Raw genomic sequence first — 55,718 nt, forward strand, 5'->3', positions numbered from 1 at the left:
CCCCAATCCAACTTTTTTTAGCCTTACTAGAGTTGTAGAGGGATGGAAAGAAATTATCCCATTGTTTAAATCAGGGAACAAAGATGTTACAGACATAAATAATCCTATTTATTCTGGGTTTGGTGCAGGAGTTATGTTTTTACCTTCAGGATTGGCTTATTATAGTGGTAGTCTTGGGCTTATTCCTTCGTATTCACCACTTATATTTAGTTTTAAACTAAAAGATGTAAATTTTGTAGACCATGATGCTGACAGGATAGATTCTAGATATGAAGATGCAAATGGCGATGGAGATCCAACAAATGATGATTCTGATGGCGATGGTATTCCTAATTATTTTGATATAGATGATGATGGAGATGGTATTCCTACTAAAACGGAAATAAAAAATCCTTCTGGAGGATATTATCCTTTTGCAAGTATTCCTTTATGTACAGATGGAAAGAAAAAGCATTTAAGTGCAGCTTGTCAATAGAAATTAAATTTTAGAATACACAAAAAAATCCCGTGTCGTTTTTTATAACGACACGGGATTTTTTTTTACAATAATATTTAGAATATTATTTTCTCTTCACAACTCTTTCAACAGCCTCAACAATCGCTTGGTTGTTTAGTTTGTATTTTTCCATGAGTTGTTCTGGAGTTCCGCTTTCGCCAAAACTATCATTTACCGCTACAAATTCTTGCGGTGCAGGATTGTTTAATGCTAAAACTCTAGCAACGCTTTCTCCAAGACCACCAAGAATATTATGTTCTTCGGCAGTAACAATACATTTTGTTTTTGCTAATGATTTTAAAATAGCAGCTTCATCTAAAGGTTTAATAGTATGAATATTTATTACTTCAGCCGAAATTCCTTTGGCTTTTAATGCTTCGGCAGCGATTAATGCTTCCCAAACCAAATGTCCAGTAGCAATGATAGTTACATCTGTTCCTTCGTTTAATAAAATAGCTTTTCCTATTTCGAATTTTTCGTCGGCAGGCATAAAGTTAGGTACAACTGGGCGACCAAAACGTAAATAAACTGGACCATGATGGTCTGCTAATGCTAGAGTAGCTGCTTTAGTCTGATTGTAATCGCAAGTATTGATTACAGTCATTCCTGGTAACATTTTCATTAAACCAATATCTTCAAGAATTTGGTGGGTTGCACCATCTTCACCTAGTGTTAAACCTGCGTGAGAAGCACAAATTTTAACGTTTTTATCTGAATACGCTACACTTTGACGAATCTGATCGTAAACTCTTCCTGTCGAAAAGTTAGCAAATGTTCCAGTAAATGGAATTTTTCCACCAATAGTTAATCCCGCTGCAATTCCAATCATATTGGCTTCAGCAATTCCGATTTGAAAAAAACGTTCTGGGTGATTTTTCTTGAAATCATCAAATTTTAAAGAGCCTATCAAGTCAGCGCAAAGTGCTACTACATTTTCGTTTGTTTGTCCTAATTCTGTCATTCCAGCACCAAAACCCGAACGGGTATCTTTGCTTCCTGTATTTATATATTTTTTCATTTTTTTTGAATTGAAAGATTAAAAAATTGAAAGATTAAAATAATCTATTAATAGATATTATAAATCAAACAATATTAATTCTAGTAGTCTGAATTACCTCCAGTATTATAATTTTGCCCTAATGCATTTTCTAGTTGAGCATCATTAGGTGCTTTTCCGTGCCAAGCGTGAGAATACATCATATAATCGACACCATTCCCCATTTCCGTGTGAAGTAATACACAAACTGGTTTTCCTTTTCCTGTTCTAGATTTTGCATCATTCATACCAGCAAGTATGGCTTCGATATTGTTACCTTCTTTAATGTCGATAACGTCCCAATCGAAAGCTTCAAATTTCGCTCGAATGCTTCCCATGTTTAAAACTTCGTCAGTTGTTCCGTCTATTTGCTTTCCGTTTAGGTCAACAGTTGCAATAAGATTGTCTACTTTTTTTGCAGAAGCATACATGATAGCTTCCCAGTTTTGTCCTTCTTGCAATTCACCATCACCATGAAGAGTATAAACCAAATTCGAATCGTTATTTAGTTTTTTTGCTTGTGCAGCTCCAATGGCTACAGACAAACCTTGTCCAAGTGAACCAGAAGCAATTCTTACACCTGGTAAGTGGTCATGAGTTGTTGGGTGACCTTGCAAACGAGTGTTTATTTTTCTGAAAGTTGCTAATTCAGCTACTGGAAAATAACCACTACGTGCTAAGACACTGTAAAAAACTGGCGAAATATGTCCGTTTGACAGGAAGAATAAATCTTCACCGTGACCGTTCATGTCAAAACCTTCTTTGCGATTCATAAGGTTTTGATAAAGTGCTACTAGAAATTCGGTACAACCTAGTGAACCTCCGGGATGACCTGAATTTACGGCATGTACCATTCGGAGAATGTCTCTACGAACTTGTGTTGTTAACTCTTGAAGTTGTTGCGTGTTTGGTTTCATTATGTGTTATAAAATTAGACTTCGGCAAAGATAATCAGATAATTGGATTTTTTAAAATTAAACACAAAGTAGATTCAAAATCGAAAGAAACAGAACATACAAAAGTCCCGAACGTCTATTTTGCAACATGCGGGACTTAAAGGTATTTATCAAATTTATGCTTCAAATGACTAATTATCAATTTTTGAGTAGTCATAGAATTATCAGAAATAATAGTCATTACGTAAGTACCATTTGGTAAATCATATGTTGGATATCTTTCTGTCCAAACACCTGAATGTTTTGAAGTTGTAAATTTTTTAATTTCTTTACCAGTTAAATCAATAATTTTTAAATGTACTGTTCCTGATTGGTTCAAGTTGTAGTGTATTGTAAAAAAAGAGTCAGAAGGATTGGGATATAGTGAAAGTATCTTAATGTCTTCAGAGATTTGGTTAGTGCTTAGTACTTGAGTAAAGCAAAGATCAGGTTGTATGACATTTGTAATTGCAGTTGAAGCGAGAATAGGATTTGTGGCTTGACGCAAATGATTTTCAGTATCAAGAACATACCAAGAAGCTCCAACTTGATGTGTCGATGAAGAAGAGTTGATTGTACTTACATAATACCAATCTGCTTGTACTTTTGGAGCAGTGACGTCAAGAATAATAAAACCTTTTTTGCTTCCTTCTTTATATTTCACGAATGAATTTCCAAATATAAGTTCAACTGGACCGCCAGGAGAAGTTACGCTTGGAGTTACAAATTCAACACCCCAAGATCCCGCACCAGTACTGGAAACATAATTTGATTTTGGTAAATCATTTGCCCAGGAGGTATGTATATCACCAGTTAGAACAACAAAATTATTGATGTTATTATTTACAATAAAATTGGAAAGGTTATCTCTTTCAGCCGGATAGCCATTCCATTGATCTTCATTCATTGGAGAACCAAAAACTTTTACCGGAGCCATCATAACTTGTTGTACTAAAAACTTCCATTTTGATGTAGTATTAAGTAGCTTATCATTCATCCAGATTTTTTGTGCATTGCTTATCATTTTTCTGGTTGTACTATTCACACTAGTTCCTGTGGTTCCAATTTGTTCATCACGACCTTCTAAACGAGTATCAAGCATAATTAAATCGATTGTCTTGCCATAAGTGATTTCTCTGTAAATTTGATAAGGATCTGTAGGATTGGTTTGACGGATAGGTAACCATTCGAAATAAGCTTGTTTACCATCGTTTTTTCTGGTTTGCCAGTTTCCTTCACCTGTATTATGATTTTCTGCGCCGTCTTTCCAGCTGTCATTTGCAGATTCATGATCATCCCAAATAGGAATCCAAGGGTATAATTGATGGTTTCTTCTAAGATCTGGATCTAAGTGATATACGGAATAGCGCGCTCTATAATCGGCAAGTGTTATGGTTTCTGTAGCAGGCTGCCAAAATCTTTGTGTAGCAGTATTCGGTTCATAACCGCCTGTTTCATATTCGTAGATGTAATCTCCTAAACAAAGTACTGCATCAATATCATTTCTAACATTCATGGCTTTGTACACGTTAAAAAAACCTGCTTCTAAATTAGCACATGAAACCACTCCAAAACGAGCATTAGTTGTAGTGTCACCAGGAGCTGTTTTGGTTCGTCCAATCGGGCTTCCTAATCCGTTAGTGTGAAATTGATAATAGTAATAAGTTTGAGCTTTTAATCCTGTAACATCTATTTTTACTGTAAAATCTTTACTTGTGTCTGTTGTAAAAGAACCGGATGTAATAACATTGCTCATTTGATTATCTGTAGCAATTTTCCAAGTTCCAGTAATCGTTACATTGCTTATATCATTTGGCGTAACTCTAGTCCAAATAATTACTCTGTCTTTTAATGGATCTCCAGAAGCGACACCATGATAAAATGGTTTTAAACAAGGGTCTAATGTTAAGTTTGATTGGCTAAAACCTAAACCAAAAGTTATTAATGCTAAAAGCAACGTAATTTTTTTCATTTGAATGTTCGTTAAAAATTTTATGCAATATTAATTTTTAGAATATGATAATATATTATGCACGCATTTATAATCGAAAAATTCAGATGCCCATAAATTTAATTTCAGATGCCCAATTTTTCCACAAATACACTCAATATCCAATCACAAATTAAAACCCATTTAAAGCACGTTTAAATGGGTTTTAAACTTTAATCAAACAACACGCGCCACTCATCATAAATCCTCGTTACCAAGTTTGCAACCATAAGCGGCGGAACACTCATACCAACCACATACTGAATTTTTGAACACTTATTACTGCCAAAGTCATAATCAAGTGGAAACGACTGCGCCAGTATCATTTCTTTAGAGTTCATTTTGCGTGGCTCATCAAATAGCGTAAGTTTAGAACCTTCCGAGCTGGCAATGGTTGGAACTGGTCGGTGTGGGTAGATAAACGAACTATTAAAATTTGAGTTCCTTTCCTGTACACGCATCAAAACGTCTGAATACTTACGGTCGCCAATTACACGCCTGTCCCAAACGTATTGGTCGTGGTCTGTCCAACTATTGTCGTTTAAGTCCTCTGTGCGTATATTTTCAAACGGAATAGGTTCACGCCCAAATTTCATATTTAAGTGCGGGAATTCGCAAAATAGCAGTCCCTGTGGCTTTGGCAACAACGCTTCCAAATCTTTACGAACGGCAATGAAAAAGACGCGCTCTCTTTTTTGTGGCACTCCCATTCTGGAGCTATCGAGTTCAAACTCCTGCATCAAATACCCGGCTTTATCGAAAGCGGTCATAATTCTGCGAACGTAATCCCGAGCGTTGCCCTTTAGAATACCCGTAACATTCTCGGCTATTACGATTTTTGGTTGCAATTTTTCTGCCAAATCAATAAAATCATAAAAGAGCGTGTCCAGAACCTGGTCCGCTTGACCTTCTTTAAATTTCTTTTCCTTGCCCCAGTCTTTCTCTCGGTTTCCGCTCATTGAAAAACTGCTACACGGAGGCGAACCGTCCAAAATATCCAACTCATACAACTCTTTTGGTAGGTCGTTTCTGTCCTTAAAAGTTTGAATTCCCTCAATAAATGCATATTTTGGGTTGTGGTTCTTAATATAAATATCCGCCATACGTTGGTCAATTTCATTCACACCAACCACATCAAAACCCGCTAATTTGTAGCCCATTGTAGAACCGCCACCACATGCAAAACACGAAAACACTTTTCCTTTGTCTTTTGTAAAAATCGCATCGCTCAAAGCCCACCTGTAGCTCAATAAATCACTCATATTTTAACCTAAAAAATTATAAAAAAAGTGCGTTTTTTTAGTAAAAAAACTTGCACAACTCATTGATATAAACTATCTTTACATAGTAATCAGTTAGATGGCGAAGCGTGTGCTTCGAGCATCAACAAATCTGGTTTATATACATCTTTCACATCTGCATTTGGTTCAAATGTGCTGTATTCTTTTTGCTGTGGTTTTTTAATGATTATGCCTTTATGAATATCAGTCAAAGCATTTTCTATTAATCGTAAACCCATTGCCTGCAGTTCGTGTTCCCATAATATTCTCGCCGCCTTTTTTGGCTCAATTCCGTATAATTTGGGGTCTATAAATACTATCTCCTGGTAAGCAATATCTCCACGGTCAATACCGTCATTTAACCAAAACACAGTCCCACCAGTAATTGCGTCACGCATACGAACCGCCCACTCAATTGATGAACGTCCACGATGCCGTGGCAACAAACTCGGGTGGTAACCAATCCAACCGAATTTGGACTTATATCGGGTTTTCTTTCCGATATAATCAAACGAATGTGCCGTTATGCCCAAATCAATATCACTAGGCATAGTATCAGCGTTCAATGTTCCTGCAGGAATTAATGGCACATTAAAAATATGCGCGAGCTTTGTTATATATTTATCATCAAGTGGCGCACAAACGCCTACCACTTCAACAAATTCCAAACTATTACACAGCCGAAACACTTCTTGACCAAAATACTTTTGGCAACTTATAAAAACTCTTAATTTCTTCATTTTCCTAAATACTTAAAACTTTGCACTGCTCTAAAATGTCCGCCATAACCACACCCTGTCAATCCACCTTTTCCAGTTTTTACAATACTAGCGTTACTTCTTGTTTTGTTTGCTCCGTAGAGGATCGCTCCCGATTGAATCCACTCTTTTGCATTTCTTAAATAGCCACATAATTGCGGATGCGAAGTGTGAAAAAACGTGTGCAACTTTCGGTTACACCTTCCGTTACCCTCCAGATGGTATTGCATAACTTCGTTTAGAAAAGCCGTTCCAACTCCCGCACCTTGCCATTCTGGCATCACTACCAAACGAGTTGCACGATAGGCATTGGCTGTAAACAATGGGCAAACTGCAACGTGTGCCACAAGTTCGCCATCAACAACTCCCACAAAATATTCCGCTGCAGGTGGGTGAGCGAGGTCTAAATAATAATGCTCTTTAAACAACCTCCAATAAGTTCCGTTGACCTTCCAAATTTCAATTTTGATGTCCGGGCGTTTGTCGATTTCAATTTTTTTTTTAATACTTTGGTATTTACATCATATACCCAGTCTGGTTGCAACCATTCGATAATATCATAGTGGCACGATAGCAAAACTACTTTCTTGCCTTTGTTTCTACGCCAGTTTTTAGCAAACGCCAACGCTCCAATTTTCGCAATTTGTCTATCAACTACGCTTGTGAACTCATCGATAACAACTTCGTCTGGGGCTTCGGTTACCAATCGTGCCAAACCCGCACGAAACTGCTGTCCGTTCGATAACGCGTTAAATGGTCGTAACCAACTCGGGACGTCACCCAAACCGACAGCCGCCAATGCTCCAGTTGCCGTATTGAAATCGCCATCGGGCAAAATGCAGTCAATAATTGGTTTGGAACAATCCCAACCTTGGTACAGGTCGTGCATTTTATTGGTTTCAAAAAATTGTTTTCCTATCGAGGTCTTGCCAGAACCACTCGCCCCAACAATTAAACCAATTCCCCAATCCATATCGTCAATATCGATATTGGCTTCGGTTTTGAAACTCGAACCGTCCTCGGCGTTAAACAACGATTTTACTCTTTGCGCACGATAACTTTCAAAGTTTTTCGTACTGTTTTCAATTACTATTTTCACGTAGTTACTACTTTTAGTTTTAATCCTTTTTTCTGTAATTCTTCAAATATTTTTTTTTGGTCGTCTTCGGATTCGCAAATAACAATCACGCCATATTGTTGTTTGTATAAAAATGGTTTTGTTGCCATATCTCAAAATTTAGTTTACTTTTGTAATTCTCAGGATATATAAAATAACAAAGCCACAGGCATAGAAGACTTATGTCCTCCAACGCCTGTGGCTTTATTGCTATTTTAAAATACCCTGAGAAAGTTTTTAAATGTTGGAGGACTTTTTTACTTCAATCCTCCTTTGAAGTTGTTACTTTCGTAATCTTTTTTTTGCAATAGCTACATTATATTTCGATGTCCAGAAGTAAGCTAATGCTCCTGTACCTACAACGTAAATGAAATTTTGCCAAAAAGCATCTGGCACAAAATGCTCTACAAATCCTGTCGATTTGTCTAAAAGAACCGCTAATAACCAGCCAATAAAAGCCCAGTTTTTTGTCAATATATTTTTCATATTTGTGATTTTAAGGATATATTGTTATTTCGATGTTTATTTTATCAATTTCACTGAAATCCATTTTTGTAGGTGGATTTGTGGAAGTAGTGAAAGTCTGTATTACTAATTCACCACTTCCACCATATTTATATGTAATTATTATTGGCGCTGTTCCATTTATAGTCCTTATGGATAGATTAATATTCATTTTAGTATAATCTCCAAGAGGAGCACCACCAGTCTTAAAAACATAGAATTCTCCAACATTTTGTCTAAAAAATTCAATCGTCGACCCAGTTGTATTTTCAAAAACAGTAGCTGTAGGTGTACTAGTACCATTCATTGAAATTAGAGCTACATATCTTATAGTATTAGGTATGCTAGGTATATCCGACAACAAAGCGATAGTTCCACTAGCATTTGGCAAAATCCAATTTCTATTAGCCGTGAGTCCTGTGTTTAAAAAGTTTCCCTTGATTGTTCCCGTAGCATTAGATGTATAAAATCCATTAAAGTCACACGAAAAGTCCCAACCTCCTGCTGTGTTTCCAAAAAACCAACTACCAGCCTCATTTTTTAAAGCTGCGTAGGCATAATCACTTGGGTTATAAAACCTAACCGAACCATTATTGAAAGACAAGCTAGCGTTTTCAAATAATTTATTTCCTATAATTGTTTCAGGGAAGTCAAGATGAACTACATTGCTATCTTGGGCAAAAGTAGAAGCATTTCGGTATTGTAAATTACCTGCTGAATTAAGGGATAAAATCTTTGTATTCAGATTGTTCTGCGGAACATTTAACAGTTTAAATGTACTACCAACTGTTTTTGGACCCATCCAATTTTGAGTTTGCGAACATGCAGCTAACGAAATCGTTAGCGCGAAAATTAAAAAAAATCTTTTCATTGTGTATTTATTTAAGATTAAAAGTTATACGTCAACAGGCGTAATTTCGCCACCACTTTTACTGCCAGTTTCTAAACCACCTCCGCCACCTCCGCCGCCTGGTCCACCGCCACCTTCTTCAGTTGGGTAAAACATTGGACTCGTGTCCCAACTCTCCAACAATTGTGGGTTGCCACCTAAAAATATACCAAAAGGCATAAATGTTGCTTCATCTATAAAACCAGCGCCAAAGTCTCTTATTTCGAGAGCTTCATCATTAGTATTTCCCGCTGCTTTAAATATCTGAAACGTTCCAAAAGGATAAATTCGCGATTTGATTAAAATAGTGGCGTGCGCGTTCTCATCATTTATGTGATTATTTATTGCGTTGTAAATTGCCGTTACGCCATCTATTTTAGCAATAGGAATCATATCGTCTTTGTGCCAAAAAGAATCCCACGTATCCGAAAATTGCGCTTGTGTTGGTTTTAAACCAGTTTTAAACCAGTTTTTTATCGTTGTTAAAGGTGTAACTGCCATTATCCTACGTATTTAATAAATTGAACAACTCTATAAGGCGACATTATTGTATGTTTTAAATCCCCACCTGCAGGAGCGATACCAACAAATCCTAAACCACCGCCACCAGTTGCGATACCATTAGCTTGATGAGCTATTAAACTAGAATCAGTATTAGGCACATTGTGGTTGTGCGATGGCATTTCAGCTACTGACAATTGATGTTCTCGCTTACCACCATTATAGTTTAGCGTTTGTAAATTATAATTGGTCCTATCTCCAGTCACGTTATTATCGTAATTAGGATCTAGTCCTATTGGCATACGCCCACGTAAAGGTTGGTATTCTTGCCAACCAGCAGGTATTTCGTTTGCTGGTCTGTCCCAAATGGCTATCATACCTATTGGCACATTAGATTGTGGTCTACCTTCTAAAGTTTCAATTCTTGTAATAAGCGTGTCGATTAAGGTTTGTTCGGCTTTTTCTTCTGTAAGTGCTATGGTTGTTTTTGGACGTTTGAAATCTGTCCAGGGAAACGATATTACACCAATTCCGAAAGTGGCGTAACGCACATACAAAACATCTTTATCATTCCCGTCTTCAAACTCTTGAGCTGTAATTTCTTCAACGATAATAACATCGGTTCCGAGTTGTCCTCCTCTAAATTCTAACAGTTCGCCGTTTATAAAAACCGAACCGTCAGAAACTACAGCGCCCGTAACCACGCAACCCGATACAATTGCAAAGTTGCCAGCTAAATCGCCGAACTTATTAAAAAGTGTTGTGGCTTTTTGCATTTCGTCGAGTGTCTCCGTTTGAAAAGGAAAACCGCCGCTTTGATTAAAATCTTGCCTATTCATTATATTGGTTCTATTTTGTAGCGTTTGCCCGCCAGTTTGTAATAATTCAATAAATACTTAAGTTGGTATATCGATGCGGTTATGATTTCTGTTGGTACAAAAACAATAAAATCGACACCTGTATTCTCGTATTCATTTTGACTTTTTATAAAAAATGTTCCTAAATATCTAGGTTTGTTTTCCGCTTCAGTATAAATATATTCTCGTGGGAACGATGTTCCAGAACCTATATAAATTCGCCTTAAACTCGGGTCTAAATTGTCATTTAGCACTTTTCGTAATTTGCAAACCTGACCTGTATGCGTTAAACGATACCAATCGAAATCACGCTTTTGCTTCCAATCATAATACACCGCATCGATAGACCCAAAAATCGCTTGAACGTAACCGACCAATATTGGCTTTCGCAAAAAGGTTGGCAGCAATAAAATTGCCAATCGGTTGTAATCTATTTTATACCACATAGCTTACATTGTCAAAATTTGGAATTTCAAAATAGCCAGCGACTGGAATGGTTTTTACATCAATCGTTACGAATGGTGTGTATAAACCAGTTACCAAATCTTTATAGCTCGATTGTGCAGATATGACGTGTACGTTTTCTATACCCGGAACATCGCGCAAATAATCAATCATATCATTTATGACCAATTCCCCATCAAATGGCAAATTTTTTATGTATTGCTTTAGAGCAATTTCGACAGATTTTCCACCTGTAAGAATGTTGTTACCGTTTTCGTCAATCACCAACGGATTTCTGTAAACTCTTAAAGTCAAGTTCAACTTATCGGCTGGGTTGTTTACAATATTTACTTTAACACCTGCATACGCAACTTCACCCATATAAAAGCCAAAACTTGTAATTTGTGTTAGGGTAAGCGGAATTAAATCATCGCCACTTTCGCCCGCTATTTTTATGATTAGTCGGCTTGATTCTAACGATTCTTTAACCGAGCAATAGCGTACAATTTTCGAAGCTTCAATCTCGTCGGTTGTGTGACCTGTGTTGTCAAATTCGTCGTCATCAGTCAAAAGATTAAACCCAAACTGAAACGCCAAACTCATATTGCGATACCAACGTGCGGTACCTGGTTTGTTTTCGTAAATGGCTTTGTCAACTTGTGCTGAGTGAATGTCGAAGAGTTGCTCTAAAGTCCATACAGCATACGAAACTGCAAACACAATTAAACGATAGATTGCAACTTTACTCGTTGAGTTAAGCGTTGCTAAATCTTCATTTGCCGTGATATTTGCAAATATCTGTTGCTGTATTTCCGTTACCGTTCTTGCCATTTTATCTGATTATAAATGTTGATCCTATTGCCATTTTTCCGATTCCGAAATTTGGCGGAAGGTTTTGTTTTTGTTCTTCGTTGAGTTCCGTTGCTGGAATTATATTTCTATTCTCTAATACTTTCTTTACCAATGTATTTGGTTTACTATCAATCAACTTTATAGCTTGACCAGTAACTAATACATCCGTTGGAGATATTCCGTTTATTATTGATATTTCCATTACGGAATCAATATGACCATATACGTGCGCACATACATCATATAGGGTTTGACCTTCATATACTTTATAATCATTCATATTGTCCGTCAATTGAAACTCCTAATTCATTAATTACTAATTTTTCAATATTGTATCCGTCTGCCTCCATTTGTACCCTAATGGTTCTATCTAAAAAGCGATCTAAATTCCCGTTACTTGACCTTTCTATGGCAATACCAGTTTCAATATGTTCCTTCCATTCTCCTGGAGAAGTTTTAAAAAGAAGTTCTATATTTTGATTTGTACTCTCTCCAGTTGAAAAGTCTCCAATTATAATTTTTAAATCATTATTTTCGTCTAGCAGTATATCTCTCATTTTAAACCTATTTTAAAAACTGGTTAATCCTTGTTTCAATACTTATAAATTGATTTATATTATTTAGCAAAGTTGTTGCTCCGTTAATTGTATCTGGAGTAGTTAATGTGAAACTCATTTGTTTTACGGCTCCAACCAAATCAATCATTATCTTTTTTAATGTTTCGTTTTCCTTTTGCAACAAAAATCCCGTATTGTCAACTTCAAATTTGCAAGGTGAAATGACTAACGAAAACTTTTCAATCTCACTTGTATTGACAACTGCCGCATTGTTTTTGTTTAAAAAAACAACCAAAACCATACTTCCTACTTTTGGAATTAAAACCAGTCCTCCAGTTTCACTTTCCGCCTGCAGACGAACATTAAATATTTCTGCAGTATCGTCAATAGGTTTTACGTCAATCGTTTTATCGTCGTTGTTCACTTCGAGAACTTCACAAACTTTGGCATACACTTCATCGCTTGACTTTGATATTTTTTTAATTGCGCCTGCTATGTTTGGTTCGTTTTCCATTATGTAAGTGGTTGTCCTATTTCAATTTTTTGCCTGTAACCATTCATTCCGAAATTGACTTCTATTTTTTTTATTAGAAAGTCTCCCTTGTTACCGTCCGAAGCTTCAATATGAGCGATGTCGCATTTATTGACAAATGGCTCTCCAAATGTTTCAAAACTGCCTTTAAATCCTGTCGTTTTAAATCGCTTCAATTCACTTTCCGCAAATTTTCGTAATTCATCAATTCCAATATTATCGTGGTAAACCGTGTAGAGTTCGCCATCTTTGTCACCCGTTTCAATTTCAGTTCTTTTATTTTTGTCATCAATTGAAATGGCTTTGACTTTAATTTTTACGTCCTCTGCAATTCGATACACAAAGTCTTCACTAATTAAATTTTGACCATATATAAAACTTTCTTTTTTTCTGTTGTCAAAAGGATAACCAAGCCCTACATATAGTTTTGATTGTCCGTTTATTGTTCGGAAATAAGCACGTAATCCGTACTTACTTTTCATTTCGCTTAACTCCTCCGCAACCGTATCTTTTAGCATTCGATACGAGCCTAAAGGAATATCACCGTCAACTAATAAAAAATCAATTCCAGTTCCGGCAAGTAAGTCGGTTATTAATTCTTTTAATGTGACTTTCTTGTATCCTTTCTTTTTGGTTTCAACTGTTTTAAGTAAAAACATTCCGTCTTCACACATTATCTTAATCGGCTTCTTTGCATCAACAGTTCTAATGTATCCTACAAATCGAGTTTTTAAAACTCCGTTGTAACCCAGTTTAACCGTTATTTTATCACCTCTTTTTATTGGTAATTCAAAATGTTTCGCTCCTTGCCAATCCACTCTTTTTGGAAGTAACAATTCGCAGGTATCGGTTAATGTTGCCATATCTTCAACAATAGTGCAATTGTTTAGTGCGTCAAACTTCCACGTTTGTGATCCTTGAATTATTATCTCACTTGTTAATCGCAACATCTTGATTAATTTTTATTTCGTATGGCGTATCGCTTAACATTTGTATATTAAACGCCTGGCGATTGCTATGTGTTTCTTGCACCATTCCATAACTTTTTACTACCACGTTTTTAATTCCGTATAGTGTTAGAAAATCACTTTGTACGTCTAATGCATCTTTTATTTTCAAAAAACGGATTAACTTTTCCAGTTGTTCCTTTGGATATGCGTGACTTGTTTTATAATCCGTTTCGCCATTTTGATTAATTATGTAACTACAAACTGCCGCTTCCATAGCAATGGTATAATCGCCATCGCTTATATACTCTTTTATAGTTCCGTCTCTACCCTCCATTGGAGTGGTCACTATATTTTTTTCTTGATTTACAGTAATGATACATTCTGGAAAATCAATTTTCTCTCCTTTATAGTTGAATGCCAAACTTGTTAATGTAGGCACTCCTATATAGTCTGCACCGTTGAAATTAAAATCCTCTGAACCAAAATCCAATTTATTAGTAATTGCAGAGCTCAATCCTATTGCTGCTATATTACCAAATGGCATTAATGGTGTTTTTGAAAATGAAAATTCCATTAGTTGGCAAGGTTTACATCATTCACAGCCGTTAATAAAACTTCTGTAATTGATTGTTTGATACTTTCTTTACTTTCCCGAATCGTGCCACCAACGTGGATGTGCATATTTTCAATCAGTTTCCCAATGGTTATGTTTCGAGAACCCGAACCGCCACCAGTACCACCGCTTTCTTTTTTATCTTTAGCCCCGACGCCACCAATTGGTTTTGTTGCAGGAACCATTCCTGCGCTACCTTTAGTAACATCGAATGCGTTTTTATCTTTTTTAGGTTCAACTTTAGCAACGACCTCTACTTTTTGGTTTTTCTTTTGGTCTTTATCAAAACTTGCCGCCCCTTTTTTCTCACCGTCTTTATATGCCGCCTTTACATCGGTCATACCTTCGCCTGAAAACAGTGTCTTGAAAAACTTTTTAATTGGTGCGAAAACGCCTGTTAGTTTGTCCATAATTTTTTCAAATAATCCTACAATCCAGTCCCAAACGCCACCAAAGGCATCTCGTATGGGTTGGATAAGCCACTCATTAATAAAATTGGCAAAACCCGAAAACACGCCACTAAACCAGTCCCACAAACCACTAAAGAAAGAGCCAACCGTTGTTAATGCACCGCTAACTTGCTCCACTATCCAGTTGAAAACACCAACTACAAAATTTTTAATAGTTGTAAAAACTGAAACGGATTGCTCATAAAGCCAAACGAATATGGCGGCAATACCATTGAAAACCCATTTAATGAAATCCCATATTTTGGTAAATACAAAATTGTAAAAAGTGTAGTATGCCATAACAACTGGTTTTACTACCATGTCCCAAACACGTTTTATAAACACCCCGATATTGGTAAATACTGCCTTTGCCGCTTCCCAAATTCCGAATAGAATTTCTCTAAATCGTTTCGAGTGATCCCACAAATATTTGAAAGTTGCAACCAGGGCGAGAACTCCAATAACAACCAATCCAACAGGACTCATTAGCATTGCTAAATTCAAACCTAGCTGTGACGCCGTTGCGGAACGAGTTGCTCGTGTTATACTTCCAATAGTAGCGGCATAAATTCTATTTATGATACTTCCACCTCCAGTTACTACTGCACTTTCTGTTGTAGCAATCGTGTCGGCCTCTGTGGCAACTGTCTTAACAAATAATTTAGGTAAAAAAGCCTCTAAAGTTGATTTAATTGCAATATAACCACGTGCCATTTCGCCCATTGAACTAATAGAAGTCATCATGTGTTTTACATACGGCAAGTAGGCTTGTGTTGCATTAAATACAGATATTTTCCAATCTTGCATAATTGCAGTAGCTCTATTCATTCGCTCCTGGTAACTGCCCATAACCACATTGGCTTGTTCTACTGCAGTATTAGTACCCGAAATCTTTTTTGCTAGTTCATCTTGTGCATCGGCACTTTCGATTAATGCAATAGATGCCGCCATATTTTCTTTACCAAATACTTTGGTCATCAATGCCGTATCGCCCATAACAGGTTTTAACATTCGCAATCTATCCGTTAACGGAATACTAGCGTTGGCAAGTGTAGCCGTACTAATCCCCATTTGCTGTAAACCAAATGTGGCATCTTTACTGGCAAAACGACCTTCTGAAAGTGTGGTTAAAACGTTACGTAATGCCACTCCGCCTTCAGCTCCTTTTTTACCTGCCTTATCCAACATTTGAATAGCGGCATTTGTTTCAACAAAACTCAACCCTGTGGTTTTTGCCACCATACCCACTTGCTCTAATGCTTGTTTGATTTGTGGCAGTTCTGCAGAACCTTCTTTAGCACCCGCCGCCATAACATTCATCATATCGGCCATTGCTTTACTCGCCGCAATTGGGTCTTTAGTAGAAACGCCGTATTGATTCATCGCCGTGGTTAGAACCTCGGTTGCCGCTACGGTATCGCCACCCATTGTTTTAGACAAAATATTTACATTATTGCCCATCAATTTCATTGCCTCCGAACTTTTGGCAATCTCTGGAGATAACTGCGAAAGAATCAATTTATAAGAATTGACATTTTGACTTGCGTCTGTACCAAATGTTTTAGCACTATCACGAGCCGCCTTTTCAATATCTTTTAAACCCTGTCCTGTAAGTCCTGTAATGGCGCTTAAATCTGCCATTTGAGTATTTAAAGCAATACCCGGTGCAATGACTCCGTCAAGCATTTGACTTAATTGAGCTATACCATCGGCGGCAAGATTTACGGATAATAATGCCTTATAACAATCGCCAAATACTTTGGTGGTCTTGGTTACATTATTTTGAACATTATCTAAACCAGTATTAATGGTGGCGAAAATTGCGCCTCCATTACTGTTAAAGTTCAAATTATAATTAAGTCCATCCATTTTTTTGTATATTTGCAATGTCGTTGACACTAAACCTTTTATATGAAAAAATATAAATACACTCCAAAGCCGATGTTATACGCCCTTGTTGGTAGTCTAATTCTTTCGGTATTCTTCTCACCAATTATATTTGGTGTCGTTGCTGGCTTATGGTTTTTTTATGCGTTAATCAATTTAGGCAACCGTATCAATAAGGATAATGGCTGTTAATTATTCGCTTCCACCAAACAAATTTTTAAACATTTCCGCTTGATTTTTTAAGCGCCATTCTTCTAACCATATCGCTTTAGCGTAATACTCTCCCCATTGGTTAACTTGTAATTCTTTGGGATTAACTCTAAAGTTTGCCATTATTAGGGCATCACCTTGCATCTTTCCCACATCGTCCCCGCCGTTTTGCAGACGGACTACAAGTTTTTTACGCTAACAGAAAATGAATTCATGTGTTGCGCTAAACCTTCCAATGCTTTTAATTTTGCGAAATCTCTTTGGTTGATTTCGTCATCAACTTTCACAACGCAGTTTTCGTAAAGGGCAATTGTGCCTTTTATCTCGCTGTTTTTACCAATAGCTCCAGTTGCTTCAAGAACTTCAAAAGTTGGCTCTTTGAAAATGGCGTTAAAGGTGTTTTCTCCTTGCCTAACGTCCACAACAACTAAAAAGCCGTGTTTCTTTTTTAATGCTTCTATTTGTGGTTCTGTTAAACCACATACTAATTTTTCTGATGTTTCCATTTTGTTTTGTGTTTCAAGTATTTTGTTTATTACTAATTCCCCTCCAGGAGAGGAGGGGCTTTTAGATTTGTTTTATTCTATATGCGAGATGACTAATTCAAGTTCGATTTCTTTCGACATATCGCCTTCTTTCCAGTCAAAAGTGGTTTTCTTAAACTCACAATTTTTCAAAACGTGCTTTACTATCCCACCAGTTTCTGGTTGGTAGCTTACTACAATAGGGAATGGAGCAATGTTGTGTAGTTTACCACGCGGTGCCGTTGCTTGCATTGCAAAAACGGTGGCGGATAACAAAGTAATTGACCCCGTTGTTTTTACTCGACCATATCCACGAGATACTGGATTTCTCCCTGCACCATAGATATTTTCTTTTTCTTGATCCTCCTCGTATTTTACGGCTCTAATTCCAATAAGTGGTGTTGCCGATACCGTTACGGCAATGTCTCCCCAGCCGTATTCACGACCGTTAATTAAGGGTGTAAATTCCATTTGATTATACGTTTAATGCAAAACCAATATTGACAACTATTTCTCTCAACACTCCAACTGGTACAATTTTAATTGTAACTTGAAGTCTTGACGAACTCAATACGTCTTGGTCTGGGTTAATAAATATTTTAAATCCGCTCAACTCGCCGTCACGTTCCATTTGCTCCAAAGGAATTGCACCGATGGCCTCTAATGAAGCGATTGAATCCGCGCTGATACTTCCAGTTGCAGGATCGATGTAAATAGGCCCTGAAATTTTAGGCAACAACTTAACGTAAACGCCACGTTGTGCTTTATCAATTGCCCGGTTGTTTTCAATTGTAGCGAAGTCGCTATCTGATTCCGTTGCCGTATAACTATCATTAAAGAAAGTTCCGGTATAACCAATGTGTTTGATTGGAAATAAGTAACCTTTATCGTTAATAGATTGAATTTGTGCAGGTGTCAAATCTCCGAGTAATGTGCCGTCAATAAATTGAACAACGTCCAACTCACGAGCCACAACTAAGTTACCAGTCAATGCTTTCGGATATGTTCCCGATACAAGGTTTTGCTTTTCAACCCAACCGATGCTTTCGTGAACTTTGGCTCTTGAAATTGCTCCCAATGTTGCGCCGACTATTCCAACTTTTACGCCTTCCGTTCCCGAAACATAGTTGCCGCGTCCAGAACCGTCTTGACCAATACAAACACTTAATCTATCGCAACTCAAAGCGCGTAGATTTGGCAAGGCAAAAAGATTGGCGGGTGTTATATTGTGAATAGAGTAAACCGCACTCAAAGGCATATTTAAAACCGCTAACTCTGCAAGTTTCTCTTGAATAGTAGTTGCCGCAGTTGCCAAATTGGCAAAAGTTGTAACCAAATCGACAATTCCGAGCTGTCTCAATTTTGCCTCTGCAAATTGTTGCAACTGCTTAACTGCCAAAAACTCGCCGTCATTATCCAAAATAGAAACTATGTATAATTTCGATCCTGGATTAACTCTGAAATATTCAGAAACGTGATAGTGAAGTACGGGATGCGTTACTGCCGTAACTCCAAGCGCGTCTAAACCTTCGGGCTCAATAATTAAGACTTTATCAAGATTTGTTTGTCCGTAAACAATCAAACCGCTGATATGATCCTCTCCCGGTAATCTTCGAGCCAAACCGCCACCTTGTCTATTAAATACTACTGTGTTCATAGTTACGCTTGTAGTTTAAGTTTATAATCCGTTAACGCTTGGATAAGTGTATCCGCTTTTTGGTCGGCCACTTCAATTTGAAAATACTTTACTAAACCCTTTAAGGCTATGTAATTTTCTTTTACAAGCTCTGTGTCTTCAAGTTCTTTCACTTTTAGAATTAATTCGTCATCAGAATCATTTGGGCTTTTTTCAGCCGTATTATGAACCACTTTTGCTTTTTTATCCTCTTCAGAGTCATTTGAGCTTTTTTCAGCCGTATTATGAACCGTTTTTACTTTTTTATCCTCTAAAGTTTTTGAGTGAGCTTCTGCCGCGTTTTCAGTAAAAAAACAAGAACCGTCTGCAGTCTCGAAATAGCAATCCAAATTTGGATGTGTATCAAAAATTGTATTTTTCATAGCTAAATGGGTTTATAAAATTTTAATAAAAACTTGATGACTGAAACTAATCCTATAATTAGAAAAATTCGACCGCACCATATTTGGAATTTCTGCCACCAAGTGAGTTGCCTCTCGACTGGTACCGTAATGGTTATCGTTTTAGATTGATTTTCTAACGTGTAAACATCTTTCCATTGAGCGAATAGCTTTTGCGCTTCCGCCTCACAATCAACCGTTAAATAATTGTCTTTAATGATGACCTTTGGTTCTTTAAGATAGTTGCCTCTCTGGGCTTCACTTTTTGTCTTTATGACTACCTTATTGTTCTGACATTCCAGCCACGCCTTGTAGTAACTGCTGTCCTGTTTGGTTTTAAAAATAGTGTCACGAAGTACTACTTTTGTGTTTACTTCTTTGGTAGTTTCTGTATTTGTTGGTACTGGAACGTTCGTGCTTTTGCAAGCAGTAAACGTTCCGACCAAAACAACAAACAAAAACAAAAAAGACAATAATCCTTTTATACTGTTTTTCATTTTAAATGGGTTTTAAATGGTTTTTAAATCTTGATATTCTTTTCTTGCATCAAAACTCGGACACGCTTTTTTTACCTTTGGAAAATCTCTATGCCCTTGAATTATTGCTGTTGGAAATTTATTTTTTAGCACTTTTAAAGTTGCCAATAGTGTTGCCTTTTGCTCGATAGTTCTGGTGTCTTTTGGCACTCCTTTTTTATCAATTCCACCTATATAGCATATATTGATAGTTTCAGAATTAAACCCCTTTACGCCGTTAGAAACTTTTTCTATGGGCAGTAAATTGACTAATGCGCCATCAGCTTTGATAATAAAGTGGTAGCCGGGCATTGTCCATCCTAGATGTTCACGCCAGTAGTTTTGAATTGCTTCTATTTTTGCCGTTTGGGCAGTGGCGGTGCAATGCACGGCTATATACTTTATATTTCTCATTATATTTTGCCGTTTAACTGTTTGTATTTACCAAGTTCATTAAGTACATGATCTAGCTTTTCAGTTAATTCATCAAACTGTGTGTTTCTTAATTTTAACTTGGAATTTAAATCTTGAATCTGAATGTCTTGTGCGTCAATAATTTCATCTCTTTTTTTGATTTGAATTACTGCTTTTTCTAACTGTTCTGTGGCAAAATCCAAAAGTCCTTTTGTTAAATCTAATTGTGATTTATCATTCTCAATTTCTTTTGCTTTTGCGTTAGCCTTATCAATATCTTTTTGAAATTTTGGTTTTATCCAATCCCATATTTTTGTTGATAGAATACCCAAAAAAGCGAATAATGACGGCCAAAGAACAACGTTTAAAAAATTCTGCATTTTGACAATTTTTTTTAAAGGCTCTCACACATTATATGAGAGCCTTTTTTTTATTACTAAAGAATTGCTCCAATCATACTAGCTTGGAAAGGCACTGCAATAAAGTAGTGGCGATACGCTAACTGATTTGTTTGAGTGGTTGGATTATCTTTTGCCGCAGTGAAATACTGTTTTGTATTTCCTGTTTTTTTAGCAATGTTATCCACAACAAAAGCAACCGAAGCCGTTTTATCTGTACCAACTGGAATAGTTCCGTAGGCTTTTTTAGTACCTGCGGCATAAGCCGGCATATTTTCGTATTGGAAAATTTCAAAACCTGCAATCATCGGAGCGACATCGCCTTTTTTGTAGTTTACCAATTGGTCACCAAAATTCTTTCTGTCTAACAACAAATCGTTGTAGTGGTCATCACATAAAACCAAACGTCTTCCCAGAATTGGGCAACCCTTAATTTTACCGAAACGCCCTTTTAACGTCACTAAATCTTCGTAAACCAAACGTAAACGACCAGAAGGGTCAGTTAGCGGAGTCGCACCACCTCCACCTGTAGCAGTAATAACTGGTGTTTTTACCGTGTCGGCTGTTGGAGCGATAGCGTGAATAGCTTTTGAGAATTTCTCTGACGCCAATTTTTGTACTGTTTTACGAGTAGCGTTGTCGATACGGTCGTAAGACGCGCCCATAACTTGGTCGTCAGTAAGTGTTACCACTTTGGTTTGGTATTTATCCAATTGAATAGTAACCGCATCGTCCGTGTACGCTTGTAAAGCGATTGGATACGTTGAGTTATTAATCAAAATATCAGGTGCAAACTCACTGGTTGGCACGTGAATAATGTTACTCTCTGTAATGGTACCTTCGCCCATTTGAGAAACATCAACATCCATTTCTGCAATTCCTTCAAGGAATGGAGCTTGGTCTGCGGTTGTAAGGTTGTTGATAATTCTATCTAACCAAACCTCTGGCATATTTGCTGGCATATTTTATTTTTTTACGTTAAACAATTTATTGTACTCGTTTGGGTTGGTTGCTTTGAATTCCATTTGTGCCGTATGGCTCAATTTTTGGAAGTCTTCTTTTGAAACCACCGCGCCACTTACGGCAGGAACTACAGTACCAGCCAAAGTCACTTTTACAGGAATAGAATCCAACGTGCTTTTTGCTAATACAAAATCAACTTTTGCAAGATTTACGAAGTCGTCCTTTTTAGTGGCAGGAATTCTGCCTTCAGTAACGGCAAGCTCTACCATTTCGGTAATGGCTAACGTCTGTGCGTTGTCCTTTTCAGTTTCCAATACGAGCAATTTTGCTCTCATTGCTGTGTTTTCTGTGGACAGTTTTAATACAGCCGATTCTACAGCCTCGACATCCACCTCTGGAGTCTCTTTATCAAAACTTAATGCCATAAGTGTGGCAACTGATAAGATGATTTTTTTCATACTATTTGAATTAATTTCTAAATTTTCTACTTCAATAGGTTTTATAATTCCCAAATCTTCTGGCTGTAGGGATAAACAAAGTTGTTTCACTTCGTCATCTTTTAAGAGTTCGCCATTGTCGGCATACAGTCTAATAGAATTGGCATTTGAGGGAACGGCAACAATTGAATTTTCATATAATTCGCATTTTTCCATTATCAGTTCAGTACCGATAATTTTTAGATTTTCACGATTAAACGTAATTCCCATTGAGCACGAGTTAATAAACCCACGCTCAACCTTGCCCGATACTTTCAAGGCCTCCTCGTCTTCGATGTCAAAAACTGGGTCGCCTAAAAGCACTCCATTTTCAATACGCAAATTTTCCCACTTGCCCAATACCGATTGCGTAGAGTTCCAATGTTGGTTTAACATTATTGGGTTCTTATTAAATCGCTTCAAACTGATACCAGCTGTCAGAATTCTGAAGCCGTAACTATTCGATTGGGTTTGGTCATTAAAGACAAAAGATTTTGGCATAATTAATTACTATTGTTTCATTTTGAGATAGCAAATTTTAGGCGTTTTTTAGACTAAAAAAAATAAGCGCTCACCCTTTGAACACTTGTAAACAATGGGTTTTCAATAGTATTCATTGCTTAAATATTTTTTTTTGAAACCCATTAAATCGGTGGACTTTTGCTTATAAAATTTGTAAAATGGCAAGGTCAAAAGATGCAACCCGGCTAAAAGCGGAGGCGTACTATATTGAAAATTTTGAGGCAACACAACGTGAGGTTTCGGATTTATACAATGTACTACAGCCAACAATAAGCGCATGGGTAAGAAAATATGATTGGGATGAGAAACGCTTAAACTTTCACGCATCGCCAACCAAAATAAAACAGTTATTGCAGCAGGAGCTATTAAATGTAGCAAGTGGTGGAATTCCAAAACTTCCCGCAGATGGTATTTCTAAACTAATGGCGGCACTCGACAAATGCGAAAAAACTTCCGACCCGATTGTAGTACATAAAATCCTTAAAGATTTGGACTTGTTTATATCTCAAATGGATGCGGATTTTGCAACCAAATGCACCAACTATCATAAATTATTTTTACAACACAGGATAAGTCTTGAAAACTAATGAGTGTAGAAAACAGAAAATATTTAAAACTGCTACAGGACTACGATAAGCATTGTTTACGTATCGCCCAAGCCACCACCATTGACATACACGAAACCGCAAAACAAAAATCCGAACGGATTAAAAAATTAGAGAAAGAATATGTCGACTGGTTCGAGCATTACTTTCCAAATTATGCCAAAAAAAAATGTGGTTGGTTTCACACTTCAATGGCAAATACCATTATCAATAATAAAAGGCTTCGATTTTTAGGCGAAATGTTTCGCTCTGCAGGTAAGTCAGTTCACATTGATATGGGAATTCCTTTGTTTTTGTATTTGGTTAAAAACGATTTGAAATTCATGTTGTTGGTGGGCGAGACAGAACCCAAAGCAAAAAGACTATTATCTGGAATACAGGGACAATTGCAATTTAATAATCGTTTAAAAAATGATTATGGCGAAAAGTTCCAACACGGTAACTGGGCAGATGGCGACTTTGTAACGACCGATGGTGTAAAGTTTATGTCATTAGGATTTGGGCAAAACCCACGTGGAGCGAGAGAGCAATCCGAACGACCAGATTATATCGCGGTTGATGATGTTGACGACAAACGCCACGTGAATAACGACCGAATGATGCGTGAAGCCATCGACTTTATTACAGAGGATATTTGGGGCTGTTTTGATAGTGATGACGATGCAACCGAGCGTTTTGTTTATGCAAATAATAACTTCAATAAAAACAGTATTACCAATAGGTTAAAACTTTATTTCAATGAGGTTATAAAAAAACAAAATGAAACTGGAGAGCAACATGCTATTAAGTTTGAGGTTCTAACCGTTTGCGCTGTAAAAGACACTAAAGATTTTAAGCCCCAATGGCCAGAAAAAACAAGCTCCGAATATTGGCGAAATAAATTTAATTCAATGCCATATCGCTCGTTTATGCGAGAGTATATGCACGTTCATATCGAAGACGGTGCGATTTTTAAGTATGAGGATATTTTGCATAAAAAAGCCGTTCCGTTAAAAGAGTACAATGCCTTGTGTTTCTATGGCGATTTATCATACAAAGCCAATGCCGATTATAAAGCGCTTGTTTTGGTTGGTAAATTAGATAAAGAGTTTCATATTTTACTTTGCTATTTGCAACAAAAAAGCCGTGCGCATTCCGCTAAATGGCTTTATGATATGTATGAGTATTTCAATTTACAAAGCGTGAATATTCGCTATATGATTGAGGGACTTTTTGCAATGGATGAGTTTGTTTCCGACTTTGATGCGGAAGGTGAAAAGCGAGGATACTACATTCCAGTAACCGCCGATAAAAGAAGTAAAGCCGATAAGTACGACCGTATAGAAAGTTTAGTGGGACACTTTGAACGTAAAAATGTGTATTTCAATTCAGATGATATTCCCGATAGTGATATGCAAACCTTAATCGACCAGTTCCTTGCCTTTGAAAAAGGAAGTCAAGCGCACGACGATGGACCCGATGCAACTCACGGAGCATTCTCTGTTGTGAATATTTCAACCCATATTTCAAAAAATGTGTATGCCTTTGGTAACAGAACCAATCAAAGGTTTTAATCAATAAATTATCAATTATGTTTATCACAGTTCCAGAACTCAATACTATAATCTACGAATACCAATTGGCTCAAATCGTGGAGCAAAATAGTGATATTGCTTTAACGGCAATTGCCACGGCAGAGCAAGAAGTTCGAAGTTATTTGACTTCAAATAATTTAAAACAATGGCAAGACGGACGACCTCGATACGATGTTGATGTGATATTTTCGGCACAAGGCACAGGCAGAAATGCGCTCATAATGCAACACGTTAAAACCATTGCAGTTTGGTATGTTTGCCAATTGTCGAACCCTGATATTATCTACGAACACATCAAAGAAAGATACGACCGGGCAATTGATTATTTAAAAAGAATATCAAAAGGAGAGGTTACGCTTAACCTACCAATTTTAGAAGAATCAGCAGAGCCAAAACAACCATTCCGATTTGGAAGTCGTACAAAATTTAATCACGAATAATCATGCGTAATAAAAGAACACACAAATTAGCCATACAGTCAAAAAGTCAAGATACGCAAAAGCGTTTTTTGCCTTATGACAGTAAAGCCATAAGCAGAACTCGTCAAGATATTCAGAGTAGGAATACGGCTTTGAGGTTGGCTGAAAGTGAAGACCCAAAAAACTATAAACTGCAATTGTTATTTAACGAGATAAGTGATGACGCCCTTTTGTCATCGCAAATCCAAAATAGAAAACAACAATTGTTTACTGCCAGTTTTTCGATTAAAAACGCTAGCGGAGATAAAGACGATGAACAAACACGGACATTGAAAAACAGCCCTGTATTTCGCCAATTGACTTTGGCAATATTAGACAGTTTGTACTATGGTTATTCATTGGTCGAATTGAATTTGCAACCCAACGCCAAAGGGGATATGGTGCCAAATGTTACCAATTTGCCACGAACAAACGTAATTCCACAAAAGGGGTTGTTTCTAAAAGATTACACACAGGACAAAGGTATTTCTTACAGAGATATGCCCGAGTTTGGAACTTGGATTTTAGAATTTAATTCTAACGAGTTGGGGCTTTTAAATAAAGCCGCTGTCCACGTTTTATTCAAACGATTTGCAGAGTCGTGTTGGAGTGAACTTTGCGAAATTTACGGCATTCCACCACGAGTTTTGAAAACCAATACACAGGACGGGAATATGCTTCGTCGTGGCGAACAAATGATGCGTGATATGGGTAATGCTGCTTGGTTTATTATCGATAAAACGGAAGACTTTAATTGGGCAACTGGTGTAAACACGAACGGTGATGTTTACAAAAATTTAATCAATTTATGTAATAATGAAATTTCGATGCTTGTTTCGGGAGCAGTTATTGGTCAAGATACGGCACACGGTAGCAATAGTAAAGAACAAAGTTCGCAGGATATGCTTTGGCAATTGGTACAGTCAGATATGGAGCAAGTGGAACAATACTGGAACGACACCATCATTCCTGCATTGGTAAATATTGGTTTTCTAAAAGGCGAAGTTTTCTTTGAGTTTGATCCACAAGAAGACACGCAACAACTTTATACAAGAACAATCGGTTTTGCGCAGTATTACAATGTTCCACCCGAATTTATAAAAGACAAATTTGGCGTTGAAGTTTTGGAGAGAATAATGACACCTGCACCAACACCTGGTGCAACAAAATTAAATCTTGACGGCGATTTTTTCGCTTAAGCCCTGAAAACTATTTTGGGGCGTTCCACCAAAGGTTATCTTATTTGTACGACTGCGATTGTAACGATTGCAAGACTAAAAAAGAAACGCTTAATCTATCAATTTCAAAAGGGTTTAAAGGGCTTTTAAAAACCGCAGAAAAGGCGTTTAAAAAGTTGCACGAAAACCAAAATTATACGCCTAAAGATTTGGCAAAAAACAAAGAATATCAAGATTTGATTAATCAAACGAATGATATTTTTAATAAAACGATAGTTGATAATGTTGTTGATGGTGCATTATTAGAAAACTTACAAAAGGATATTTTTTTGTTTTCTGGACTGAAAACCCACGCACAACTTTTTGAAGCTTCAAGACTTTTATTGAATAGCGATGGTAAAATAAAACCATTTGCGGAGTTCTGGCAAGATGTAAAAAAAATCTGTGAAACATACAATCGTCAATATTTAGAACCTGAATATCAGTTTGCGGTATCATCATCACAAATGGCAAATAAGTGGGCAAATTTTAGCGACGATTACAATTTGCAATATCGTACTGCAGGTGATAATCGCGTGCGTGATAGCCACAATAATTTGCGTGAAACAACTTTGCCAAAATCTGATCCGTTTTGGGATAGTTTCTACCCACCAAATGGGTGGCATTGTCGTTGTACCGTGGTTGAAGTTTTGCCCGAAGATTATAAAGTAAGTGACAGTAAAAAAGCAATTACTCACGGAGAAACCGCAACTAGTCAAATAGGTAAAGACGGTAAAAACAAACTGGAAATTTTTAGATTTAATCCAGGAAAGGATAAAGTTATATTTCCGCCGTCACATCCTTATAATAAAGTGATTGGAGCAAAAGAAGTTATTAAGCAACTATCAAAATAATGGACTTTAAACAGTTTACGGACAAAACAATTAGAGATATTGGTGTGAAAGCCACAGAGTTGTTTGATAGAAATTTCGAACAACAAGGTTTCTTTGGTAAGAAGTGGCAAAGTAGAAAAAACAATTCCGATCCTGGTCGTGGTATATTGACGGGCAAAGGTAGCGGTCGATTGCGAAAAGGTGTCAAAACTCCACAAAGAAATGGCAATTCATTAGTTTGGACTTTCGATGTTCCGTATGCCAAAATTCACAACGAAGGTGGCACGATTAAAACCACGCAAAGTGTAAGAGCTCACAGCAGAACGGTGAACGGTAAGGAGCAAAAAATTAGAAGTTTTACACGAAAGATGAATGTCAAAATGCCACAACGACAATTTATAGGCGACCATCCGCAACTGCGGTTGGCTATTCAAACCATAATAGAACGAAACATAAAAAAGTTTACTGAAGAACTTCTTAAAAGCAAAAAATAATGAAAGCACTTTTACAAAATATCCAAGTTAAATTATCTGAAGTAACTGGACTGAAATATATTGATGAGGATTGGGGACAATTGAACTATTACCAACCGCCTGTTAAATGGCCGTGTTGTTTGATTGACATTGCTAATGTAAATTATTCTAATTTAGGCATTGACAGAGCCAAACTGCCACAAAACAGGCAAATGGGTAAGGTATCAGTAAAAATTACGTTGGCAACACTAAAATTAACCAATACCAGTATGCAATCCCCACAAACGCAAAAAGACCAAGCATGGTTTATTTGGGATTTGGCACAAACCATTCACGAAAAGCTACACGGTTTTAACCCAGAGGCAAACTGCAGTAAAATGTTGCGTAAAAGTTTAGAAAGAACACTCCGCGACGATGGCGTACAGGAATATCAAATAATGTATGAGTTTGAGGCAACAAACATCTAGTCAAACAATGTAGGTTGCGTGTCTAATTCCTTGAGTAGTTTGTTGATAGGACAATTGATAATATTGTAAAGTGTGCCTTTACTAATAAAGTGAACTGGATAGACATACTTTCGCCAAACGACCGTAAAGGGAATGTCGTCTGTTTTGTGTTTTAAGTACGTTTCTTGTACGGCACGATAGCGAAGCAGTTTGTTACGCTGTATGCCTTGAGTTCTTGAGTTTGCCATAGTGCCAAAATTATTACATTACATAATATCTTGCAAGTCGATTTTATCGCATAAAAAAACCACGCTTTCGGGCGTGGTTGTTAGTTTAATTAATGTTTTTAATTTTTCGAGTGTCGTCAAAGTATTCAAAAATTATTTTTTTATCCTCAAAGTCTATGTCTATTTTTTTAGTATTACCTTTAGAAAAGTTATGAATTATTTTCTTATTTTCAATATCAACTATTTTTATATTATAGGTTTTAAATGTATCAAATGCTGCTAGGTTACCATCTTTACTAACTAAACAAGTATCTCCTATATTTTCATTCATTCTTTGTGAAAAAATGACACTTCCATTTACATCAAAAATAAAAAACGATGTGCTTTTAGAATCGTGAGAGTTCCAATCATTACAGGCAACTATACCGTTATTAGAAACATTACACTTATGTGGGCTATTAACATTTATTTTATAAAGCAAAGTTTGAGTAGTTGTATTAACAAGTGCCACCATTCCTTTCTCCCCGAAAAAAGCCCCAACGAAAACAACACAATATTCTTTGTTTTCAGAAAATTTCATTCTGCCATAAAAGTTAACTAACTCCTCCTCATAGGGGTTTACAAATTGAGTTTCATAATAAGTAACGCCATCATCTCCTACTAAACTAACTTCGTTAATTTCTTTCCAAGAATTTTGCTTTAAAATTTCATAATCATCATTTCTTTTTTGCTGGGCTTCTGGGCTTAAGTCAACTACATAATCATTGCCAAAAACATTAATTGTAACCGCTTTTGGTTCGCCTTTAATTCCGAAAAACCTTTTTAAAAATCTCATAAGTGATAAAAATTTGAAATTCAAAGGTATAAAAAAAAACCGCTCACTTGGAGCGGTTTAAATATTTCAACGTCTAATAATTACAAATCTCGGAGGAGATTATCGATTTCGTTACTTGCTTCGTGTATTTTTTCAAAGCACTCAACATATTTATACTTTCCCATTAGCGAGGTTTTATCGACAATAGCGGAATCGTTTAAGTTGAGCTCAATTTCAACCATTGCTATTGCCATTTTGTTCTTAATATTATTTAAAAACATTTTTAAAAGTTGTTTTTTCATTTTTTAGGTTGTTGTTAATATGTTAAACCAGTCCAGTGAATAATTTTACCTACATAATCTTTATCGAAGTAATCAAAAAAATCTTCTATTGTATTAAAGCCATCGTTTTTTGCTAGTTCTAACATTCCTTTATCACATCGTCGCTCTGGATCATAAAATACCATATCATAAATCCAAACCACAGGCCTAGTTTTTCGATTATTATTTTCAAACTCATAAATAATTTCAATTTTCTGAGTACTAACCAATGGCAGAACTGGAGCAAACCGAAACATATTTTTTTGACGCACATTAATGAAAAAATCTATTTTAGTTCCAACCTTCCAACGGTCATTTTTGTCTTCACGTATGGTGTGGAGTTTGGGGATACATCTATGATAAAAATTGTGATTAAATTTATCATTTTGAAAACTAAATAAATGCAGATGTTCATCAAAATAAAATTCTCGCAATGATTTATGTATCTTTTCAACAAAAAAAGTTTCCTTTCCGTTGATTTTTGTGCTAAATGGTAGTATCATAACTTATTCGTTAATATCGTTTTCAATCTCCTCGGCTTGGCGTGCCAACGTCTTTAATAATACTTCGAGGTTGTCGTTGTAATCCCAAATACGCCCACAAATCCAAGCTTCCCAAGTTCCGTTATCGTTTCTTATTTCTATCATAATCTACTCTGTAAAATCGTTTTTAACTGTATGAATGTCGATGTATATTAAGTCCTCTACAAAATATAATATTGTGTGACTCTCTGTATCGTGCTTTTTCAATTCTGGTAATTTTGCACTCCCAGTGTATTCTCTTAAAGCATTTTCAAAACTTTGTTTTACCATATTTACTGCCTCATTCAAATCATTATATAAGGTTTTGTCTATCAATTCTAAATGCTTGATTACTAAAAGTTGCACTTTGTTTTTTGAAGCGTTTGTTTTCGCTATTCTTAAAAATTGTTTTCCCATAATTTCTTTTTTAATTGTCCCACCAACGTTGGTTTATAAAAACCTCTGCATAAGGGAAGTTACTGTTTTGTTGATTTTTTAGTTTTACGTATTCTGAAATTTTGGAGAGTATTTTAATTTTTTCTTGTTCCTTTAGCTTCTCCCATCTGTCCTGTGCAATTTTCTTTTTTGATAGCGGATTGTATGGGTACGTTTTCCAAAAGGCAGTAAAAGACAAATCCCGCTCGCCAATCTCGACTTTTACAGTTTTATAAAGTTTTGACCATTCTTTGATTTGAACTTCTCTCCAGGGGAAGTTGCCCTGTACGTATAAAAATTGTTCTTGCTTTTCGGAGAGGTCGCCATCCATAACATTAAAGAAAACTAAAACGCCGTTTAAATTGTATTTAAACTGCCAAATATCGCCGTTTTGCATCTTGACGATATAGGTTTTTAGTAGTTCCATAGTTCTTTAAATAAATTGATGTCGTAAAATACTGGTATCTCTAATGCTTGTGCCAAATTCCTTTCAATTGTGGCTCCACGGCTTTCTAAATTACAGGGCAGTAATAAAATGCCGTCACATTCTACAAGTGCTTTAATACATTCTTTCATTGCTATTTTCCAAATTTCATTATCGGATAATTGTATTAATCGGTAATGTTTAAACAAATAGTCCTGCACTAATTCGACTGGATTTATAGGTTCAAATCCCTGCTTTTTAATTTCTTGATAAGCCGTCGAAAATTTTACTGCAGTTTCTTTCATTGGTAATCCCGTTATTTTACCCGCGATGTATATTTTCTTTTTCATTATAATAGTTTTTGATCTAACATTCCGTTAATGGTATTGAAAATATGAGCGTATCTAACATCGCTTTCAACATCATAAGTCAACATTAAATTAAGTGCGTGCGCTTCATGATACTTAAATGATATTTTGTGTGCTTTTTTGTCATTGAATAAATGGGTACTTCTTTGAATTTCTATGTGTTTTTTAGCCATTTTATCAGCAACAGGAAGCAATATTGAGTAAACTGCTTTTCGTTCTCTCGGTAGGTTGATTATTTCTTTTACTGATGCTATGCTTAATATTTCGAGTTTGGCAGCCAAATAATGAATTTGCATTGATTTTAGTTTTAATTCTATTTTCATCTATCTTGTTTGTTTGTTTGTTTATGTATTGAATTCGTCTTTCTAAGTTTTCAATTTCAGACAAATAATGTTTAATGTCTCGTCGTAGTTGTGCGTTTTCTTGGGTTTCTTTTTGATAATCTTTACCTATCCTTTCATAAGCAAAAAGCAATTCATCATAAGTAAGCTCGGTTGTTTTTAAATAAATCGCTCATCTGCAGTCGGTTTCAGTTTTTAATTTTTTACCACAATCAAGACAGGTTACGGTGGTTGTTTCGCATGTTACGGTTACCGAATCGACATAGATAAATTTATTTTTGTGTTCGCATTCTTCTAAAGGTTTTTCCTTGACAATGGCTATAAATGAAATTATTAAACCAATTAACGAAGCCCATAATGCTACTTGTAATGTTATCATAACTATTTATATCTGTGTTTTACAATTCCGCTTAATGCCTTAATTAGTTTCTCGAGCTCCAACGGTTCCATATCCTTTAACTTCTTTTTTACTGGCGATTTCTCACTTTGTAAAAAGGCACTTAACCTATCCAAGTCGGGAACTTCGCCCCACTTTTCAGATGGTTTAACCCATTGCATTTGATAGAGTAATGAAAGTATTACTTTATGCTTTGGGTTGGCTTTGTCAAATACTGCCCAGTTTTCCGTTGGCTCATTCAGAGGTTTTGTACCAGTTTGAGCGTGCATTATTTTAATTGCCTGGTCGTGGGTTATTGATTTTAAACTGGTGCAGTTCACGTCTCCAGTAACCCATTGTACCCACTCGTTTTTGGTTTCAACTTGATAAGAGCAATTTTGCATGATACGTTTTATTTGGAACGCTGTGATTGGTTTTTCGAGTGTTGCTGTCATAGCTTATCTACTACTTTAGCTGCTTCACATCCTTTTTCAAAACCTAAAGCAAAAGCATCGTCATATATTTTCTGCAGGTAATTTTGACTATCAACTATTACTTTTAGATGTTGTGACATTGTTGCATTTTGAGGTGGTTGCATTTGTTTTATAAAATCATCTAGAGTAGTAACTTTATTAAATTCTGATTGTGATTTTGTTGCCATCTTGTTTGTGTTTAAAATTTGTTCCCGAGGCAGGATTCGAACCTGCATAAGTGCATTTAAACTTGACTAAGGTTTATCAGTGGGATTTAGGTGCATTTGTCATAAAACTACCCGCACTTCAACTGGAAAGCGTCTGCCAATTCCGCCACTCGGGAAGTGTAATTATTTTTGCTTATTTGAAATAAAGGTTATTATTCCGATTATCAAAAGAAGTGTAATTACAAACCCTAATGGAATTGTAACTGGCGACAGAACCCACCACCAACTCCAGTCGATGTATTTTGTCAATTTCAAGACAATAAATACAATTGCTAATACTCCTAAAAATCCAATTCCGCCCGATTGTGTGCTTTCTTTACTCATAATTTCTATTCAATTTTAATATGTTGCTACTCTGTGTATTTTGATATTTTCATTTTCAATAATTGCCTTTTTGTAGTTATTGAAAGCGTTTAGTTCCTGACTGGTTAACTCCTGCCTTGTCACCCAATTACCGTTGGTGTCTTTATAAATATCCTTGCCGTTAATTTCGTATTGGCTTCCGTCTACAATTGGTTTTATTACTACGCTCATTATACATTTGAAAATTGAAGGTTAATAGCTTTCCATTCGCCCTTGTTGTCTTTAATCTCGAAGCCGATATAATCTTTGGAGTGAGAGAAAGAATAACTTTCTTTTAGCAACTCGATGCCACGTTTCCAATTCACGTCTTGAAAACGGTCTTCCATGGCGTAGAGTTTCTGAACGAGGTTAATATCTAATTCGCCTTTTTTACGCTCCAACAATGACATAACCAAATCTTTTGTATCGACATCATTTTCAAATTTTGAGTTTACAAAATCAATGATATGTCTTTCTGCTTGGTGTGAGCGCTCGTCGAAAGTTGGTTTGCCTTGACGCTTGTAACTCACTCTGTAATTTTCGTGTTCCAGCCTAAAGTTACCTTTACCATCGGCGTGGCGTGAGCTGTATTCTTTTAGCATCTCCCAAATGGCTTGCATATCTGAAAACGCCTTTGTTTTAAACTCCTTTAAAGTTTCATTTATTAGGATTGCATCGTGGCAAAGCGACATAACCGCAGTTGCTTTTATGTCCTCGTATGCCTTACGCTGGTTTTCTTTTTCGGTATTTGCATTGGCTTTTCGCTTGTCTAGTTCTGCCTGTAACTCCTCGGGAGTTAGTTGTGATAAATCAATTTTGTTTTCTTCTGCGCTCATGTCATTTAAAATTATTGGGTTATTTACTTTGATGTTATTAATTTGCTGATTGTCCATACTTAATTTCGGATTTCGGATTCCAATTTTGTTTTACTATTTCAAGTAAAACGGCTTGAATTGTGGCTTCATAATTTGTGGGTTGGGTGTAACTATCATCTCCACTCATTATTCTGGCACGTTCTTGGTTGATTAATATTCGTTGCTCTATTTCTAAAATTGGGTTTAAGCCAATTTCTTGACGTTCACTATCGTATTGCAAAACCAGTCCAAGTTCTTTAAGGCGTTTGGGAGGTTTATATACTTTCATTACACATTTTTTTACTAGTTTAAGGTTAAAAATTGAGGCTCTATTTTTACAACTCCAATAGTCATCATTGCTCTTTGGTTTACTGGTTCCCTTTTTTTAACATCATCTAATATGGCTTTTGGGAATATGCTAAACAATCGCACTACGCACTCGTCATAACATTGTTTTTTACTTTCAATACTAGTTTTTGGATATTCTTTTATAAGATGTAAAAATTCGGTTTCGCATTTTTCAAATTCCGTGTTGTACCACTTGTTTACTTTTGAATTAGCCAGTACCTTTTGATATTCTAAAAGTGTTAGCACAATACTTTCGCACCAGTTGCTGTATCTTTCAAAATATTGCGTTTCGTAGCCTTCTAATGTCAAACCTAAATGTTCGTGTATGCTTTGTCTTGTTGTCTTCATCGTATTTTGTTTTAGTTGTTTTCTCCTCTTACTTTTTCGTATCCTTCTTTCCAAGTAATAAATTGACCACCATTAGGCCCTATGGTTCTACCTTTGCACGATGCTAAATATCCGTTTACGAATATTTTCATTTTAGCATCAAATTGCACCCTTGTTTCTAATTCACTTCTTGGATTGGCACCTTGTGCGTGTCCTGTGAAAATGAATATCTTATTTCTGAACTGCCTTTTTAATTTCATATAGTCATCAAAAGAATTTAAGAAGTAGGTTAGACTGTCAATAATGATTACATCGGGGCTGTTTCGCTTTTGTAAATACTCAACCAGTTCTTTGTACTCGTAGCGTTGGGCTAAATAATTTTCGGATACTTCATTCATTGCCAGCGATTCGGTTCTGTCTATAAAATCGGTATCGTCTGTCTCCTCCTCCAAAACATTGTAAAGCACCTTTCTTGATTTTGCCAGCTCTTTAGCCAGTTGCATTACAAAGTAACTTTTGCCTCCTCCCGAACTTCCCCAAATAAACCAAACTCCTTTATTTTGAGGTTGTTTAAATGCTTGGTACCACTCTCCGTCAAAATCTATTCTTTCTACTTTTTGATTCAATATGTTAGCGACTGTGAGTGCTTTCTTCATTAGGCGATTAAATGTTGCTTTTCAATTTCTATTCTTACTTTTCGTAAACTGCCCAACGTTCTTGAATACATTTGTGTGGGTGTTACGTTTGAGTTATTTGCCTTTGATACCAGTGCGATTTGTTGCATATTGAATTCTCTTAAAGCATCATTTCCGTTTGGTGTTACTCTTTTGTAGCCGTTACCATATCGGTCGAATATTTCGGTATAGCCTACTTTTTTAAGGTCTTTTTGGCGTGTTATTTTTTGCTCCAATCCGTCGGCTCCCATCATATACCAACCGCACATATATTCGGTGGCGTTCCACAAGGCTTTTAGCTCTAAAAATGCGGTGTAATCCAAATCTCCTGCCTCGTCAAGAATGATTAACGGTGTTGGAATAGTTTGTATATAAAAAACCAAGTCCTCGTACACATCTGCATATCTGCTTGTATGATCCACTCCAAACTCACGAGCAATCTTTCTAATCAATTTTTGTTTTGATTTTACCTGTGAACAATCAACATAAATTGCATTTTGATTGTTGTCTGCGTAGTGCTTTCCTGCATGTGTTTTACCAATTCCTGCGATGTCGCAAAAAATTGCAGAAATGGAACGGCTTTGGCAACTTTCTAACTGGGTAGTGATGTAATTGAACGTTTCCGTATTTACTGTTTGCCAAGGTTTAATTTCCGAAAGTTGCACGTGTAATAATCGAGCTAACGAAATCCATTTTGCCTCTGAAATTACTCTCTCTAATTCGCCCGCCTTAATTCTTGAATATTGTGCCGTATTAATTCCTAATACTATGGCGTGTTTGCTATCACTAGTATAGTTAGCACGATGCACATTCATTTGTGCGATAATCTTTTGTTTGGTTGCTGTTGATAACATCGTTTGGGTTATAAATCGTTAATAGCTCTGCTTCTTTCGGTTTGAATATTTAGATATTCCATTTCAAATGTTTCTTCTATCGGTATTTGTTCTACCACTTCTGGCGTTACATCTATATAATTGTCGTTGGTTCTAAATACAGTTACTTTCTCCATTGTATTTGCGGTGTGTTCTTTAACTATTTTATCAAATTGACTAATGTATTTTGTGGCGTTTTCATAGCCTTGTTTGTCAGTATCTGTCCACTCGGCATTGGCACGGTTAAAGGTTGGAACTGGCTCACACTTACATATAAATCGTTCTTTTTGATATAAGAAAACCTCGTTTATTTTGCCTTGGTTGTCAGTCATATAATAGGCGTCTACATTGTAATTATTAGGAGCTAAAAGGTGTAATACATTGGCACTTTCTAACTGATATTTTTGATATTGAACCGTTACATATTGTGAACGTCTGATTGATGTTTCGGTATGACTTCCGATGTATTTAGCTAAATAGCTTTTATCAAATTTTGGTAAATTCGGATTGATGTTTTCTAAAAACACCTGCAGTCTTGTTTTACCCGCGTAACGTTCTTTGTTTGGGTGTAACTGGTTATTATACTGCATTTGTTCCTGCATCTCATTTGCTACAATTTGCTCATAACTTGCTTTTGCATCCTTGTAGTTGTCGTTTTGCTCATCGAATATTTTTTGTAACGTGGTTCTATTACTGTCTAATCGTGAATAGTGGCGCCCTACATTTTGATTATTCGATTTTTCAACGCCGTATTTTTTTGTTCCGATTAAACGCTCGGCATATTTTTCTTGTGAGTTGGTGGCGTTACACCATCTTACAAATGGGAAGATATTGCCCGCCATCATTAAACCGTCTTTAAAATCACTAACCAAATGGTGTTCCACCTCCAGTTGCATTGGAATACCTATTGCTTTAGACGATGTGAACTGGAACATATTTTTGATACAATCGATGTATAACTGGTGGTTTTTAGATTTTGAGTGAGCAATACCTATCATTGCACCGCTTAAATCGTCAAAAGCATAATACGCCATAACTTTTGAGCCATCTGGTAACTTGGTATGCATAATATCACGGTCATCGAGTGATATTTTACTCATTGAATAGTTTGGAGCTGTACGGTTTGCGTGTGGTCTATTTTTGTGGTTAAAATCGTAGGCACCGTTTCTTTGTTTTTTAATAATAAGGTTGTTGTGTGGCGCGTTGATTATATTCCAAATTGTGGCTACGGATAATTCAACAGGTTCCCCATTCTTGAAAAATTTTGCACGATCGTATAACTCTCCAGTTTTAATATTCGCAACATCTAAATTACCCGCCATAAAGTCGTGGTACATTTCGTGTGTAGTTTCTACATAAGGTTTGTTAGGAATACAATACAGACTTACAACTAAACTTTCAATTTTAGAAGTACGTTTTATCGCGTTTTGGGTGATAAGTTTACCCGATATTAAAGATGCATAACTCTCTTTTTGGTATTGGGTTACTTTACGGCGTAAAGTGTCTTTAGTTGTAGGTAAATTGTGGGCTACTTCACGAAAAGCGTTTACGTCATTAGATAAACTTTGCCAAATATCAATATTTATAGCTCCCTGCGCTCTTATGTAATCTTTTCGGTTTGTTTTTGCTACTAAAACGGTATTTAAAACTGATGCGTTATGTGTGTATTGTATCACATATTCGGGATCTAGTTTTTTACTATGCTCCCCGTAGGTATGTGCCATATAAAATTCTGCCGCTCTGCGGTCTGCTATATATTGCTTTGCAAACCATCCTTTTTTAGCCTCCTCCTTTGGGTTGCCAAATTTTATGGTAATAGCATCTTTAGTCTCACGGTCTAATGAATTGAAAAGCACTAAAGCATCTTGACCAAAACAAGCTCGACGTAGTTCGGTTTCAACCGATGTTTTGCTTTTTAATCTGAAATAAAGAGTTTTATACTTGAATAATAAAAGGCTCTCCTCGTGCTTATTTTTGTCAGAAATCAAAAACTTTAGTTTGATGCCTAATTTGCCGTTGTAATATTCGTATGGTGTTTCTTTGTCCATAATGGATTAAGTTTTTTTTGTTCCCGCCGTGGCGTCGAAACCACGCAAAGCCGTGGCGGGATTTTTACTACATTTACCGTCTCACTTATAAATAATAGTAATATGGATGATGACTTTGTTTTTTTAGAGTCAAGACTTTTAGCTCTTGAACTCTTAATTATTAATTCGGAAGAGTTGAAATCTAAATACATTTCAATTTTTGAAAATGTAAAAAATCAACTTCTTAATTCTGAATCTGATTTACTTGATTCACAGATTCAAGTAAACAAGATTGAACAACATCTTTCAGTGATTCGTAGGATTGAACTTCCGAAACCTTAATCTCTGATATAATTTCTCGTACTATTGGTGCGAGAAGTTTTTTTATAAACCGTTTTATCATTTTACAGCAATTGTGTGGTTAAACTTCTTTTGATAATAAAGCCAAAAAATACCGTTAGATTTTCGATTACTTCGTGAGTAAAATCTTTGTTGATGTGATGAATGATTTTTGTTTTCATAGTGATGGATTCTCGTTGCTGTTATCTTTTACTTCTTGTTCTAAAAGCTCCAAGGCGCGTTTACGAATTTGTTGTGCCACCTCCGAATTATTAAAATACTTTAATGCCGTGTGAATCGTTTGTCTGGACACGTGGCTAAATTCTTTCTGAATTATCTCGTGATGCTTTCTGGCTAAATTGATAGATTTCATTGTCTGTCTTATTTTTATGTTTACTTTTGTAAAGGTTTGTTGTAAACTAATAATGCAAATATATAAACTTGTTTAGTATTTGCAAATAAAATATAAACTTTTTTACATTTATTTTTTTATGACGGAAATTGAAAGAATTAAATTAGCTGTTAAAACACTGATTAGCTTGGGTGTAGCAAAAAATCAAGAAGAACTTGGAAAATTATTGGGATATAGTAACAAATCCTCTTTTTCACAAGTTTTAAACGGAATAGTACCTTTACCTGATAAGTTCATTGATAAGTTATGTAAACTAGATAAGAGGTTAAGAAAGGCATGGGTTGTTAATGAATTCGGTCATATCTTGATAAAAAAAGAAGACAGTAAACAAGTTTATATTAATGAGGGTATTGATATTGGTCAGTATGAAAAAGAAAAAGAAGTTGAAAGTAAAAAAAAATTCAACTATACTATTGATTATCAATATAAAGAGCTTGCAGAATCAAGACTTGAGGTTATAAATTCAAAGGATAAAACAATAGCGTTGCTTGAAAAAGAAGTTGCCAGATTAGAGCAACAACTCCTAAAGATAACACAGGATAAAAGCGTTTCTGAAAATGAGCCAAATTACCCTAAACGAGTACCTGCGAATAAGTAGTAATTAATTAAAAATGTTAACTATTTAAAAATCAATAGTTTAATGTTTTTTATAAGTTTATTTACTGCATTTGGGGGTGTGCTTTGGCTTTTTTTTGTTTTATTTTTGCCTTTTTTTATACATTTGGGGAGAGTCTATACTGTATTTTTATGTATTGAAAACTGAACCCAACACTGAACCCAACACTGAACCCAATACAAAAAACGATAGTTTTTTACGGTTTTGTAAGCATTACGGTTTTTTAGGTTTAAATAGGAGTTATTTGTTGTTTAAATAAGATTTAAAATTGGTTTAAACACTTGTTTTTAGCGTATTTAAGGCTATATTTAGTATCTTTATATGGTAACGGTTACAATCGTGGTTTATACTAGCTTTTTTTATATGCTAATTATATGGTATTATATGTTATGAGTACATTTCTATTTTGCACAAAAAAACCTCTCAATGTTCGTGAGAGGTTAATTTTACTAACTTTTTCGGGCTTTTTTATATTATGTCTTTTGGTTATTTGTTTTTAGTGGCCATACATTGTTTTTTGGTTACATAAAATCAAGAAATACAGATTTTATGTAACCAAAATGTTAATTAAATCTAAAAGTATAAGGACTTGTGACTTTTTGAATATCATTTTTCTAAATTAGAATTCTCTAATCGTCGAATTAGATTATATTTGCCATCTGAAAAATGCCGATATGAAATTTGATTTACTTAAGAAAGACCCACAAACAAAAGCCAGAGCAGGAACAATAACTACCGATCACGGTGTGATTGAAACCCCGATTTTTATGCCTGTAGGTACAGTTGCATCAGTAAAAGGTGTGCACCAAAGAGAGCTTAAAGAAGAAATAAATCCAGATATTATTCTTGGAAATACCTATCATTTATATTTGCGTCCACAAACCGAAATCCTTGAAAAAGCAGGTGGTTTGCATAAATTTATGAATTGGGACAGGAACATTTTGACTGATTCTGGTGGTTATCAAGTGTATTCACTTTCTGCCAACAGAAAAATTAAGGAAGAAGGTGTTAAGTTTAAATCACATATTGATGGTTCGTATCATTTTTTTACGCCTGAAAATGTAATGGAAATTCAGCGTACCATTGGTGCAGATATTATCATGGCATTTGATGAGTGTACGCCTTATCCTTGCGATTATCGTTATGCACAACGCTCGATGAAAATGACTCATAGATGGTTAGATCGTTGTATCAATCATTTGGATAAATTGCCATTTAAATATGGTTATGAACAAACTTTTTTTCCAATTGTACAAGGAAGTTGTTATAAAGATTTGCGCGAACAATCGGCAGAATATATTGCCAATGCTGGAGCACAAGGAAATGCTATTGGAGGACTTTCGGTAGGAGAACCAGCGGAAGAAATGTATGCTATGACCGAAATAGTAACTGCAATCTTACCAGAAGACAAACCTAGATATTTGATGGGTGTGGGAACACCAATAAATATATTAGAAAATATTGCTCTTGGAATCGATATGTTCGATTGTGTAATGCCAACAAGAAACGCTCGTAACGGAATGTTGTTTACTGCAAATGGAACAATAAACATAAAAAATAAAAAATGGGAAGCCGATTTTTCTCCAGTAGATGAAATGGGACTCACATTTGTAGATACCGAATATTCTAAAGCATATTTGCGTCATCTTTTTGCTGCCAATGAGTATTTAGGAAAACAAATTGCGACCATACACAATCTTGGTTTTTATATGTGGTTGGTTCGTGAAGCTAGAAAACATATCATAGCAGGAGATTTCCGTGAATGGAAAGAAATTATGGTTAAGAATATGAGCCAGAGATTGTAAATAGGTTTAACTGTTTAATCGTTAATTCGGTTAAACGATTAAACAAATAACCGATTAAACATTACATGCTAACAATACTAGATAAATACATTCTCAAAAGATATTTAGCCACTTTTTCGGTGATGTTGCTTTTGTTTATTCCTATTGGAATTACAGTCGATGTTGCTGAAAAAATAAATAAAATCCTTGAAAACAAAGTACCTATCGATAAGGTTTTGTCTTATTATGTCGATTTTGTAATTTATTTTACAAACTTTTTGTTTCCTATTTTTCTGTTTCTATCTATTATTTGGTTTACAGCTAAACTTGCAAATAATACCGAAATTATTGCCATTTTAAGCTCGGGGATATCATTTAGACGATTCTTACGACCTTACATTATTGGTGCAACAATGGTATCGATATTTGCTTTACTTATGGGTTTTTTTCTAGCACCCAAAGCTGCCGAAGGTTTCAAAAACTTTAGGTATTTATATCTAATAGGGAACGGGAAAAGCGAAATGCGGGAAACCAGCGATGTGTACAGGCAAATTAGTGACACGGAGTTTATTTATGTAAGTAATTTTAACCAAGAAGCAAAAACAGGCTATAATTTTGTTTTCGAAAAGTTTAATGGAGAAAAATTAGTTTACAAAATTTCTGCTTCATCAATACTATGGAATCCAACGAGTAAAACCTATACCTTATTAAATTATAATAAAAGAACTGTTGGCGAATTAGATGACAAAATTGAAACAGAATTTTCAAAGTCAATGAAATTTAATTTTGATTTAGATGACTTAACGCCAGTTGTTTATATTGCTGAAACCCTAAATTTAGGGGATTTGAATAAGTTTATCGAAAAAGAAAAAAAGCGAGGCTCTGCAAATATTAACACCTATTTAGTTGTAAAATATAGAAAATATAGTATTCCAATTTCGGCATTTATCTTAACCATTATTGCAGTAGCGGTTTCTTCGATGAAGCGCCGTGGCGGGATGGGAATAAACCTTGCTATAGGTATTGCTATTGCTTTTAGTTATGTTTTTTTAGATAAAATATTTGGCACAATGGCCGAAAAATCATCTATAAACCCACTAATCGCAGTTTGGATACCTAATATTATTTTTGGAGTCATGGCTTATTTTTTACTCCGAAATGCAAGAAGATAAAAATTTACAAAGTTATCTCAAACTTCATTTAATCGTATTTATTTGGGGATTTACAGCAGTATTGGGTGAATTAATCTCGTTAGAAGCCTTGCCTTTAGTTTGGTACCGCATGACTTTTGCTACAGGTTTTATTGTACTGTTTATTGCTTTCAAAAAAATTCCATTAAAACTTCCAACTAAAACAATAATAGGGCTTCTTTTTGCAGGATTAATAATTGCTTTGCACTGGCTCACTTTTTTTAAAGCTATTAAAGAATCTAATATTTCAGTTACATTGGCTTGTTTAGCAACTGGTGCATTTTTTACTTCAATATTAGAACCCATTTTTTACAATCGAAAAGTGATTCTTTATGAAGTTCTCTTTGGACTTATTGTAATTATTGGACTATATATTATTTTTCAAGTTGAAGGAAATTACATTTACGGAATAATCTTAGCATTATCATCAGCATTTCTTTCGGCATTATTTTCGGTAATAAACGGTAAATATGCAGTCAAATATGACCCAACTCTTATCTCATTCTATGAAATTTTAGGAGGCGTAATGTGCTTGACAATATTCATGTTGTTTAGCCAAAGTTTCAGTATTAGTTTTTTTCAACCTTCAGCCAACGATTTACTTTGGTTACTGGTTTTAAGTTCTGTTTGTACAGCTTATGCCTTTATCGCATCGGTTGGTGTTATGAAATATTTGAGTCCATATACGGTAATGCTTACCATCAATCTCGAACCTATTTACGGGATAATTCTAGCGTTAATTGTTTTTAATGACAAAGAAAAAATGAGCACTCAATTTTACATCGGTGCTTTAATCATTTTATCTACAGTGATTTTGAATGGCGTTTTAAAAAATAGAAAAAAGTAATTTTTTTAGGAGCTATTTCCAGCTGTCATTCCAATCTTTTCTTTTTTAAAGAAAAAAAAGAAAAGGATTTTCCCTTCCATCTGGGCTAGGGCATTCAAATCAAAAGAAACTGATTTTTTCAATCTTTAAATTTTTCAATCTTTAAATTTAAAACTATCTTTGCTTTTCAAACCTAAACAAAATACAAAAATCTTATGGAATATTTAGATTTTGAATTACCTATAAAAGAACTCCTAGAACAATTAGACAAATGTCAAATAATTGGAGAAGAATCTAGTGTTGATGTTACAGAAACCTGTAAACTAATTAGCCAAAAACTAGAAGACACCAAGAAAGATATATACGGAAACTTAACCGCTTGGCAACGAGTACAATTATCACGTCATCCTAGTCGTCCTTATACTTTAGAGCATATAACTAACCTTACAAAAGGAACTTTTCTTGAACTTTTTGGCGACAGAAACTTCAAAGATGACAAAGCGATGATTGGTGGTCTAGGAAAAATAGGAGATCAGTCTTTTATGTTTGTAGGACAACAAAAAGGTATTAATACAAAAATGCGTCAATTTCGTAATTTTGGTATGCCAAATCCTGAAGGTTATCGTAAAGCGTTGCGACTAATGAAAATGGCAGAAAAATTTAATATTCCTGTAGTTACATTAATCGATACTCCTGGAGCATTTCCAGGAATTGAAGCCGAAGAAAGAGGACAAGGAGAAGCTATTGCAAGAAACATTCTTGAAATGGTAAGACTTAAAGTGCCAATTATCTGTGTTATTGTAGGAGAAGGAGCATCTGGTGGTGCTTTAGGAATAGGTGTTGGAGACAGAGTGTTGATGATGGAAAACACATGGTATTCGGTAATTTCTCCAGAATCATGTTCTTCTATTTTATGGAAAAGCTGGGAATATAAAGAACAAGCTGCAGAAGCATTAAAACTAACTTCAGCTGATATGAAAAGACAAAAATTAGTCGATGATATTATTCCAGAACCATTAGGAGGTGCACATTATGATAAAGCAACTGCTTTCAAAACGGTCGAAGAATATATTCTTAAAGCTTTCAACGAACTTAAAGACTTATCAACAACCGATTTAGTTTCTCAAAGAATGGATAAATACAGTAAAATGGGCGAATACAACGAGTAAAACCTTACTTTTTTATATAATAACCGTCTCGTTCCAAAACGAGACGGTTTTTTTTGGTTGTTAACACAAAATTAAAGTTGTTAACACAAGTTATTCACAATCTAATGATTGTTTTTATTTCAATTTGATGGTATTAAAACCTAAATTCGCAGTATGGAAAATTTCAAGAATATAAACCCTGTAAGAGTAGATAAAACTACGATTATAAACCTAGAAAAAGGAAAGCTGCCACCACAAGTTCTCGATTTAGAAGAAGCTGTGCTTGGAGCCATGATGATTGATAAAAAAGGGGTAGACGAGGTAATTGATATTCTTCAGCCTGATGCTTTTTATAAAGATGGACACAAATATATTTTTGAAGCCATAGTTACTTTGTTTAATGATTCTCAACCTGTCGATTTGCTTACAGTTTCTGCTCAATTGCGAAAAATGAGCAAACTAGATTTGGCTGGTGGCGATTTTTATTTAATTCAACTTACCCAAAAAATATCATCTTCGGCACATATCGAATTTCACTCAAGGATTATTCTGCAAAAATACATTCAACGAAGTTTGATAAAAATTTCTTCAGAAATTATTGAAGAATCCTACGACGAAACTACTGATGTTTTCGATTTGCTAGACAAAGCCGAATCTAAATTATATGAAGTAACGCAAGGAAATATAAAACGAAGTTCCGAAACGGCACAAAGTTTAGTAATTCAAGCCAAGAAACGTATTGAAGAAATTGCTGGTAAAGAAGGCCTTTCTGGAATTGCAACTGGTTTCGAAAAATTAGACAAAGTAACTTCTGGCTGGCAACCATCAGATTTAATAATTATTGCGGCTCGTCCAGGTATGGGTAAAACAGCATTTGTACTATCAATGGCGAGAAATGTGGCTATCGATTTTGGTCATGCCGTGGCATTATTTTCTCTAGAGATGTCTTCTGTCCAGTTAATAACTCGACTTATTTCTTCTGAAACAGGTTTGTCTTCGGAAAAATTAAGAACTGGAAAACTCGAAAAGCACGAATGGGAACAATTAAGTGTTAAAGTAAAAGATCTCGAAAAAGCACCTTTGTATATAGATGATTCACCATCACTTTCTATTTTCGATTTGCGTGCAAAAGCCAGACGTTTGAAGTCGCAACATGATATCAAAATCATTATTGTCGATTATCTTCAATTAATGACTGCCGGTGGAAACGGAAAAGGACCAGGAAATCGTGAGCAAGAAATATCGACTATTTCTAGAAATTTAAAGGCTTTGGCCAAAGAATTGGAAGTGCCTGTAATAGCACTTTCGCAGTTATCGCGTGCGGTAGAAACACGTGGTTCTAGTAAAAGACCTTTACTTTCTGACCTTCGTGAATCGGGAGCGATAGAGCAAGATGCGGATATTGTTTCGTTTATTTATCGCCCTGAATATTATAAAATTGATGAATGGGACGACGATGAACATTCGCCAACACAAGGTCAAGCCGAATTTATTATAGCTAAACACCGTAATGGTAGTTTAGAAAACGTACGTCTAAAATTTATTGGAAACTTAGGTAAATTTGACAATCTTGAGGATTATTCTGGTGGGGATGATTATTTGCCATCAACAATGAATTTGGGTCAAGATGACAATCCTTTTCAAACTAAAAATTTACCATCTGCTAATGAAGCTTTTGGTAGTAGTTCTAATAATTTTGATGACGATAGTGATGTTCCTTTTTAAGTTAATATTGTAAAATAAAAAATGAGGCTTCCGAAAGGAAGCCTCATTTAGTTTAAAACTGTTTTAAAACTATTGTTTAATTAGTTTCATTGTTTTAGTTTGATTGTTGTCATTAGTTACTTTCATCAAATAAATACCGCTTGGATAATTATTTAAATCTAGTTTAGTAATACCTAAATCGATAGTTTCAGATTTGATTATTTTTCCAATCAAATCATAAACAACTATATTACCTCGTGTTTCACTATTTAGAGTAAATATATCACTTGAAGGATTTGGGTATATGGTAAGTTTTGATGAAAACTCAAAATCACTTGTGCTTAAAAATGGTGAGCAAGCATTTCCTGTAGTTACGCCACCGGGTAATACCCAGTTAGACGTTGTGCCTGACCGTGCAAAATTAGTTAATGTACCCGTATTACCATTTCCGCTTGCATCGGTTAGAGTATTTATAGTGCTATTATCGGCACCATTCTGGCCTTGATTAAATTGATAATAAGACAGTAAACCAGTTTGACCCGTTGGTAATTCACAATTCATGTTGTTCATAATTTCAGCTTGAGTTAAAGCACGGTTCCAAAGGCGAACTTCGTCTAAATTACCATTTAAATAACCATCAAAACCAGTACGCTGACGCACGCCAATATTGGTTACATTGGTAGTAATAGTTCCTGGATTGGCATAAGTGAAATTATCTGTATTTATTCCGTTAATATATAAACTTGCAGTTGTTGCTGAAGTTCTCACAAAAGATACGTGTGTCCAAGTATTCAAAGGTAATTTACCTGATGTTCCAGATACAACAAGACCTACTGCGGAAGCGTTACGCAAAACAATCTCAAAACCAGCGGTACCACCCAATTTGGTGAAAGAAAACATAGGATTATCGTCTATTGTATTACCCTCAGCATATATAGTTTGATAAGAACCTGCATTTGTAGTATATACCCAGGCTTCTATAGTAAAATTAGTAAGGTTTGAAAGAGGTTGTGTTGCAACAGTTATTCTATCATTAAATCCATCAAAATTAAGTGCTGCCGCAGAAACACTCATTTTATGAACAAAAATATCTCGCACGCCGAAAGATGTCAAATTAGAAACACCTACATTGGGATCGAAATCTGCAGTCCCTTCAAAATTACCGGTAGTATATACATTCCCTGATGCATCCACAGTAATTCCATAACCCCTCTCACTACCCGAACCACCCATAGCTTTTGCCCATACCATATTGCCCGATGTATCTAGTTTAGATGCAAAAACATCATTACCACCCGCAGAAGTAAGATTTAATATGCCGGCATTTGGGTCAAAATCTACAGTTCCAAAAAAAGAACCTGTAGTGTACACATTGCCCGTGGTATCTATAGCAATACTATAAGCATAATCACTGCCCGTACTGCCCATCGCTTTTGCCCATACAAAATTGCCTGAGGCATTTAGTTTAGATATAAAAACATCTTGAACACCTGATGAAGTAAGATTAAAAACTCCAACATTGGGATCAAAATCTGCAATTCCTTCAAAATAACCTGTAGTGTACACATTGCCCGTGGTATCTACAGCAATACTATAAGCATAATCACTGCCCGTACCGCCCATAACTTTTGCCCATACCAAATTGCCTGAGGCATCTAGTTTAGATATAAAAAAATCTGCGGAACCACCAGCCGAAGCAAGATTAAAAACTCCAGCATTTGGGTCAAAATCTGCATTTCCTTCAAAATAACCTGTAGTGTACACATTGCCCGCTGTATCGGCAACTATACCATAACCAATAACACCGATTGTACTAGTCATGGCTTTTGCCCACACAAAATTGCCCGATGCATCTAATTTAGATACAAAAACACCTAAACTACCACCTGCAGAAGTAGAAGTAAGATTAAAAACGCCAGCATTAGGGTCAAAATCTGCAGTTCCTTGAAAATAACCTGTAGTGTATACATTGCCTATTGGATCTAAAGCTATACCATAACCAATATCAGTGCTCGTACCACCCATCGCTTTTGCCCATACCAAATTGCCCGATGCATTTAGTTTAGATACAAAAACATCTACAGTAGCACCAGTCGCAACAAGATTAAAAACGCCAGCATTAGGGTCAAAATCTACAGTCCCTTGAAATCGACCTGTAGTATACACGTTACCTGCGGCATCTACCGAAATACCATGACCAATATCAACGCCCGCACCACCTAGGGCTTTCGCCCATACTAAATTACCAGATGAATCTAGTTTAGATACAAAAACATCATTAGAACCACTAGCCGAAGTAAGATTAAAAACTCCAGTATTTGGGTCAAAATCTACAGTTCCCGAAAATTGACCTATAGTATATACATTGCCTGCAGCATCTACAGTGACGCTTCTTGAATCATCAATCCCAGTGCTGCCAACTGCTTTCGCCCAAGCTAAGTTAGGGCTTTGTGCGTGCATATTAGTAAATTGTAATAGGACAAAAAACAAGAAAAATGTAAGCGTTCTGGTGCCTACTCTTTGTGTTGTAAAAAATTGTGTTTGTTTGGCAGGTAATTTTTTGTTCATAAAAATTAGATTTGAAATTGTTAACAGTATTTGAATTTTTGGTTATTTAAATTATTAATTAAATTCTTATATAAAAGTAGTGTATTTAAAATTAAAGTCATCCGAGGGGAAACCCCTGATTTTTTGATTTATAAATCCATTTTTAAAAAATATTTTGAAAGCTAATTTAATTTTATTTAAAAAGCCCGCACTCCCCGCAAAGCCAAATATGTAGTCTTAAGTAATGCAAGTACATCACCATTAACTACATTAATACAAAAAGCATTATCACCTCTAACAGTACTACTCCAGTAATTACTATCTTGAGCTCCTAAAGGCGTATGACCTCCGTTAAACAATGCTCTGTTAGTTTCTAAAACATTTTGATACAGTTTGGATAACTCATCTATACTTGGAATATACCAACCAGTACCTAAAGTATTTATGTATGCTCTACATGGGCTGGCAACGGCCATTAGATTAGTATTGTAAAGACCATCCCAACTTCGGTTGATATATATAGGCGGTGCAGTATTATACATTGTAGTAAGTCCTTCGGTAAGAGCTAAAATCAAACCGTGTTCTAAACCGTCGTTCCCTTTATATAAATAAAAAATAATGCCTCCATTAAAATTTTCGCCAAGATAATGTGTAAAACCGCCCACTTTTGCATTAGCACTAAACAAGGCATATGGCACACTCATAAGTTGTTGTGTTCCAGTTATACTGTATGTAGTACCTCCTGTTGGGTCTGTTTCGGTTTTGATAAAATAAGGACCGTTTGCCCAGCTAATCCCAGCAAAAGTTCCTATTACAGGTGTTCCGTTACCAATTTCTAAACTAATCAAACCATTAGCATTGGTGCTTGCCGTTTGGGTTTCGTTGTATATTACAGTACCCACTGCGCTGCCTTGCAAAACACTAATTTTTACGCCTATTGTTGTATTTGTAACGAGTGCATCGCTACTGTTGCGAATTACGGCTTGGTAACTCATTTTTTGTGGAGCCTGCGCAGATAGATTTACTGTTATTAAAAAAATTAGGAGAGAATAAATATTTTTCATTTTTTTACTGTTTAATTATTTTAAATGTTTTTACTTCTTTATTATTGTTTATTACTTTCAAAAAATAGACTGCACATTCCAGGTTTTCCATGTAAATTGTTTCTGACACACCCGCTATTTTTCGGTTTTCTATTAATTTACCAGTAATGCTTATTAATTGATAGGATAAATTAGCAAGTTCTTTGCCACCAACTTTTAGTATTAAGTAATCAGTAGTCGGGTTTGGGAAAACAGATACATTTAAACTTATCTGATTATGTTCTAGACCCAATACAGTTTGGATTTCATATGGGTTTTGCAGGCCTTGCGCTACAGTTCCACTCGTACCAGTGATGTTCGTACAAAACACTTGTCCTATACTATAAGTAATTGTTCCTTCGGTTCCTATTGCAGTTCCTCCTGCAACAATAGAACCCATTTGTGAAAACAAAAAATTATTAATGAGTAATAAAATAATTACAAAAGCTTGTTTATTTAAAAAAATATTTTTTTCCATTTATAAAATTTTATTTAAATGAGTTTATGAAAGACAAAACCCCTGAATTTTGATAAAATAAATTACAAAAATCCAATTGTTTTAAATTAGTTTCAAAAATAGCGATAAGAAAGATAAGATAGTAGCCCATTAGGACATGCTTTTTGAAAATTAAATATTTTTGAGGTCTATCTAAAATCCGAAGGTAATTTTCCGAATCTTTTTTTGAAAGCTGCTGTAAATTTGCTTGCACTTTCGTACCCGGTTAAAACAAAGATATGATTAATTAAAACATCCGAGTTTTCTAGCAATTGTTTTGCTAAAAGCATGTTTTTTTCTTTATGATATTGCAACATCGAAAAACCATAAATTGTTTTAAAGTTCGATTTTAATTTAGTTGGCGACATATTTATTTGCTGCGCTATTGCATTTACTCCAATGAATGGTGCATTTAAGTTGAGTAATATTATTTTCTCGGCATTCGATATTTTTGCATAATCAATATTGCTCAACGAAATATTATCTGGAATACGATTATCATAGAAAGCATTATCAAAAAAATTATTAATTAGTTCGATTGCACTGATTTTTAAATCTTCAGTATTAAAAATCCCAGCTTTTTCGTTGGTAAGAATTTCTGACATTTTTCTAGAAACATCATTTGCTTTTGGTGCAATGTCTAACCAGGTATAAAAACCAATTTCTAAGTCTAGAAAATCATTAAATGCAATTTTATTTTCTTTGTTATTAATGACAATATTTTTGTCTGCCCATTTTTTATCAAACACAAAATTATAAAAATTGCCTTTTGTATTTTTATAGAAATAGGTTTCGACTTGTGTATTTGGTTTGTAGAATGTCCAACAAGTGCTACGTAATTTTGTGTTTTTGCCGTCGGCATTTTTTATAGGAAACTCGTATTCAAAAACCGAAAATGATAAAATGTAGTAATTGCTTTCTTGGTTTTCATCATAAATTGCTTTGGCCCTTATATTCTCTTTTATATCGATATGGGTAGCCAAAATCGAAAAGTTTTCTTCAATTTCTCTATAGTACATAACGCCCTTGCAAAACGGATTGTTAGAATAAATGCCCTGCTCGAGTATTTTATTTCTTGCCACTGGAAGTTCTATAACGCTATCGACCATTATTTTGGCAGAGTTAGATAAATAAGGTAATTCAAAAAAACCATCTTTGTATAAAAAAAGATATTTTTCTAGTAGTTTGTCCCATTTAGATTTTGCCATATTTTTCAAATGTAATGCATCTTTTAGTTATAATCCTTTAAAATTGATTGTAAAGTTGTAAGATTAAAAAATAAATATATACAAGGGTAAACCCCTGATTTTTAAATAAAAAAAGCTCCCAAAATATTTTTTGGAAGCCTTAATTTATTTAAAACAGTTTTAAATCTATTGTTTTATCAACTTCATTGTTTTAGTTTGATTACCGTCATTAGTAACTTTCATCAAATAAATACCATTTGGATAATTACTTAAATCTAATTTTGTAATACCTAAATCGATAGTTTCTGATTTGATTATTTTACCTATCAAATCATAAACAACTATATTACCTCGTGTTTCACTATTTATTGAAAACACATTACTTGAAGGATTTGGGTACACTGATAATTTTGATGAGAATTCGAAATCTGCAGCATTTAAAAATGTAGAACAAGTATTTCCTGTTGTTACACCACCAGTTCCTATCCAATTTGAAGTTGTTCCTGTAAGTGTAAATCCGTTTAATGTTCCATTATTAGAATTTCCACTAGAATCGGTGATTGTATTTATTGAAGTATTGCTTGCATTATCAATTCCTTGATTAAATTTGTAATAAGCCAATAAGCCTGTTTGACCACTACCTAATTCGCAATTCATATTGTTTGCAATTTCGGCTTGTGGCAAATCTCTGTTCCAAATTCTAACTTCGTCTATTTTACCACCAAAAGCAAAAGAAGCATTTGCAACAGCATCTTGTGGTGTTCCAATATAAAGTGCGTTTGTATTGGTAACCGGTGGTGTAACTCCTGTATAAGTAGCATCTAAAACTCCATTTATGTATATATTAACAATACCATTTTTAAATGTTGCCGCAACATGTGCCCAAGTATTTTGGCTTATAGTACTGGTACTAAAATATTCTCTATTTCCAAATCGTAAAGCTAATTTGTTATTTTGGTATATCCAAAAAGAATATCCTGTGCTTGTTGCAAAAACATCTTTACCAATTATACAATCATCTGTATTTAAAACATTTCTATATACCATTGCTTCCAAAGAAATATTTCCTGTAATATTCAATAAAGCAGAATTCCCGCAATTTACATAATCGTTTACTCCATCAAAATCTAATCCAGCACCATTAATATTTACTTGAACCGATCTTCTAAGACTTTCGCAACCTGATATGGTTTGAGAAACATAATACAAACCAGTTACTAATGGAGTTGTACTTACTAAAGCAGTTCCACCTGTTGAAACTACATACCATTTTAAAGCAGTTCCTGTTGCTACAAGATTGGCAACAGTAGCCCCTGTATTAAAAGTTTGAGGGGAAGTAGCCGTTGGTATAGCCGTTGTGTTTACTGTTACAGTCACAGCCGTTCTAGGGCTTTCGCAAGTTCCAGTTGTTTGTGTGACATAGTAAGTTCCTGTAGCTAATACTGTTGTAGAAACCAAAGCTGTTCCTCCTGTAGCAACATTATACCATTTGATAGTGGTTCCTGTAGCAGTTAAATTGGCAACTGTTGAGCCTGTACAAAAAACTTGAGGACTTGTAACCGACAAAGGAGCTGGGCTCATCGTTCCTGTTACTACACCTCCTGGTGTTACCCAGTTTGAGGTAGCTCCTGTAAGGGCAAAATTAGTAAGTGTTCCAGTATTTGCATTACCACTAGAGTCTGTTAGAGTTGTAATAGCAGCATTATTTGCTGAAGCAATTCCTTGATTAAATTTGTAATAGGCTACCAGTCCTACTTGTCCAGAAGGTAACTCTCCATTCATATTATTTTGAATCTCACATTGTGGCAAAACTCTATTCCAAATGCGAACTTCATCCATTTTACCACCAAGTAGATTTTGAAGTGCATCAAAAGAACCAAGTCGCAAAGCACTACCACCAATAAAAGTAGGCACGCTTGCATTTGTTGAAACTAAAGCTCCATTTTTATATAATTTCATCGTAGTTGTTGCTGCATCATAAGTCAAAGCAACATGATACCAAGTATTGGCTACTATAGGAGTTGGATCTTGCACTGCATTCCAAGTGCCATTGTGTCCCGCAGACAATCTGTTTCCATAGCTAGTTGAAGGATACAATGCATGTTGCCCATCAGCGCCTCCAGAAATAAGATTGTTTTGAAGTCCTAAGTTTGAAACATAAAACCAAGCTTCTTTAGTATAAGTTGCCGGCATGATATTTCCCACTTGTACATAATCGTTTGCACCGTCAAAAGATAATGCTGCACCTGCTTGACTAAACATAGTATTGGTAAATAAAACAACAACCAAAGTGGTTATTATTTTAGTGAAAATTTTTCTTCCAATTGAAACATGTTTTTTTGTTCTAAGTACAATTTTTCTCATAATTTATTTTTTGTGTTAATATTTAAAAAAAAGTATTACCTCGGTAATCCTTTAAATCAGATTACAAAGTTGGTGTAATACAAAATGAATTCATATAGGGGGAAACCCCTGATTTTTGATTATATAAAAAGACTTCCAAAAAATATTTTGGAAGCCTTAATTTATTTAAAACAGTTTTAAAACTATTGTTTAATCAATTTCAAGGTTTTAGTTTCATTATTTTCATTAGTCACTTTCATCAAATAAATTCCACTTGGATAATCGCTTAAATCTAGTTTTGTAATCCCTAAATCGATGGTTTCAGATTTAATAATTTTTCCAATTAAATCATAAACAACTATATTACCACTAGTATCACTGTTTATTGAAAACAAATCACTTGAAGGATTAGGATATACTGACAATTTAGATGAGAAATTATAACTTTCATTTCCAAGAGTTCCTGAAAATTCTGATGCTCCAATGTCTGGAGTGGTTACATCTCTTGTTATGCCAAAATAGTCCGTAGTTATTGCTGGTGATGTTATTGGCAAACCAGCATTATTGGCAACCGATACTACACCATCTGCCAATCGTAAAAAATCTACATTAGAACCATCTGTACTTGTAAAAGGTGTACTTGTTTCGGTAACAGAGTTTTGGTCACGTGTTGCCATTCTGGCTTTGAATGCCGCAAGTGTTGTATCGCTGTTTGCTCCATCAGAAAAAATAACAGGTGCATAAAGCAAATTATTATTTGATGAAGTATCGTAAGAAGTAGCATAAATAGCACAATATAGTGCTCTTGCACTTCCTGTACCAGATACTACCGATTTGTTAATAAATATATTGTTTCTAGAAATTAACGTTCCAGACGAGTTAAAGAATACCGCATTAGAACCTGAATTTCCTGCATTTTTTACCGTTTCGTTTAGCAAAATTGTGTTGTAATACAAACTGGCACTTCCAGTGTTAAGAAGAAGTCCATTTACCCCATTTGGAGAAGTTAAATTTGGTGCTCTTAAATCTGAAATTACATTATTGTAAACCGTTGTATTTCCTGCCGCAGTATTAATTGCTCCAATTGTACCAAGAGAATTAGTAGAAAGATTATATATTTTATTATTAAAAATAGTATTGGTAGGCGAATCCAGACGTATGCCTCTTATTGTACTATTATTAGTAATATTGCTACCAGAAATAACAAGATTATAAATGCTGTTGTTTCCTATTGATACTGTACCAGTTAAACAAATTATTCCATAAAAAGTAGAACCGCCAGCACCGCCAGTACTAGTTGCAAAATTGAATATTTGGTTGTAGCCCATTGTTTTTATTCCTGTACCTCCAGCATCTAAAATTCCAAAAATAGTTCCAGTAGACGGAATAGAAAGATTCTTTATTATATTAGAATTTAAGTTTGTATTTGTACTATTAGAATTCAGCCCATAAATAATTCCTGCTGAACCTGCTATTGAAAATTTAAGATTATCTATGGTGTTTTCTGAGGCGTTCCAGTTGGTTGCTCCAATACTCAAACCATATAAATTCCCACTCATTCCTGTCATAACAATATTTCTGATACTATTACCAATTGTGTTTATAGTGGCTATATTTGAGTTATTCATAATGCCATTTACATCTCCAGTTCCTGCTAAAGGAACACCTACAATCCCTTCTATGGTATTGTAATTCATGTTTAATACGCTAGGCGTAGAATTGT

General features: G+C 35.3%; 71 protein-coding genes and 1 tRNA gene (1 of these 72 running past the window's edge). 14 read left to right on the plus strand and 58 right to left on the minus strand.

Translation table 11 applies throughout. From position 1 onward, the window contains the following. Positions 1-475 (plus strand): FKBP-type peptidyl-prolyl cis-trans isomerase (locus ACH2BP_RS11300; RefSeq protein WP_395059952.1); only part of this gene is annotated, 475 nt, incomplete at its 5' end. An 85-nt stretch (positions 476-560) separates the two neighbouring features. On the opposite strand, the gene ACH2BP_RS11305 is transcribed toward ACH2BP_RS11300, so the two are convergent. The 30 genes from ACH2BP_RS11305 to ACH2BP_RS11450 all read right to left on the minus strand — a co-directional run bounded on the left by ACH2BP_RS11305 (position 561) and on the right by ACH2BP_RS11450 (position 22,454). Then, on the minus strand, positions 561-1,514 hold the full coding sequence (locus tag ACH2BP_RS11305; RefSeq protein WP_395059954.1) for a transketolase family protein: 954 nt from the start codon (positions 1,512-1,514) through the stop codon (positions 561-563). An 80-nt stretch (positions 1,515-1,594) separates the two neighbouring features. After that, on the minus strand, positions 1,595-2,449 hold the full coding sequence (locus ACH2BP_RS11310) for a transketolase (protein WP_395059956.1): 855 nt from the start codon (positions 2,447-2,449) through the stop codon (positions 1,595-1,597). A gap of 136 nt (positions 2,450-2,585) precedes the next feature. Then, positions 2,586-4,439, minus strand: coding sequence for an alkaline phosphatase D family protein (locus ACH2BP_RS11315; protein WP_395059958.1), 1,854 nt, complete (start codon positions 4,437-4,439; stop codon positions 2,586-2,588). A 191-nt stretch (positions 4,440-4,630) separates the two neighbouring features. Continuing rightward, the gene (locus ACH2BP_RS11320; RefSeq protein WP_395059960.1) at positions 4,631-5,719 is read right to left on the minus strand and encodes a DNA cytosine methyltransferase; all 1,089 of its coding nucleotides are present in this window, start codon (positions 5,717-5,719) and stop codon (positions 4,631-4,633) included. Positions 5,720-5,808: 89 nt separating this feature from the next. Continuing rightward, a complete protein-coding gene (locus ACH2BP_RS11325) occupies positions 5,809-6,426 on the minus strand; it encodes a formyltransferase family protein (protein WP_395059962.1) in 618 nt (205 codons plus the stop codon). 47 nt (positions 6,427-6,473) lie between these two features. After that, positions 6,474-6,923, minus strand: a complete 450-nt coding sequence (locus tag ACH2BP_RS11330; RefSeq protein WP_395059964.1) for a GNAT family N-acetyltransferase — start codon at positions 6,921-6,923, stop codon at positions 6,474-6,476. Then, a complete protein-coding gene (locus tag ACH2BP_RS11335; RefSeq protein WP_395059966.1) occupies positions 6,899-7,594 on the minus strand; it encodes a hypothetical protein in 696 nt (231 codons plus the stop codon). The genes ACH2BP_RS11330 and ACH2BP_RS11335 overlap by 25 nt, the downstream gene beginning before the upstream one ends. Further along, positions 7,591-7,722, minus strand: coding sequence for a hypothetical protein (locus ACH2BP_RS11340; RefSeq protein WP_395059968.1), 132 nt, complete (start codon positions 7,720-7,722; stop codon positions 7,591-7,593). The genes ACH2BP_RS11335 and ACH2BP_RS11340 overlap by 4 nt, the downstream gene beginning before the upstream one ends. Positions 7,723-7,894: 172 nt before the next feature. Continuing rightward, positions 7,895-8,098 carry a hypothetical protein gene (locus tag ACH2BP_RS11345; protein WP_395059970.1) on the minus strand — a complete coding sequence of 68 codons (204 nt, stop codon included), beginning with the start codon at positions 8,096-8,098 and terminating at the stop codon, positions 7,895-7,897. 10 nt (positions 8,099-8,108) lie between these two features. After that, on the minus strand, positions 8,109-8,987 hold the full coding sequence (locus tag ACH2BP_RS11350; protein ID WP_395059972.1) for a hypothetical protein: 879 nt from the start codon (positions 8,985-8,987) through the stop codon (positions 8,109-8,111). Between the two features lie 24 nt (positions 8,988-9,011). Beyond that, entirely contained in the window at positions 9,012-9,506 is a 495-nt protein-coding gene (locus tag ACH2BP_RS11355) for a hypothetical protein (RefSeq protein ID WP_395059974.1), read from the minus strand. Then, a complete protein-coding gene (locus ACH2BP_RS11360) occupies positions 9,506-10,345 on the minus strand; it encodes a hypothetical protein (RefSeq protein WP_395059976.1) in 840 nt (279 codons plus the stop codon). Before ACH2BP_RS11360 ends, ACH2BP_RS11355 begins: the two co-directional genes overlap by 1 nt. Beyond that, positions 10,345-10,809 (minus strand): hypothetical protein, encoded by a 465-nt coding sequence (locus ACH2BP_RS11365; protein WP_395059978.1) that lies wholly within the window; start codon positions 10,807-10,809, stop codon positions 10,345-10,347. Before ACH2BP_RS11365 ends, ACH2BP_RS11360 begins: the two co-directional genes overlap by 1 nt. Then, on the minus strand, positions 10,799-11,638 hold the full coding sequence (locus ACH2BP_RS11370) for a nucleotidyltransferase (protein WP_395059980.1): 840 nt from the start codon (positions 11,636-11,638) through the stop codon (positions 10,799-10,801). Before ACH2BP_RS11370 ends, ACH2BP_RS11365 begins: the two co-directional genes overlap by 11 nt. A gap of 1 nt (position 11,639) precedes the next feature. Continuing rightward, positions 11,640-11,939, minus strand: a complete 300-nt coding sequence (locus ACH2BP_RS11375) for a hypothetical protein (protein WP_395059982.1) — start codon at positions 11,937-11,939, stop codon at positions 11,640-11,642. After that, the gene (locus ACH2BP_RS11380; RefSeq protein WP_395059984.1) at positions 11,932-12,216 is read right to left on the minus strand and encodes a hypothetical protein; all 285 of its coding nucleotides are present in this window, start codon (positions 12,214-12,216) and stop codon (positions 11,932-11,934) included. The genes ACH2BP_RS11375 and ACH2BP_RS11380 overlap by 8 nt, the downstream gene beginning before the upstream one ends. Positions 12,217-12,223: 7 nt before the next feature. Further along, a complete protein-coding gene (locus ACH2BP_RS11385; RefSeq protein ID WP_395059986.1) occupies positions 12,224-12,730 on the minus strand; it encodes a hypothetical protein in 507 nt (168 codons plus the stop codon). After that, complete coding sequence (locus tag ACH2BP_RS11390; RefSeq protein WP_395059988.1) at positions 12,730-13,698, minus strand: hypothetical protein; 969 nt, start codon at positions 13,696-13,698, stop codon at positions 12,730-12,732. The genes ACH2BP_RS11385 and ACH2BP_RS11390 overlap by 1 nt, the downstream gene beginning before the upstream one ends. Next, positions 13,679-14,272, minus strand: a complete 594-nt coding sequence (locus ACH2BP_RS11395; protein ID WP_395059990.1) for a DUF6046 domain-containing protein — start codon at positions 14,270-14,272, stop codon at positions 13,679-13,681. The genes ACH2BP_RS11390 and ACH2BP_RS11395 overlap by 20 nt, the downstream gene beginning before the upstream one ends. Then, on the minus strand, positions 14,272-16,629 hold the full coding sequence (locus ACH2BP_RS11400; protein ID WP_395059992.1) for a phage tail tape measure protein: 2,358 nt from the start codon (positions 16,627-16,629) through the stop codon (positions 14,272-14,274). Before ACH2BP_RS11400 ends, ACH2BP_RS11395 begins: the two co-directional genes overlap by 1 nt. A gap of 210 nt (positions 16,630-16,839) precedes the next feature. Beyond that, on the minus strand, positions 16,840-16,980 hold the full coding sequence (locus ACH2BP_RS11405; protein WP_395059994.1) for a hypothetical protein: 141 nt from the start codon (positions 16,978-16,980) through the stop codon (positions 16,840-16,842). Positions 16,981-17,036: 56 nt separating this feature from the next. Next, positions 17,037-17,363, minus strand: a complete 327-nt coding sequence (locus ACH2BP_RS11410; RefSeq protein WP_395059996.1) for a hypothetical protein — start codon at positions 17,361-17,363, stop codon at positions 17,037-17,039. 72 nt (positions 17,364-17,435) lie between these two features. Then, positions 17,436-17,852, minus strand: a complete 417-nt coding sequence (locus ACH2BP_RS11415) for a hypothetical protein (protein ID WP_395059998.1) — start codon at positions 17,850-17,852, stop codon at positions 17,436-17,438. 4 nt (positions 17,853-17,856) lie between these two features. Continuing rightward, positions 17,857-19,038 (minus strand): DUF2586 family protein, encoded by a 1,182-nt coding sequence (locus ACH2BP_RS11420; protein WP_395060000.1) that lies wholly within the window; start codon positions 19,036-19,038, stop codon positions 17,857-17,859. Between the two features lie 2 nt (positions 19,039-19,040). Next, a complete protein-coding gene (locus tag ACH2BP_RS11425) occupies positions 19,041-19,439 on the minus strand; it encodes a hypothetical protein (protein ID WP_395060002.1) in 399 nt (132 codons plus the stop codon). Positions 19,440-19,441: 2 nt separating this feature from the next. After that, the gene (locus ACH2BP_RS11430) at positions 19,442-19,954 is read right to left on the minus strand and encodes a hypothetical protein (RefSeq protein WP_395060004.1); all 513 of its coding nucleotides are present in this window, start codon (positions 19,952-19,954) and stop codon (positions 19,442-19,444) included. Positions 19,955-19,966: 12 nt separating this feature from the next. Further along, complete coding sequence (locus tag ACH2BP_RS11435) at positions 19,967-20,386, minus strand: N-acetylmuramoyl-L-alanine amidase (RefSeq protein ID WP_395060006.1); 420 nt, start codon at positions 20,384-20,386, stop codon at positions 19,967-19,969. After that, on the minus strand, positions 20,386-20,766 hold the full coding sequence (locus ACH2BP_RS11440) for a hypothetical protein (protein ID WP_395060008.1): 381 nt from the start codon (positions 20,764-20,766) through the stop codon (positions 20,386-20,388). The genes ACH2BP_RS11435 and ACH2BP_RS11440 overlap by 1 nt, the downstream gene beginning before the upstream one ends. Positions 20,767-20,822: 56 nt before the next feature. Beyond that, on the minus strand, positions 20,823-21,746 hold the full coding sequence (locus ACH2BP_RS11445) for a hypothetical protein (protein WP_395060010.1): 924 nt from the start codon (positions 21,744-21,746) through the stop codon (positions 20,823-20,825). A gap of 3 nt (positions 21,747-21,749) precedes the next feature. After that, positions 21,750-22,454: a hypothetical protein gene (locus tag ACH2BP_RS11450; RefSeq protein ID WP_395060012.1), complete on the minus strand. Its 705-nt coding sequence runs from the start codon at positions 22,452-22,454 to the stop codon at positions 21,750-21,752. A gap of 449 nt (positions 22,455-22,903) precedes the next feature. On the opposite strand from ACH2BP_RS11450, the gene ACH2BP_RS11455 reads away from it, so the two are divergent. From ACH2BP_RS11455 to ACH2BP_RS11485, 7 genes are all read left to right on the plus strand, one after another. Continuing rightward, positions 22,904-23,332, plus strand: a complete 429-nt coding sequence (locus tag ACH2BP_RS11455) for a hypothetical protein (RefSeq protein ID WP_395060014.1) — start codon at positions 22,904-22,906, stop codon at positions 23,330-23,332. Further along, positions 23,332-24,903, plus strand: coding sequence for a phage terminase large subunit (gene terL, locus ACH2BP_RS11460; protein WP_395060016.1), 1,572 nt, complete (start codon positions 23,332-23,334; stop codon positions 24,901-24,903). Before ACH2BP_RS11455 ends, terL begins: the two co-directional genes overlap by 1 nt. A gap of 17 nt (positions 24,904-24,920) precedes the next feature. Further along, a complete protein-coding gene (locus ACH2BP_RS11465) occupies positions 24,921-25,364 on the plus strand; it encodes a phage protein Gp36 family protein (protein ID WP_395060018.1) in 444 nt (147 codons plus the stop codon). A gap of 2 nt (positions 25,365-25,366) precedes the next feature. Beyond that, a complete protein-coding gene (locus ACH2BP_RS11470) occupies positions 25,367-26,581 on the plus strand; it encodes a DUF935 family protein (protein WP_395060020.1) in 1,215 nt (404 codons plus the stop codon). A gap of 155 nt (positions 26,582-26,736) precedes the next feature. Then, positions 26,737-27,453 (plus strand): phage minor head protein, encoded by a 717-nt coding sequence (locus ACH2BP_RS11475; RefSeq protein WP_395060022.1) that lies wholly within the window; start codon positions 26,737-26,739, stop codon positions 27,451-27,453. Next, on the plus strand, positions 27,453-27,926 hold the full coding sequence (locus tag ACH2BP_RS11480; protein ID WP_395060024.1) for a phage virion morphogenesis protein: 474 nt from the start codon (positions 27,453-27,455) through the stop codon (positions 27,924-27,926). The genes ACH2BP_RS11475 and ACH2BP_RS11480 overlap by 1 nt, the downstream gene beginning before the upstream one ends. Beyond that, on the plus strand, positions 27,926-28,372 hold the full coding sequence (locus tag ACH2BP_RS11485) for a hypothetical protein (protein ID WP_395060026.1): 447 nt from the start codon (positions 27,926-27,928) through the stop codon (positions 28,370-28,372). Before ACH2BP_RS11480 ends, ACH2BP_RS11485 begins: the two co-directional genes overlap by 1 nt. Here ACH2BP_RS11485 and ACH2BP_RS11490 read toward each other — a convergent pair. The 22 genes from ACH2BP_RS11490 to ACH2BP_RS11595 form a co-directional block, all read right to left on the minus strand. Beyond that, a complete protein-coding gene (locus ACH2BP_RS11490; protein WP_395060028.1) occupies positions 28,369-28,599 on the minus strand; it encodes a hypothetical protein in 231 nt (76 codons plus the stop codon). The genes ACH2BP_RS11485 and ACH2BP_RS11490 overlap by 4 nt on opposite strands. A gap of 85 nt (positions 28,600-28,684) precedes the next feature. Further along, the gene (locus tag ACH2BP_RS11495) at positions 28,685-29,413 is read right to left on the minus strand and encodes a hypothetical protein (protein ID WP_395060030.1); all 729 of its coding nucleotides are present in this window, start codon (positions 29,411-29,413) and stop codon (positions 28,685-28,687) included. 80 nt (positions 29,414-29,493) lie between these two features. Beyond that, on the minus strand, positions 29,494-29,694 hold the full coding sequence (locus ACH2BP_RS11500) for a hypothetical protein (protein WP_395060032.1): 201 nt from the start codon (positions 29,692-29,694) through the stop codon (positions 29,494-29,496). A 14-nt stretch (positions 29,695-29,708) separates the two neighbouring features. Beyond that, complete coding sequence (locus ACH2BP_RS11505) at positions 29,709-30,215, minus strand: hypothetical protein (protein ID WP_395060034.1); 507 nt, start codon at positions 30,213-30,215, stop codon at positions 29,709-29,711. Positions 30,216-30,218: 3 nt separating this feature from the next. After that, complete coding sequence (locus ACH2BP_RS11510) at positions 30,219-30,359, minus strand: hypothetical protein (protein ID WP_395060036.1); 141 nt, start codon at positions 30,357-30,359, stop codon at positions 30,219-30,221. Positions 30,360-30,362: 3 nt separating this feature from the next. Next, complete coding sequence (locus tag ACH2BP_RS11515; protein ID WP_395060038.1) at positions 30,363-30,650, minus strand: hypothetical protein; 288 nt, start codon at positions 30,648-30,650, stop codon at positions 30,363-30,365. A 10-nt stretch (positions 30,651-30,660) separates the two neighbouring features. Next, positions 30,661-31,095, minus strand: coding sequence for a hypothetical protein (locus ACH2BP_RS11520; RefSeq protein ID WP_395060039.1), 435 nt, complete (start codon positions 31,093-31,095; stop codon positions 30,661-30,663). Continuing rightward, a complete protein-coding gene (locus ACH2BP_RS11525) occupies positions 31,083-31,442 on the minus strand; it encodes a DUF4406 domain-containing protein (protein WP_395060041.1) in 360 nt (119 codons plus the stop codon). The genes ACH2BP_RS11520 and ACH2BP_RS11525 overlap by 13 nt, the downstream gene beginning before the upstream one ends. After that, positions 31,442-31,783 (minus strand): hypothetical protein, encoded by a 342-nt coding sequence (locus ACH2BP_RS11530; protein ID WP_395060043.1) that lies wholly within the window; start codon positions 31,781-31,783, stop codon positions 31,442-31,444. The genes ACH2BP_RS11525 and ACH2BP_RS11530 overlap by 1 nt, the downstream gene beginning before the upstream one ends. A gap of 190 nt (positions 31,784-31,973) precedes the next feature. After that, positions 31,974-32,180: a hypothetical protein gene (locus ACH2BP_RS11535; protein WP_395060045.1), complete on the minus strand. Its 207-nt coding sequence runs from the start codon at positions 32,178-32,180 to the stop codon at positions 31,974-31,976. A gap of 2 nt (positions 32,181-32,182) precedes the next feature. Beyond that, positions 32,183-32,632, minus strand: coding sequence for a hypothetical protein (locus ACH2BP_RS11540; RefSeq protein WP_395060047.1), 450 nt, complete (start codon positions 32,630-32,632; stop codon positions 32,183-32,185). Next, positions 32,629-32,838 carry a hypothetical protein gene (locus ACH2BP_RS11545; RefSeq protein ID WP_395060049.1) on the minus strand — a complete coding sequence of 70 codons (210 nt, stop codon included), beginning with the start codon at positions 32,836-32,838 and terminating at the stop codon, positions 32,629-32,631. The genes ACH2BP_RS11540 and ACH2BP_RS11545 overlap by 4 nt, the downstream gene beginning before the upstream one ends. Before the next feature lie 21 nt (positions 32,839-32,859). Next, a tRNA-OTHER gene (locus ACH2BP_RS11550) sits at positions 32,860-32,993 on the minus strand. A gap of 7 nt (positions 32,994-33,000) precedes the next feature. Then, on the minus strand, positions 33,001-33,201 hold the full coding sequence (locus tag ACH2BP_RS11555) for a hypothetical protein (RefSeq protein ID WP_395060051.1): 201 nt from the start codon (positions 33,199-33,201) through the stop codon (positions 33,001-33,003). 15 nt (positions 33,202-33,216) lie between these two features. After that, positions 33,217-33,411 carry a hypothetical protein gene (locus tag ACH2BP_RS11560; protein ID WP_395060053.1) on the minus strand — a complete coding sequence of 65 codons (195 nt, stop codon included), beginning with the start codon at positions 33,409-33,411 and terminating at the stop codon, positions 33,217-33,219. Then, positions 33,411-34,112 (minus strand): DUF3164 family protein, encoded by a 702-nt coding sequence (locus tag ACH2BP_RS11565; RefSeq protein ID WP_395060055.1) that lies wholly within the window; start codon positions 34,110-34,112, stop codon positions 33,411-33,413. Before ACH2BP_RS11565 ends, ACH2BP_RS11560 begins: the two co-directional genes overlap by 1 nt. Next, complete coding sequence (locus ACH2BP_RS11570) at positions 34,093-34,362, minus strand: hypothetical protein (RefSeq protein WP_395060057.1); 270 nt, start codon at positions 34,360-34,362, stop codon at positions 34,093-34,095. Before ACH2BP_RS11570 ends, ACH2BP_RS11565 begins: the two co-directional genes overlap by 20 nt. Positions 34,363-34,376: 14 nt before the next feature. Beyond that, positions 34,377-34,769 (minus strand): hypothetical protein, encoded by a 393-nt coding sequence (locus tag ACH2BP_RS11575; RefSeq protein ID WP_395060059.1) that lies wholly within the window; start codon positions 34,767-34,769, stop codon positions 34,377-34,379. An 11-nt stretch (positions 34,770-34,780) separates the two neighbouring features. Further along, on the minus strand, positions 34,781-35,404 hold the full coding sequence (locus ACH2BP_RS11580) for a hypothetical protein (RefSeq protein ID WP_395060061.1): 624 nt from the start codon (positions 35,402-35,404) through the stop codon (positions 34,781-34,783). Then, a complete protein-coding gene (locus ACH2BP_RS11585; RefSeq protein WP_395060063.1) occupies positions 35,404-36,276 on the minus strand; it encodes an AAA family ATPase in 873 nt (290 codons plus the stop codon). Before ACH2BP_RS11585 ends, ACH2BP_RS11580 begins: the two co-directional genes overlap by 1 nt. Before the next feature lie 8 nt (positions 36,277-36,284). Further along, a complete protein-coding gene (locus tag ACH2BP_RS11590) occupies positions 36,285-38,342 on the minus strand; it encodes a hypothetical protein (protein ID WP_395060065.1) in 2,058 nt (685 codons plus the stop codon). Between the two features lie 496 nt (positions 38,343-38,838). Further along, complete coding sequence (locus tag ACH2BP_RS11595) at positions 38,839-39,033, minus strand: ATP-dependent Lon protease (protein ID WP_395060067.1); 195 nt, start codon at positions 39,031-39,033, stop codon at positions 38,839-38,841. Positions 39,034-39,151: 118 nt separating this feature from the next. On the opposite strand from ACH2BP_RS11595, the gene ACH2BP_RS11600 reads away from it, so the two are divergent. The 6 genes from ACH2BP_RS11600 to dnaB all read left to right on the plus strand — a co-directional run bounded on the left by ACH2BP_RS11600 (position 39,152) and on the right by dnaB (position 46,361). Further along, positions 39,152-39,670, plus strand: coding sequence for a hypothetical protein (locus ACH2BP_RS11600; RefSeq protein ID WP_395060069.1), 519 nt, complete (start codon positions 39,152-39,154; stop codon positions 39,668-39,670). Between the two features lie 692 nt (positions 39,671-40,362). After that, entirely contained in the window at positions 40,363-41,493 is a 1,131-nt protein-coding gene (gene tgt / locus ACH2BP_RS11605) for a tRNA guanosine(34) transglycosylase Tgt (protein ID WP_395060071.1), read from the plus strand. 65 nt (positions 41,494-41,558) lie between these two features. Beyond that, positions 41,559-42,644, plus strand: a complete 1,086-nt coding sequence (locus ACH2BP_RS11610) for an LptF/LptG family permease (RefSeq protein ID WP_395060073.1) — start codon at positions 41,559-41,561, stop codon at positions 42,642-42,644. Continuing rightward, entirely contained in the window at positions 42,631-43,509 is an 879-nt protein-coding gene (locus ACH2BP_RS11615; protein ID WP_395060075.1) for a DMT family transporter, read from the plus strand. Before ACH2BP_RS11610 ends, ACH2BP_RS11615 begins: the two co-directional genes overlap by 14 nt. Positions 43,510-43,703: 194 nt before the next feature. Further along, positions 43,704-44,657: an acetyl-CoA carboxylase carboxyltransferase subunit alpha gene (locus ACH2BP_RS11620; RefSeq protein WP_395060077.1), complete on the plus strand. Its 954-nt coding sequence runs from the start codon at positions 43,704-43,706 to the stop codon at positions 44,655-44,657. A 153-nt stretch (positions 44,658-44,810) separates the two neighbouring features. Further along, the gene (gene dnaB, locus ACH2BP_RS11625) at positions 44,811-46,361 is read left to right on the plus strand and encodes a replicative DNA helicase (RefSeq protein ID WP_395060079.1); all 1,551 of its coding nucleotides are present in this window, start codon (positions 44,811-44,813) and stop codon (positions 46,359-46,361) included. Between the two features lie 69 nt (positions 46,362-46,430). On the opposite strand, the gene ACH2BP_RS11630 is transcribed toward dnaB, so the two are convergent. The 6 genes from ACH2BP_RS11630 to ACH2BP_RS11655 all read right to left on the minus strand — a co-directional run. After that, positions 46,431-48,908, minus strand: a complete 2,478-nt coding sequence (locus ACH2BP_RS11630) for an SBBP repeat-containing protein (RefSeq protein ID WP_395060081.1) — start codon at positions 48,906-48,908, stop codon at positions 46,431-46,433. Positions 48,909-49,084: 176 nt separating this feature from the next. Beyond that, positions 49,085-49,951 (minus strand): hypothetical protein, encoded by an 867-nt coding sequence (locus tag ACH2BP_RS11635; RefSeq protein WP_395060083.1) that lies wholly within the window; start codon positions 49,949-49,951, stop codon positions 49,085-49,087. 4 nt (positions 49,952-49,955) lie between these two features. Continuing rightward, on the minus strand, positions 49,956-50,447 hold the full coding sequence (locus ACH2BP_RS11640; protein ID WP_395060085.1) for a T9SS type A sorting domain-containing protein: 492 nt from the start codon (positions 50,445-50,447) through the stop codon (positions 49,956-49,958). Positions 50,448-50,614: 167 nt separating this feature from the next. Further along, positions 50,615-51,673 (minus strand): helix-turn-helix domain-containing protein, encoded by a 1,059-nt coding sequence (locus ACH2BP_RS11645; protein WP_395060087.1) that lies wholly within the window; start codon positions 51,671-51,673, stop codon positions 50,615-50,617. Between the two features lie 165 nt (positions 51,674-51,838). Then, positions 51,839-54,016, minus strand: coding sequence for a LamG-like jellyroll fold domain-containing protein (locus ACH2BP_RS11650; protein ID WP_395060089.1), 2,178 nt, complete (start codon positions 54,014-54,016; stop codon positions 51,839-51,841). Positions 54,017-54,198: 182 nt separating this feature from the next. Then, positions 54,199-55,718, minus strand: the 3' portion of a protein-coding gene (locus ACH2BP_RS11655) for a T9SS type A sorting domain-containing protein (protein ID WP_395060091.1). 1,174 nt of this gene lie beyond the right edge of the window; only the last 1,520 of its 2,694 coding nucleotides appear in the window; the start codon falls outside the window, past its right edge; the stop codon is at positions 54,199-54,201.

It is taken from the genome of Flavobacterium sp., assembly GCF_043756175.1.
Taxonomy (GTDB): domain Bacteria; phylum Bacteroidota; class Bacteroidia; order Flavobacteriales; family Flavobacteriaceae; genus Flavobacterium.

Coding starts and splice junctions, on each gene's coding strand:
- ACH2BP_RS11305 (WP_395059954.1), bottom strand. CDS start 1,514: ATGAAAAAATATATAAATACAGGAAGCAAAGATACCCGTTCGGGTTTT.
- ACH2BP_RS11310 (WP_395059956.1), bottom strand. CDS start 2,449: ATGAAACCAAACACGCAACAACTTCAAGAGTTAACAACACAAGTTCGT.
- ACH2BP_RS11315 (WP_395059958.1), bottom strand. CDS start 4,439: ATGAAAAAAATTACGTTGCTTTTAGCATTAATAACTTTTGGTTTAGGT.
- ACH2BP_RS11320 (WP_395059960.1), bottom strand. CDS start 5,719: ATGAGTGATTTATTGAGCTACAGGTGGGCTTTGAGCGATGCGATTTTT.
- ACH2BP_RS11340 (WP_395059968.1), bottom strand. CDS start 7,722: ATGGCAACAAAACCATTTTTATACAAACAACAATATGGCGTGATTGTT.
- ACH2BP_RS11345 (WP_395059970.1), bottom strand. CDS start 8,098: ATGAAAAATATATTGACAAAAAACTGGGCTTTTATTGGCTGGTTATTA.
- ACH2BP_RS11350 (WP_395059972.1), bottom strand. CDS start 8,987: ATGAAAAGATTTTTTTTAATTTTCGCGCTAACGATTTCGTTAGCTGCA.
- ACH2BP_RS11355 (WP_395059974.1), bottom strand. CDS start 9,506: ATGGCAGTTACACCTTTAACAACGATAAAAAACTGGTTTAAAACTGGT.
- ACH2BP_RS11360 (WP_395059976.1), bottom strand. CDS start 10,345: ATGAATAGGCAAGATTTTAATCAAAGCGGCGGTTTTCCTTTTCAAACG.
- ACH2BP_RS11365 (WP_395059978.1), bottom strand. CDS start 10,809: ATGTGGTATAAAATAGATTACAACCGATTGGCAATTTTATTGCTGCCA.
- ACH2BP_RS11370 (WP_395059980.1), bottom strand. CDS start 11,638: ATGGCAAGAACGGTAACGGAAATACAGCAACAGATATTTGCAAATATC.
- ACH2BP_RS11375 (WP_395059982.1), bottom strand. CDS start 11,939: ATGAATGATTATAAAGTATATGAAGGTCAAACCCTATATGATGTATGT.
- ACH2BP_RS11380 (WP_395059984.1), bottom strand. CDS start 12,216: ATGAGAGATATACTGCTAGACGAAAATAATGATTTAAAAATTATAATT.
- ACH2BP_RS11385 (WP_395059986.1), bottom strand. CDS start 12,730: ATGGAAAACGAACCAAACATAGCAGGCGCAATTAAAAAAATATCAAAG.
- ACH2BP_RS11390 (WP_395059988.1), bottom strand. CDS start 13,698: ATGTTGCGATTAACAAGTGAGATAATAATTCAAGGATCACAAACGTGG.
- ACH2BP_RS11395 (WP_395059990.1), bottom strand. CDS start 14,272: ATGGAATTTTCATTTTCAAAAACACCATTAATGCCATTTGGTAATATA.
- ACH2BP_RS11400 (WP_395059992.1), bottom strand. CDS start 16,629: ATGGATGGACTTAATTATAATTTGAACTTTAACAGTAATGGAGGCGCA.
- ACH2BP_RS11405 (WP_395059994.1), bottom strand. CDS start 16,980: ATGGCAAACTTTAGAGTTAATCCCAAAGAATTACAAGTTAACCAATGG.
- ACH2BP_RS11410 (WP_395059996.1), bottom strand. CDS start 17,363: ATGGAAACATCAGAAAAATTAGTATGTGGTTTAACAGAACCACAAATA.
- ACH2BP_RS11415 (WP_395059998.1), bottom strand. CDS start 17,852: ATGGAATTTACACCCTTAATTAACGGTCGTGAATACGGCTGGGGAGAC.
- ACH2BP_RS11420 (WP_395060000.1), bottom strand. CDS start 19,038: ATGAACACAGTAGTATTTAATAGACAAGGTGGCGGTTTGGCTCGAAGA.
- ACH2BP_RS11425 (WP_395060002.1), bottom strand. CDS start 19,439: ATGAAAAATACAATTTTTGATACACATCCAAATTTGGATTGCTATTTC.
- ACH2BP_RS11430 (WP_395060004.1), bottom strand. CDS start 19,954: ATGAAAAACAGTATAAAAGGATTATTGTCTTTTTTGTTTTTGTTTGTT.
- ACH2BP_RS11435 (WP_395060006.1), bottom strand. CDS start 20,386: ATGAGAAATATAAAGTATATAGCCGTGCATTGCACCGCCACTGCCCAA.
- ACH2BP_RS11440 (WP_395060008.1), bottom strand. CDS start 20,766: ATGCAGAATTTTTTAAACGTTGTTCTTTGGCCGTCATTATTCGCTTTT.
- ACH2BP_RS11445 (WP_395060010.1), bottom strand. CDS start 21,746: ATGCCAGCAAATATGCCAGAGGTTTGGTTAGATAGAATTATCAACAAC.
- ACH2BP_RS11450 (WP_395060012.1), bottom strand. CDS start 22,454: ATGGGAATTACGTTTAATCGTGAAAATCTAAAAATTATCGGTACTGAA.
- ACH2BP_RS11455 (WP_395060014.1), top strand. CDS start 22,904: ATGGCAAGGTCAAAAGATGCAACCCGGCTAAAAGCGGAGGCGTACTAT.
- terL (WP_395060016.1), top strand. CDS start 23,332: ATGAGTGTAGAAAACAGAAAATATTTAAAACTGCTACAGGACTACGAT.
- ACH2BP_RS11465 (WP_395060018.1), top strand. CDS start 24,921: ATGTTTATCACAGTTCCAGAACTCAATACTATAATCTACGAATACCAA.
- ACH2BP_RS11470 (WP_395060020.1), top strand. CDS start 25,367: ATGCGTAATAAAAGAACACACAAATTAGCCATACAGTCAAAAAGTCAA.
- ACH2BP_RS11480 (WP_395060024.1), top strand. CDS start 27,453: ATGGACTTTAAACAGTTTACGGACAAAACAATTAGAGATATTGGTGTG.
- ACH2BP_RS11485 (WP_395060026.1), top strand. CDS start 27,926: ATGAAAGCACTTTTACAAAATATCCAAGTTAAATTATCTGAAGTAACT.
- ACH2BP_RS11490 (WP_395060028.1), bottom strand. CDS start 28,599: ATGGCAAACTCAAGAACTCAAGGCATACAGCGTAACAAACTGCTTCGC.
- ACH2BP_RS11495 (WP_395060030.1), bottom strand. CDS start 29,413: ATGAGATTTTTAAAAAGGTTTTTCGGAATTAAAGGCGAACCAAAAGCG.
- ACH2BP_RS11500 (WP_395060032.1), bottom strand. CDS start 29,694: ATGAAAAAACAACTTTTAAAAATGTTTTTAAATAATATTAAGAACAAA.
- ACH2BP_RS11505 (WP_395060034.1), bottom strand. CDS start 30,215: ATGATACTACCATTTAGCACAAAAATCAACGGAAAGGAAACTTTTTTT.
- ACH2BP_RS11510 (WP_395060036.1), bottom strand. CDS start 30,359: ATGATAGAAATAAGAAACGATAACGGAACTTGGGAAGCTTGGATTTGT.
- ACH2BP_RS11515 (WP_395060038.1), bottom strand. CDS start 30,650: ATGGGAAAACAATTTTTAAGAATAGCGAAAACAAACGCTTCAAAAAAC.
- ACH2BP_RS11520 (WP_395060039.1), bottom strand. CDS start 31,095: ATGGAACTACTAAAAACCTATATCGTCAAGATGCAAAACGGCGATATT.
- ACH2BP_RS11525 (WP_395060041.1), bottom strand. CDS start 31,442: ATGAAAAAGAAAATATACATCGCGGGTAAAATAACGGGATTACCAATG.
- ACH2BP_RS11530 (WP_395060043.1), bottom strand. CDS start 31,783: ATGAAAATAGAATTAAAACTAAAATCAATGCAAATTCATTATTTGGCT.
- ACH2BP_RS11535 (WP_395060045.1), bottom strand. CDS start 32,180: ATGATAACATTACAAGTAGCATTATGGGCTTCGTTAATTGGTTTAATA.
- ACH2BP_RS11540 (WP_395060047.1), bottom strand. CDS start 32,632: ATGACAGCAACACTCGAAAAACCAATCACAGCGTTCCAAATAAAACGT.
- ACH2BP_RS11545 (WP_395060049.1), bottom strand. CDS start 32,838: ATGGCAACAAAATCACAATCAGAATTTAATAAAGTTACTACTCTAGAT.
- ACH2BP_RS11555 (WP_395060051.1), bottom strand. CDS start 33,201: ATGAGTAAAGAAAGCACACAATCGGGCGGAATTGGATTTTTAGGAGTA.
- ACH2BP_RS11560 (WP_395060053.1), bottom strand. CDS start 33,411: ATGAGCGTAGTAATAAAACCAATTGTAGACGGAAGCCAATACGAAATT.
- ACH2BP_RS11565 (WP_395060055.1), bottom strand. CDS start 34,112: ATGGACAATCAGCAAATTAATAACATCAAAGTAAATAACCCAATAATT.
- ACH2BP_RS11570 (WP_395060057.1), bottom strand. CDS start 34,362: ATGAAAGTATATAAACCTCCCAAACGCCTTAAAGAACTTGGACTGGTT.
- ACH2BP_RS11575 (WP_395060059.1), bottom strand. CDS start 34,769: ATGAAGACAACAAGACAAAGCATACACGAACATTTAGGTTTGACATTA.
- ACH2BP_RS11580 (WP_395060061.1), bottom strand. CDS start 35,404: ATGAAGAAAGCACTCACAGTCGCTAACATATTGAATCAAAAAGTAGAA.
- ACH2BP_RS11585 (WP_395060063.1), bottom strand. CDS start 36,276: ATGTTATCAACAGCAACCAAACAAAAGATTATCGCACAAATGAATGTG.
- ACH2BP_RS11590 (WP_395060065.1), bottom strand. CDS start 38,342: ATGGACAAAGAAACACCATACGAATATTACAACGGCAAATTAGGCATC.
- ACH2BP_RS11595 (WP_395060067.1), bottom strand. CDS start 39,033: ATGAAATCTATCAATTTAGCCAGAAAGCATCACGAGATAATTCAGAAA.
- ACH2BP_RS11600 (WP_395060069.1), top strand. CDS start 39,152: ATGACGGAAATTGAAAGAATTAAATTAGCTGTTAAAACACTGATTAGC.
- tgt (WP_395060071.1), top strand. CDS start 40,363: ATGAAATTTGATTTACTTAAGAAAGACCCACAAACAAAAGCCAGAGCA.
- ACH2BP_RS11610 (WP_395060073.1), top strand. CDS start 41,559: ATGCTAACAATACTAGATAAATACATTCTCAAAAGATATTTAGCCACT.
- ACH2BP_RS11615 (WP_395060075.1), top strand. CDS start 42,631: ATGCAAGAAGATAAAAATTTACAAAGTTATCTCAAACTTCATTTAATC.
- ACH2BP_RS11620 (WP_395060077.1), top strand. CDS start 43,704: ATGGAATATTTAGATTTTGAATTACCTATAAAAGAACTCCTAGAACAA.
- dnaB (WP_395060079.1), top strand. CDS start 44,811: ATGGAAAATTTCAAGAATATAAACCCTGTAAGAGTAGATAAAACTACG.
- ACH2BP_RS11630 (WP_395060081.1), bottom strand. CDS start 48,908: ATGAACAAAAAATTACCTGCCAAACAAACACAATTTTTTACAACACAA.
- ACH2BP_RS11635 (WP_395060083.1), bottom strand. CDS start 49,951: ATGAAAAATATTTATTCTCTCCTAATTTTTTTAATAACAGTAAATCTA.
- ACH2BP_RS11640 (WP_395060085.1), bottom strand. CDS start 50,447: ATGGAAAAAAATATTTTTTTAAATAAACAAGCTTTTGTAATTATTTTA.
- ACH2BP_RS11645 (WP_395060087.1), bottom strand. CDS start 51,673: ATGGCAAAATCTAAATGGGACAAACTACTAGAAAAATATCTTTTTTTA.
- ACH2BP_RS11650 (WP_395060089.1), bottom strand. CDS start 54,016: ATGAGAAAAATTGTACTTAGAACAAAAAAACATGTTTCAATTGGAAGA.